At 38.8% G+C, this 57671-nt stretch carries 62 protein-coding genes and 1 riboswitch (1 of these 63 only partly in view); of the genes, 36 read left to right on the forward strand and 26 right to left on the reverse strand.

What is annotated here, in order from left to right:
- The 4 genes from P4V41_RS14340 to ribH all read left to right on the forward strand — a co-directional run.
- Positions 1–897, forward strand: the 3' portion of a protein-coding gene (locus P4V41_RS14340) for a TrkH family potassium uptake protein (protein WP_328085737.1). 471 nt of this gene lie to the left of the window's left edge; 897 of the gene's 1368 nt are visible here — the last part of the coding sequence; the start codon falls outside the window, past its left edge; it ends in the stop codon at positions 895–897.
- Between the two features lie 55 nt (positions 898–952).
- A riboswitch (FMN riboswitch) is annotated at positions 953–1100 on the forward strand.
- Positions 1101–1279: 179 nt separating this feature from the next.
- Positions 1280–1927: a riboflavin synthase gene (gene ribE, locus P4V41_RS14345; RefSeq protein ID WP_328085739.1), complete on the forward strand. Its 648-nt coding sequence runs from the start codon at positions 1280–1282 to the stop codon at positions 1925–1927.
- 11 nt (positions 1928–1938) lie between these two features.
- Positions 1939–3132: a bifunctional 3,4-dihydroxy-2-butanone-4-phosphate synthase/GTP cyclohydrolase II gene (locus P4V41_RS14350; protein WP_328085741.1), complete on the forward strand. Its 1194-nt coding sequence runs from the start codon at positions 1939–1941 to the stop codon at positions 3130–3132.
- Between the two features lie 15 nt (positions 3133–3147).
- Positions 3148–3615: a 6,7-dimethyl-8-ribityllumazine synthase gene (gene ribH, locus P4V41_RS14355; RefSeq protein WP_328085743.1), complete on the forward strand. Its 468-nt coding sequence runs from the start codon at positions 3148–3150 to the stop codon at positions 3613–3615.
- On the opposite strand, the gene P4V41_RS21670 is transcribed toward ribH, so the two are convergent.
- A complete protein-coding gene (locus P4V41_RS21670) occupies positions 3607–3924 on the reverse strand; it encodes a hypothetical protein (RefSeq protein ID WP_419181319.1) in 318 nt (105 codons plus the stop codon). The two genes, ribH and P4V41_RS21670, sit on opposite strands and share 9 nt — an antisense overlap.
- A gap of 530 nt (positions 3925–4454) precedes the next feature.
- On the opposite strand from P4V41_RS21670, the gene P4V41_RS14360 reads away from it, so the two are divergent.
- Positions 4455–6212 carry an ABC transporter ATP-binding protein gene (locus tag P4V41_RS14360; RefSeq protein ID WP_328085745.1) on the forward strand — a complete coding sequence of 586 codons (1758 nt, stop codon included), beginning with the start codon at positions 4455–4457 and terminating at the stop codon, positions 6210–6212.
- Positions 6213–6214: 2 nt separating this feature from the next.
- Positions 6215–8239: an ABC transporter ATP-binding protein gene (locus P4V41_RS14365; protein ID WP_328085746.1), complete on the forward strand. Its 2025-nt coding sequence runs from the start codon at positions 6215–6217 to the stop codon at positions 8237–8239.
- Positions 8240–8300: 61 nt separating this feature from the next.
- Here the strand turns inward: P4V41_RS14365 and P4V41_RS14370 are convergent, their stop codons facing one another.
- Complete coding sequence (locus tag P4V41_RS14370; RefSeq protein WP_328085747.1) at positions 8301–8453, reverse strand: hypothetical protein; 153 nt, start codon at positions 8451–8453, stop codon at positions 8301–8303.
- A gap of 166 nt (positions 8454–8619) precedes the next feature.
- Between P4V41_RS14370 and P4V41_RS14375 the strand changes: the two genes are divergently transcribed.
- Complete coding sequence (locus tag P4V41_RS14375; protein WP_328085749.1) at positions 8620–9942, forward strand: globin-coupled sensor protein; 1323 nt, start codon at positions 8620–8622, stop codon at positions 9940–9942.
- 27 nt (positions 9943–9969) lie between these two features.
- Here the strand turns inward: P4V41_RS14375 and P4V41_RS14380 are convergent, their stop codons facing one another.
- The 4 genes from P4V41_RS14380 to P4V41_RS14395 all read right to left on the reverse strand — a co-directional run bounded on the left by P4V41_RS14380 (position 9970) and on the right by P4V41_RS14395 (position 13388).
- Positions 9970–10302, reverse strand: coding sequence for a hypothetical protein (locus tag P4V41_RS14380; RefSeq protein ID WP_137790566.1), 333 nt, complete (start codon positions 10300–10302; stop codon positions 9970–9972).
- A gap of 356 nt (positions 10303–10658) precedes the next feature.
- Positions 10659–11180, reverse strand: coding sequence for a GDYXXLXY domain-containing protein (locus tag P4V41_RS14385; protein ID WP_328085750.1), 522 nt, complete (start codon positions 11178–11180; stop codon positions 10659–10661).
- Positions 11173–12411 carry a DUF2157 domain-containing protein gene (locus P4V41_RS14390; protein WP_328085751.1) on the reverse strand — a complete coding sequence of 413 codons (1239 nt, stop codon included), beginning with the start codon at positions 12409–12411 and terminating at the stop codon, positions 11173–11175. The genes P4V41_RS14385 and P4V41_RS14390 overlap by 8 nt, the downstream gene beginning before the upstream one ends.
- Positions 12412–12605: 194 nt before the next feature.
- On the reverse strand, positions 12606–13388 hold the full coding sequence (locus tag P4V41_RS14395) for an SDR family oxidoreductase (RefSeq protein WP_328085752.1): 783 nt from the start codon (positions 13386–13388) through the stop codon (positions 12606–12608).
- 140 nt (positions 13389–13528) lie between these two features.
- On the opposite strand from P4V41_RS14395, the gene P4V41_RS14400 reads away from it, so the two are divergent.
- On the forward strand, positions 13529–15046 hold the full coding sequence (locus P4V41_RS14400; RefSeq protein WP_328085754.1) for an aldehyde dehydrogenase family protein: 1518 nt from the start codon (positions 13529–13531) through the stop codon (positions 15044–15046).
- Between the two features lie 370 nt (positions 15047–15416).
- On the opposite strand, the gene P4V41_RS14405 is transcribed toward P4V41_RS14400, so the two are convergent.
- Positions 15417–15725: an ArsR/SmtB family transcription factor gene (locus P4V41_RS14405; RefSeq protein ID WP_066391336.1), complete on the reverse strand. Its 309-nt coding sequence runs from the start codon at positions 15723–15725 to the stop codon at positions 15417–15419.
- 187 nt (positions 15726–15912) lie between these two features.
- Here P4V41_RS14405 and P4V41_RS14410 point away from each other — a divergent pair, with 187 nt between their 5' ends.
- Positions 15913–16107, forward strand: coding sequence for an alpha/beta-type small acid-soluble spore protein (locus P4V41_RS14410; protein ID WP_066239924.1), 195 nt, complete (start codon positions 15913–15915; stop codon positions 16105–16107).
- Positions 16108–16180: 73 nt separating this feature from the next.
- Positions 16181–16429 carry a hypothetical protein gene (locus P4V41_RS14415; RefSeq protein WP_328085913.1) on the forward strand — a complete coding sequence of 83 codons (249 nt, stop codon included), beginning with the start codon at positions 16181–16183 and terminating at the stop codon, positions 16427–16429.
- Between the two features lie 33 nt (positions 16430–16462).
- Here the strand turns inward: P4V41_RS14415 and P4V41_RS14420 are convergent, their stop codons facing one another.
- The 6 genes from P4V41_RS14420 to P4V41_RS14445 all read right to left on the reverse strand — a co-directional run bounded on the left by P4V41_RS14420 (position 16463) and on the right by P4V41_RS14445 (position 22719).
- Positions 16463–17116 (reverse strand): amino acid ABC transporter permease, encoded by a 654-nt coding sequence (locus P4V41_RS14420; protein WP_328085755.1) that lies wholly within the window; start codon positions 17114–17116, stop codon positions 16463–16465.
- Entirely contained in the window at positions 17109–17888 is a 780-nt protein-coding gene (locus P4V41_RS14425) for a transporter substrate-binding domain-containing protein (RefSeq protein WP_328085756.1), read from the reverse strand. The genes P4V41_RS14420 and P4V41_RS14425 overlap by 8 nt, the downstream gene beginning before the upstream one ends.
- Before the next feature lie 577 nt (positions 17889–18465).
- Entirely contained in the window at positions 18466–19563 is a 1098-nt protein-coding gene (locus P4V41_RS14430) for a sn-glycerol-3-phosphate ABC transporter ATP-binding protein UgpC (RefSeq protein WP_328085757.1), read from the reverse strand.
- A gap of 137 nt (positions 19564–19700) precedes the next feature.
- Positions 19701–20633 carry an ABC transporter permease subunit gene (locus tag P4V41_RS14435; RefSeq protein ID WP_328085759.1) on the reverse strand — a complete coding sequence of 311 codons (933 nt, stop codon included), beginning with the start codon at positions 20631–20633 and terminating at the stop codon, positions 19701–19703.
- A complete protein-coding gene (locus P4V41_RS14440; RefSeq protein WP_328085760.1) occupies positions 20630–21649 on the reverse strand; it encodes a hypothetical protein in 1020 nt (339 codons plus the stop codon). The genes P4V41_RS14435 and P4V41_RS14440 overlap by 4 nt, the downstream gene beginning before the upstream one ends.
- A gap of 173 nt (positions 21650–21822) precedes the next feature.
- Positions 21823–22719 (reverse strand): PucR family transcriptional regulator, encoded by an 897-nt coding sequence (locus P4V41_RS14445; RefSeq protein ID WP_328085761.1) that lies wholly within the window; start codon positions 22717–22719, stop codon positions 21823–21825.
- 241 nt (positions 22720–22960) lie between these two features.
- On the opposite strand from P4V41_RS14445, the gene P4V41_RS14450 reads away from it, so the two are divergent.
- The 5 genes from P4V41_RS14450 (at position 22961) to P4V41_RS14470 (ending at position 28133) form a co-directional block, all read left to right on the forward strand.
- Positions 22961–23650 carry a diphthine--ammonia ligase gene (locus P4V41_RS14450; protein ID WP_328085762.1) on the forward strand — a complete coding sequence of 230 codons (690 nt, stop codon included), beginning with the start codon at positions 22961–22963 and terminating at the stop codon, positions 23648–23650.
- 71 nt (positions 23651–23721) lie between these two features.
- Positions 23722–24858: a DUF445 domain-containing protein gene (locus P4V41_RS14455; RefSeq protein WP_328085763.1), complete on the forward strand. Its 1137-nt coding sequence runs from the start codon at positions 23722–23724 to the stop codon at positions 24856–24858.
- A gap of 49 nt (positions 24859–24907) precedes the next feature.
- Positions 24908–25276 (forward strand): YlbF family regulator, encoded by a 369-nt coding sequence (locus P4V41_RS14460; RefSeq protein WP_328085765.1) that lies wholly within the window; start codon positions 24908–24910, stop codon positions 25274–25276.
- A gap of 156 nt (positions 25277–25432) precedes the next feature.
- On the forward strand, positions 25433–26284 hold the full coding sequence (locus P4V41_RS14465) for a Cof-type HAD-IIB family hydrolase (RefSeq protein ID WP_328085766.1): 852 nt from the start codon (positions 25433–25435) through the stop codon (positions 26282–26284).
- Positions 26285–26648: 364 nt separating this feature from the next.
- The gene (locus P4V41_RS14470; RefSeq protein WP_197222027.1) at positions 26649–28133 is read left to right on the forward strand and encodes an aldehyde dehydrogenase family protein; all 1485 of its coding nucleotides are present in this window, start codon (positions 26649–26651) and stop codon (positions 28131–28133) included.
- Positions 28134–28189: 56 nt separating this feature from the next.
- Here P4V41_RS14470 and P4V41_RS14475 read toward each other — a convergent pair whose 3' ends face one another.
- The 3 genes from P4V41_RS14475 to P4V41_RS14485 are packed head-to-tail and all read right to left on the reverse strand — an operon-like array spanning position 28190 to position 29135.
- Entirely contained in the window at positions 28190–28468 is a 279-nt protein-coding gene (locus P4V41_RS14475; protein ID WP_328085767.1) for a hypothetical protein, read from the reverse strand.
- A gap of 17 nt (positions 28469–28485) precedes the next feature.
- A complete protein-coding gene (locus tag P4V41_RS14480) occupies positions 28486–28920 on the reverse strand; it encodes a GNAT family N-acetyltransferase (RefSeq protein ID WP_328085768.1) in 435 nt (144 codons plus the stop codon).
- Between the two features lie 29 nt (positions 28921–28949).
- Positions 28950–29135, reverse strand: a complete 186-nt coding sequence (locus tag P4V41_RS14485) for a YhzD family protein (protein WP_066391354.1) — start codon at positions 29133–29135, stop codon at positions 28950–28952.
- 147 nt (positions 29136–29282) lie between these two features.
- On the opposite strand from P4V41_RS14485, the gene P4V41_RS14490 reads away from it, so the two are divergent.
- The 9 genes from P4V41_RS14490 to P4V41_RS14530 all read left to right on the forward strand — a co-directional run bounded on the left by P4V41_RS14490 (position 29283) and on the right by P4V41_RS14530 (position 41102).
- Positions 29283–30179 (forward strand): ABC transporter ATP-binding protein, encoded by an 897-nt coding sequence (locus tag P4V41_RS14490; RefSeq protein ID WP_328085769.1) that lies wholly within the window; start codon positions 29283–29285, stop codon positions 30177–30179.
- A complete protein-coding gene (locus tag P4V41_RS14495; RefSeq protein ID WP_328085770.1) occupies positions 30172–31446 on the forward strand; it encodes an ABC transporter permease in 1275 nt (424 codons plus the stop codon). The genes P4V41_RS14490 and P4V41_RS14495 overlap by 8 nt, the downstream gene beginning before the upstream one ends.
- A gap of 112 nt (positions 31447–31558) precedes the next feature.
- A complete protein-coding gene (locus P4V41_RS14500) occupies positions 31559–32776 on the forward strand; it encodes a DNA repair exonuclease (RefSeq protein WP_328085771.1) in 1218 nt (405 codons plus the stop codon).
- 8 nt (positions 32777–32784) lie between these two features.
- On the forward strand, positions 32785–35640 hold the full coding sequence (locus tag P4V41_RS14505) for an ATP-binding protein (protein WP_328085772.1): 2856 nt from the start codon (positions 32785–32787) through the stop codon (positions 35638–35640).
- 20 nt (positions 35641–35660) lie between these two features.
- Complete coding sequence (locus P4V41_RS14510) at positions 35661–36338, forward strand: response regulator transcription factor (RefSeq protein WP_328085773.1); 678 nt, start codon at positions 35661–35663, stop codon at positions 36336–36338.
- The gene (locus P4V41_RS14515; RefSeq protein WP_328085774.1) at positions 36335–37699 is read left to right on the forward strand and encodes a HAMP domain-containing sensor histidine kinase; all 1365 of its coding nucleotides are present in this window, start codon (positions 36335–36337) and stop codon (positions 37697–37699) included. Before P4V41_RS14510 ends, P4V41_RS14515 begins: the two co-directional genes overlap by 4 nt.
- A gap of 104 nt (positions 37700–37803) precedes the next feature.
- Positions 37804–38763, forward strand: a complete 960-nt coding sequence (gene yhaM, locus P4V41_RS14520) for a 3'-5' exoribonuclease YhaM (protein ID WP_328085775.1) — start codon at positions 37804–37806, stop codon at positions 38761–38763.
- Positions 38764–39381: 618 nt separating this feature from the next.
- Positions 39382–40692, forward strand: coding sequence for an MFS transporter (locus P4V41_RS14525; protein ID WP_328085776.1), 1311 nt, complete (start codon positions 39382–39384; stop codon positions 40690–40692).
- A gap of 65 nt (positions 40693–40757) precedes the next feature.
- Positions 40758–41102: a sporulation YhaL family protein gene (locus tag P4V41_RS14530; protein WP_328085778.1), complete on the forward strand. Its 345-nt coding sequence runs from the start codon at positions 40758–40760 to the stop codon at positions 41100–41102.
- A gap of 229 nt (positions 41103–41331) precedes the next feature.
- Here the strand turns inward: P4V41_RS14530 and P4V41_RS14535 are convergent, their stop codons facing one another.
- Complete coding sequence (locus P4V41_RS14535) at positions 41332–42225, reverse strand: peptidylprolyl isomerase (RefSeq protein ID WP_328085779.1); 894 nt, start codon at positions 42223–42225, stop codon at positions 41332–41334.
- A gap of 232 nt (positions 42226–42457) precedes the next feature.
- Here P4V41_RS14535 and P4V41_RS14540 point away from each other — a divergent pair, with 232 nt between their 5' ends.
- Positions 42458–42547, forward strand: a complete 90-nt coding sequence (locus P4V41_RS14540) for a YjcZ family sporulation protein (protein WP_419181320.1) — start codon at positions 42458–42460, stop codon at positions 42545–42547.
- A 99-nt stretch (positions 42548–42646) separates the two neighbouring features.
- Positions 42647–42742: a YjcZ family sporulation protein gene (locus tag P4V41_RS14545; RefSeq protein WP_082861266.1), complete on the forward strand. Its 96-nt coding sequence runs from the start codon at positions 42647–42649 to the stop codon at positions 42740–42742.
- A 374-nt stretch (positions 42743–43116) separates the two neighbouring features.
- On the opposite strand, the gene P4V41_RS14550 is transcribed toward P4V41_RS14545, so the two are convergent.
- Positions 43117–43296: a hypothetical protein gene (locus P4V41_RS14550; RefSeq protein ID WP_066239985.1), complete on the reverse strand. Its 180-nt coding sequence runs from the start codon at positions 43294–43296 to the stop codon at positions 43117–43119.
- Between the two features lie 100 nt (positions 43297–43396).
- Here P4V41_RS14550 and P4V41_RS14555 point away from each other — a divergent pair, with 100 nt between their 5' ends.
- Positions 43397–43975, forward strand: a complete 579-nt coding sequence (locus P4V41_RS14555) for a YpmS family protein (RefSeq protein WP_328085782.1) — start codon at positions 43397–43399, stop codon at positions 43973–43975.
- 132 nt (positions 43976–44107) lie between these two features.
- Positions 44108–44449: a DUF1878 family protein gene (locus P4V41_RS14560; RefSeq protein WP_137790539.1), complete on the forward strand. Its 342-nt coding sequence runs from the start codon at positions 44108–44110 to the stop codon at positions 44447–44449.
- On the opposite strand, the gene P4V41_RS14565 is transcribed toward P4V41_RS14560, so the two are convergent.
- Positions 44440–45021 carry an HTH-type transcriptional regulator Hpr gene (locus P4V41_RS14565; protein WP_066391382.1) on the reverse strand — a complete coding sequence of 194 codons (582 nt, stop codon included), beginning with the start codon at positions 45019–45021 and terminating at the stop codon, positions 44440–44442. The two genes, P4V41_RS14560 and P4V41_RS14565, sit on opposite strands and share 10 nt — an antisense overlap.
- A gap of 212 nt (positions 45022–45233) precedes the next feature.
- Positions 45234–45515, reverse strand: a complete 282-nt coding sequence (locus tag P4V41_RS14570; RefSeq protein WP_328085783.1) for a YtxH domain-containing protein — start codon at positions 45513–45515, stop codon at positions 45234–45236.
- 350 nt (positions 45516–45865) lie between these two features.
- Here P4V41_RS14570 and P4V41_RS14575 point away from each other — a divergent pair, with 350 nt between their 5' ends.
- The gene (locus tag P4V41_RS14575) at positions 45866–46291 is read left to right on the forward strand and encodes a YkvA family protein (protein ID WP_197126867.1); all 426 of its coding nucleotides are present in this window, start codon (positions 45866–45868) and stop codon (positions 46289–46291) included.
- 31 nt (positions 46292–46322) lie between these two features.
- Here P4V41_RS14575 and P4V41_RS14580 read toward each other — a convergent pair whose 3' ends face one another.
- The 3 genes from P4V41_RS14580 to P4V41_RS14590 all read right to left on the reverse strand — a co-directional run bounded on the left by P4V41_RS14580 (position 46323) and on the right by P4V41_RS14590 (position 48676).
- Entirely contained in the window at positions 46323–46841 is a 519-nt protein-coding gene (locus P4V41_RS14580) for a tryptophan transporter (RefSeq protein ID WP_197126868.1), read from the reverse strand.
- Positions 46842–46958: 117 nt separating this feature from the next.
- A complete protein-coding gene (serC, locus tag P4V41_RS14585; protein WP_328085784.1) occupies positions 46959–48038 on the reverse strand; it encodes a 3-phosphoserine/phosphohydroxythreonine transaminase in 1080 nt (359 codons plus the stop codon).
- 209 nt (positions 48039–48247) lie between these two features.
- Positions 48248–48676, reverse strand: coding sequence for an HIT family protein (locus tag P4V41_RS14590; RefSeq protein ID WP_328085785.1), 429 nt, complete (start codon positions 48674–48676; stop codon positions 48248–48250).
- A gap of 601 nt (positions 48677–49277) precedes the next feature.
- Here P4V41_RS14590 and P4V41_RS14595 point away from each other — a divergent pair.
- The 5 genes from P4V41_RS14595 (at position 49278) to P4V41_RS14615 (ending at position 54221) form a co-directional block, all read left to right on the forward strand.
- On the forward strand, positions 49278–49814 hold the full coding sequence (locus P4V41_RS14595; protein WP_328085786.1) for a PCYCGC motif-containing (lipo)protein: 537 nt from the start codon (positions 49278–49280) through the stop codon (positions 49812–49814).
- A 62-nt stretch (positions 49815–49876) separates the two neighbouring features.
- Complete coding sequence (locus P4V41_RS14600; protein WP_328085787.1) at positions 49877–50620, forward strand: ABC transporter ATP-binding protein; 744 nt, start codon at positions 49877–49879, stop codon at positions 50618–50620.
- Positions 50617–51834 (forward strand): ABC transporter permease, encoded by a 1218-nt coding sequence (locus P4V41_RS14605; protein WP_328085788.1) that lies wholly within the window; start codon positions 50617–50619, stop codon positions 51832–51834. Before P4V41_RS14600 ends, P4V41_RS14605 begins: the two co-directional genes overlap by 4 nt.
- Before the next feature lie 169 nt (positions 51835–52003).
- Positions 52004–53374, forward strand: a complete 1371-nt coding sequence (locus P4V41_RS14610) for an FAD-dependent oxidoreductase (protein ID WP_328085789.1) — start codon at positions 52004–52006, stop codon at positions 53372–53374.
- 76 nt (positions 53375–53450) lie between these two features.
- Positions 53451–54221, forward strand: a complete 771-nt coding sequence (locus tag P4V41_RS14615; RefSeq protein ID WP_328085790.1) for an EcsC family protein — start codon at positions 53451–53453, stop codon at positions 54219–54221.
- A gap of 29 nt (positions 54222–54250) precedes the next feature.
- Here the strand turns inward: P4V41_RS14615 and P4V41_RS14620 are convergent, their stop codons facing one another.
- On the reverse strand, positions 54251–54682 hold the full coding sequence (locus P4V41_RS14620; RefSeq protein ID WP_328085791.1) for a ferritin-like domain-containing protein: 432 nt from the start codon (positions 54680–54682) through the stop codon (positions 54251–54253).
- A gap of 216 nt (positions 54683–54898) precedes the next feature.
- Between P4V41_RS14620 and P4V41_RS14625 the strand changes: the two genes are divergently transcribed.
- A complete protein-coding gene (locus P4V41_RS14625) occupies positions 54899–55216 on the forward strand; it encodes a DUF3243 domain-containing protein (protein ID WP_419181324.1) in 318 nt (105 codons plus the stop codon).
- A 332-nt stretch (positions 55217–55548) separates the two neighbouring features.
- Positions 55549–56256, forward strand: coding sequence for a phosphatase PAP2 family protein (locus P4V41_RS14630; protein WP_328085794.1), 708 nt, complete (start codon positions 55549–55551; stop codon positions 56254–56256).
- Here P4V41_RS14630 and P4V41_RS14635 read toward each other — a convergent pair.
- Together P4V41_RS14635 and P4V41_RS14640 are read right to left on the reverse strand one after the other, a co-directional pair.
- Positions 56234–57148, reverse strand: coding sequence for a diacylglycerol kinase family protein (locus tag P4V41_RS14635; protein WP_328085796.1), 915 nt, complete (start codon positions 57146–57148; stop codon positions 56234–56236). The genes P4V41_RS14630 and P4V41_RS14635 overlap by 23 nt on opposite strands.
- Positions 57145–57636 (reverse strand): antibiotic biosynthesis monooxygenase, encoded by a 492-nt coding sequence (locus P4V41_RS14640; protein ID WP_328085798.1) that lies wholly within the window; start codon positions 57634–57636, stop codon positions 57145–57147. Before P4V41_RS14640 ends, P4V41_RS14635 begins: the two co-directional genes overlap by 4 nt.
- Between the last annotated feature and the right edge of the window lie 35 nt (positions 57637–57671).

A 57671-nucleotide genomic window follows, 5' to 3' on the forward strand; every position in this document is an offset into this window, starting at 1 on the left:
TATTATGACACAGAAGTAGAAGTACTCTATCACGCATTTTTTGCAGCAGTTACAGCAACAACGAACGCAGGTTTTGATATAACGGGAAGCTCACTCATCCCATTTCGTCATGATTATCTCGTTCAGATTGTTACAATGTTTCTGATCACATCTGGTGCTATTGGTTTTCCCGTATTAGTAGAGATCAATAACTTTATTAAAGAGCGTAAGTATTTAGAGCGTTACACGTTCACTCTTTTTACGAAAGTAACTACAACTACATTTGCACTATTAGTTATTACAGGTGCAATAGGGATTTATGTTCTAGAGATGAATGCATTCTTCGAAGGTAAGTCTTGGCATGAAACAATCTTTTATTCGTTATTTCAGTCGGTTACCACGCGAAGTGGGGGGCTATCAACGATGGATGTCTCTGAGTTCACGGTACCAACTCTTCTCTTTTTAGGAGTAATGATGTTTATTGGTGCTTCTCCAAGTTCAGTTGGAGGGGGAATTCGCACGACGACATTTGCTGTGGCATTGTTAGCGACCCTCTTTTATGCGAAGGGAAGAAACACGATTAAAATCTTTAAGCGGGAGATTTACCCGGAAGATATTCACAAATCGTTCATTGTTATTATCGTTGCGATGGTTCTCTGTACAACTTCCACAATTATCTTAGCGATTACAGATCCTATGCCGATCGAGTACTTATTCTTTGAAGTTTGTTCAGCTTTTGGAACGACAGGGCTTTCCACTGGAATTACAGGTCAGTTGAGCTCAACGGGTAAAGTGATCCTAATGCTTCTAATGTTTATTGGAAGGATTGGCGTATTGTCATTCTTGTTCATCATTCGAGGAAAAGTGGTAACAGAGCACATTCATTACCCGAAAGAAAAATTAATAATTGGTCAATAAAAGTGATTCACGTTTGAATTCACGCTTCTGTTTACTTATAATGAACGTAAGTAAATAAGTCCTTCGGGGTCGGGTGAAATTCCCAACCGGCGGTGATGAGGCTCTAGCCTCTTAGTCCGTGACCCGGTTTTGCTTCTAGCAGAAACGGTGGATTCGGTGTAATTCCGAAGCCGACAGTATAGTCTGGATGGGAGAAGGAACGTGAACACTTTTAGAATACCTGTGTTTGAAATGGGTATAGTTAAAGGTTTATTTCGTTATATTCTTAACATTCAAAACCCCGGAAGCTTTGTTTCCGGGGTTATTTGTATTAAGAAAAAAGGACTCCTGCTTATGCATATTTACGATGATACTAACGTCATACGAGGGGAGGGAAAGCTTTTTGTTTACAGGCATTATCGAAGAAAATGGTACGATAAAATCAATTTCTAAAGGAAATGAAACAATCGTTCTTACGGTTAAAGCTGAAGAAATATTAAAAGATGTAAACCTTGGAGACAGTATCGCAGTTAACGGTGTTTGTTTAACGGTGACATCATTTAATAAAAGAGAGTTCACAGTGGATGTAATGCCAGAAACGTTTCGTTCTTCCACATTGAGAATGTTGAACAATCGTGATCCAGTCAACCTAGAACGAGCGATGGCAGCTGGTGGCCGGTTCGGTGGACATTTTGTTTCAGGACATGTTGATGGAACGGGAACAATCCTTGAAAAGCGTCCAGAGAAAAATGCCATTTATTATAAAATTGAGTTACCTAAGCATCTGATGCGTTATTTTATGTTGAAAGGCTCTGTATGTGTAGATGGGACGAGTCTCACTATATTTGAAGTAACCGAAAGTACAATTACTGTTTCATTGATACCTCATACAGCAGAGCATACGATTTTAGGATCAAAAGGAACGGGTGACATCGTGAACATTGAATGCGACATGCTCGCAAAATATGTACACAATATGTTGTCGCCGAAAGAAGAAACTACACAAAAGTCGAAGCTGTCTCTTGATTTCTTACAAGAGCACGGATTTTAGGAGGAGAGTTCATGTTTCACTCCATAGAAGAAGCAGTTGCAGATCTTAAAGAAGGAAAAATTGTGATCGTAGTAGATGACGAAGACCGTGAAAACGAGGGTGACTTTGTCGCACTCGCTGAAGGGATCACTCCTGAAACGATCAATTTTATGGTAACACACGGCAGGGGCCTAGTATGTACACCAATCTCAGAGGAAATTGCTGTAAAGCTTGATCTATCGCCGATGGTAGTTGCTAACACAGATTCGCATGGCACGGCTTTTACGATAAGTGTGGATCATATTTCAACAACAACGGGTATCTCAGCTCAAGAGAGAGCAGCCACAGTACGTGAACTAGTGAATGCAGATTCCGTACCTTCTGATTTTAAGCGCCCTGGTCATATTTTTCCGCTGATCGGAAAAAACGGCGGTGTGTTGCGAAGAGCAGGGCATACGGAAGCAGCAATTGATCTCGCCGAAATGGCAGGCAGCAAATCGGCTGGTGTTATCTGTGAAATCATGAAAGAGGATGGAACGATGGCTCGTGTCCCAGAACTCGTTGAGCTGGCGAAACAACACAATATGAAACTGATCACGATTAAAGACCTTATTACGTACCGAAACAAAACAGAGCAGATGGTTAAGCGTGAAGTAGAAATTAATCTACCGACTGAGTTCGGTGATTTTAAAGCGATCGGTTTTTCAAATGTATTAGACGAGAAAGAACATGTTGCACTTGTAAAAGGTGATGTAGAAAACGGTGAACCAGTTTTAGTACGCGTCCATTCTGAATGTTTAACAGGTGATGTATTCGGCTCAGCTCGCTGTGATTGTGGATCACAGCTACACGCAGCTCTTTCTCAGATCGAAAAAGAAGGTCGTGGCGTTTTACTATACATGAGACAAGAAGGCCGCGGCATCGGACTTATCAACAAGATGAAAGCTTATAAACTTCAAGAAGAGGGTCTGGATACAGTTGAGGCAAATGAACAGCTTGGGTTCGCACCAGATCTGCGGGACTATGGAATAGGAGCACAGATTTTAAAGGATCTTGGCATCAGTAAAATGAAACTGTTGACTAACAATCCAAGAAAGATTGCTGGATTAAAAGGTTATGACTTAGAAGTGATCGATCGTGTGGCGCTTCAGATGCCTCATAACAAGAACAACGAAGATTATCTAAAAACAAAAAAGAGTAAATTGGGGCATATGCTTCATTTCTAATCAGGAGGAATAGTCATGGCAAAATTATTTGAAGGACATTTAGTTGGTACAGGATTAAAAGTAGGTATTGTAGCAGGACGTTTTAATGATTTTATTTCAGATAAATTAGTTTCAGGTGCACAGGATGCATTCAAAAGACACGGTATTTCTGAAGATGATGTAGACATCGCTTGGGTTCCTGGAGCGTTTGAGATTCCATTGATCGCTAAAAAGATGGCAGATAGCGGTAACTATGATGCAGTGATTACCTTAGGAGCGGTAATCCGCGGATCAACGCCTCACTTTGATTATGTATGTAATGAGGCAGCGAAAGGAGTCGCTCAAGCATCTATGTCGAGTGGCGTTCCAGTAATCTTTGGCGTTTTGACAGTGGATTCAATCGAACAAGCGATCGAACGTGCAGGAACGAAAGCAGGAAACAAAGGCTGGGAAGCTGCTGTGTCTGCTATTGAAATGGCAAACTTAACGCGTCAGTTAGGATAAATTGTAAGTGTGTGAAAGCCCGTCACTTTTGAAGTGGCGGGTTTTTTTGTTTGTTTTAGAAACCGATGGTGTACGAGTTTGTCGAGGGGTGTCGACTCGTGGATAACTTTTGGATTTAAAGCCAAAACTCGTGGATTGATAGCCAAAACTCGTCGATTGAGAGCCAAAACTCGTCGATTGAAAGCCAAAACTCGTGGATTGAGAGCCAAAACTCGTGGATTGAAAGCCAAAACTCGTGGATTGAAAGTAAATTATGATGGGATCATGCGAAAACGCTGTAGATTGAAGCGGCAACCTCACTTCAAGCACCTTTCTAAAGCACAAATTAACAGCATTTTAAATAATTTTAAGCATATCTAAAAGCAATTGACATAGTTATTAGAATAGTGTTAAGATTACCAAAGTTACAAACTACAAAATTATGGAAAGGATGGTTGTGTCATGGTGAAAGAAATGATTGTTACTCAAATTGCGGTCACTGTTGTAATCAACGATGACTCTACAATTTCATACCATGACCTGCCGGAAGAGATGTATTAGAATTTTACTCTATATATCCACCTTTTCTACATACATGTTTGTACGCAGGTCATCCCAGTCGTGACGTGTGTTTTTTTATGATTTCAAAGCATACCGAGTTCGAATGGTATGCTTTTTTTATTTTTGTTTGCTTAGAAGAGATCATTCTTCTTTTTGCAATAGATTCACTAAATATGAGGAGGAGAACAAATGAAAAGAAAATCATTGAACGTGTGGCTAGAACGTAAGGATCATACACTTTTCGGGTAGCTTCGTTAAACAACTGTTTAAAAGAATGGTAGATCGAGAGGAGAGACATTATGTTTTCAGTTTTAGGAAAATTAGCTTGGTTCTTTAAGAAACATTGGATACGATACACGGTTGCAGTAGTGTTACTGACTGGCGTTGGGATTATCGAGATCATCCCACCGAAACTCATCGGTAACATCATTGACTCCATTCACATGGGCACGATCACAAAAGAAGACATGATGCGGACTCTTGGAATCTTTGTTGCTGTTATTGTTTCAATGTACATTACGATGTACATATGGATGTATCAGCTTTTTGGAGGAGCATTTATCATCGAACGCTCGATGCGTTCAAGTTTTATGAGGCACTTATTAAAGATGACTCCTACGTTCTTTGAGAAGAATAGAACGGGAGATTTGATGGCACGTGCGACAAATGATTTAAAAGCCATCTCTATGACTGCAGGATTTGGAATTTTAACACTCGTGGATTCAAGTCTGTTCATGTTAACGATCTTGTTCGTGATGGGATTCATGATCAGTTGGAAATTGACATTTGCAGCGCTCATTCCACTTCCGATTATCGCTTTTATCATTAAAAAATACGGAAAAAAAGTACATCAGCGTTTTACCGTTGCGCAAGACGCGTTTGGAGAAATGAACGATTCAGTTCTTGAAAGCATTCAAGGGGTACGTGTTATTCGTGCTTATGTTCAAGAAGAAGAGGATGTACAGCGCTTCAATAAAGTAACCGAGGATGTATTTGAAAAGAACTTAGCTGTATCAAGAATCGATGCATTGTTTGAACCAACGATCAAAGTATTAGTAGGAATCAGCTATTTGATCGGTTTAGGTTATGGAGCATATATGGTCTTTCATAAGACGATCACACTTGGTGAACTTGTTACGTTTAATGTTTACTTAGGTATGCTGATCTGGCCGATGATTGCGATCGGTGAGCTAATTAACATTATGGAACGTGGAAGTGCATCGCTTGATCGTGTTAATGAAACGCTTAGCTATGAGCCCGATGTTAAGAATGCAGAAGATCTTGTTCCATTAAAGGATCCGGGGACAATCGCTTTCGAAAATGTGACATTCAAATATCCCTCTTCTGAAACAGATAACTTAAGAAACATCAACGTTAAGGTGGAAAAAGGAGCGACGCTTGGAATCGTTGGTCGAACAGGAAGCGGAAAAACAACACTTCTTAAACAGCTTTTAAGAGAGTATCCAGCTGGAAAAGGGAACATCACATTCTCTGGTGTAGGAATTGAGGATATTGCTTTAGAGGACCTGCAAGGGTGGATCGGATACGTACCGCAGGATGCTATTCTTTTCTCCAAAACAGTGGAGGAAAATATCTTGTTTGGGAACAGCACAGCAGGTGTTGATAAGTTGAATCATGTTATGGAGATGGCATCATTCAGAAAAGATGTTCAGCACCTTCCTGAAGGGTTGAACACGCTCGTCGGTGAAAAAGGTGTGGCGTTATCAGGAGGACAGAAGCAGCGTGTGTCTATTGCACGAGCATTATGTGTAGATCCAGAAATCTTAATCCTAGATGACGCGCTTTCTGCTGTAGATGCGAAAACGGAGACAGCAATCATCGGTAACATCCGTAAAGAGCGCGCTGGGAAAACAACATTTATTACAACACACCGACTGTCAGCTGTTGAACACGCAGATTGGATTATCGTTATTGATGACGGCGCGATCGTGGATGAAGGCAGACATGAGGATTTAATCGCTAGAGACGGCTGGTATAAAGAGCAGCACGAACGTCAGCAGATCGAACAAAATTTAAATGATAATAAGGCGGTGTAGCCATGAACGTAGGAAAACGCCTGTTTCAATACGCACTTCACTATAAAAAGAACTTTATTCTCGGGCTTTTGATGCTGACCGTTGCCATTGGGGCGGAGCTGACTGGACCGTTTATCGCAAAGACGATGATCGATGACCATATACTTGGGATCGAGAGGCCGTGGCATCAAGTAGATAATGAAGAAAAAGCAGCAGTGAAATACGATGGAAACTGGTATAAGCGAAGCGATCATTTTGATCCAGGAGAAGATAAAGGAAAAGAAATTCGAGTTATACAAGTTAAACGCGACTACTTCGTTGTACCTAATAAAATAGCTTTTGATGGTGAGCGAAAAGTGGTTAAGGGTGAGGTGACGATTTCGTTTAAAGGTAAATCCGAAACCTATTCGGCAGATAAACTGAGTACGAGTGAAACATTTGCTTTTTATAAGCCAGAAATCAGAGGAATCATGAAATTGACCATGATCTACTTAAGCCTTCTCGTTTTTGCGGCATTCTTTCAATATGGTCAACGCTATATGCTGCAGCGCTCTTCTAATCTGGTTATCAAAAAAATTCGTCAAGATGTGTTTGCCCACGTTCAGCGCGTAGCGATCACATATTTTGATAATCAGCCTGCTGGGAAAATCGTTTCTCGTATTACGAATGATACGGAAGCGATCAAAGAATTATTTATTAACGTACTAGCTAACTTTTTTACAGGAATCATCTATCTGACGGGTATTTTCATCGCATTGTTCTTACTCGATGTGAAGCTTGCAACGATCTGTTTGATTCTTGTACCAATCTTAGTAGTTTGGATTATCGTTTACAGAAAGTTTGCTTCTAAATACAATCATAGAATTCGTTCAACGCTAAGTGACATTAACGGCATGATAAATGAATCGATCAATGGTATGACAATCATTCAAGCTTTTAAGCGCCAAAAAGAGACTTCAGAAGAATTTGAAGCGATGAATAAAGAATACTTCACCTTCCAAAATAAGCTCTTAAGTCTTAATGCAATGACGGGACATAACCTCGTATTGTTATTAAAGAACCTTGCGTTCATGGCATTCATCTGGCACTTTGGTGGGCAGGCACTTGGTGTAGGTTCAGTTATTTCGATCGGTGTTCTGTACGCCTTTGTAGATTATTTAAACCGTATGTTTCACCCGGTAACAGGTATGGTTAACCAGCTAGCACAGCTTGAGCAGGCACTTGTATCTGCAGAGCGAGTATTCGTTCTGATGGATGAGCCAGGACAGAAAGTAACTGAAACTGAGATTGAACGCTACAAAGGTAATGTTGAGTTTCAAGATGTGACGTTTAGTTATGTAGAAGGGGAGCCAGTCCTTAAAAATATAGCTTTCGAAGCAAACCAAGGTGAGACGGTGGCACTTGTCGGTCACACTGGTTCTGGTAAAAGCTCTATCATGAATCTATTATTCCGTTTCTATGACATCAAACAGGGAAAAATCATGATCGATGGCCAAGACATTATGAAGCTATCTAAACAGGAGCTTCGACAGCATATGGGTATCGTCTTGCAAGATCCTTTCTTGTTCACAGGAACGATTGCATCCAACGTGAGCTTGGATAATCCTGAAATCACGCGGGAACAAGTTGAAAAGGCACTCACCGATGTAGGTGCGATGCCATTTATCAACAACTTGCCTAAAGGATTAGATGAGCCGGTTATTGAAAAAGGAAGTACCCTTTCATCCGGTCAGAGACAATTAATTTCTTTTGCAAGAGCGCTAGCTTACAATCCAGCTATCTTAATACTTGATGAAGCAACGGCAAGTATTGATACTGAAACAGAAGCTGTGATTCAAGAGGCACTAGATGTCCTGAAGAGAGGAAGGACCACTTTCATTATTGCTCATAGACTTTCTACGATTAAGAGTGCGGATCAAATTCTCGTTCTCGACCGTGGTGTGATCGTAGAACGTGGCAGTCATGATGAATTGATGAAAGAAAAGGGACGATACTTCCAAATGTACCAGCTACAACAAGGAAAAACAGAAACACGAGCAGTAAGTTAAACGCTAAAAGGAGCCTATATGGGCTCCTTTTTCGCATTTGTTATTTTCAGAAGGAGGCTTATCACCCTTCTTCTTTATTTTTTTCATCCATTTCATCGTTTTGTTCGCCATCGTCCACACCGTTGTCTTGATCTACACCGTCACCGCAAGCAGTTAATCCACCTAAAGTTAACATCGCTGCCAAAGTTCCAGCTGCCCATCTCTTTCTCCACATGTGAATCACTCCTCTTTTCATTTTTTTGAAAATAATTTTGTTTAGTGAAAGATTCCCTTAAAGAAGTCGATAAAACATATGAATCTATAAAATGAGCGTTTAGTCACATGTAATTGCATCATATTGGATGAAATGTAACTGATTATTAAGGAAGAAGGAAATTAAATTGGCATCTATACTAAGCATTTTAACAAAAAAGAAAAGTACGGCAGCAGTGCTTGATCCAACTGAGAATTTCAAAGAAGACGTGAAAATTTTAGTATCTCCTAACAGTGAGTGGCAAAAGCAATTGAACATGATTTCATTAACAGTTGATGACTTAGCAATCATTCGCTCGATCAAACCGTTGCTCTCTGAGAATATTGAAGAGATCGTGAACCAATTTTATAAAAACATTGAACATGTTCCTGGCTTGATGGAAATTATTCAAAAACACAGTTCAGTTAATAAGCTTCAAGTGACGTTGATCAAACATATACAAGAAATGTTTGATGGGGTTATCGATACAGCCTATATAGAGCAAAGAAAAGTGATTGCTAGAATACACTTTAAAATCGGATTGCAGCCGAAATGGTACATCTGTTCTTTTCAGGATATGCTTCTTTCCTTATTATCTATATTGGACAAACATATTCAGGATAAAAATGAGTATCAGCTTGCTGTTAAAGCATTAACGAAGATTTTAAACTTTGAACAGCAAATTGTTCTAGAAGCATTTGAATTAGAGCAAGTAAAACAAAGAGAGCAGCATGAAGAGCAAAAAAGGCAGATTGCGGTTTCAGTTGGTGATTCTGTGGAAGAACTAGCGAGTATCTCAGAAGAGACGAGTGCAGCTCTAGAAGAGTTAACATCAAAAGCGGATGAAGTGGTTGTTTTTGCAAAAAACACAGCAGAATCAGCTGTAGAGGTATCCAATAATTCGTTGGCAGGTAAGAACAAACTAGACGATCATCAGCATATGATTCTGAAAGTAAAAGAACAATCAGAGCAAATCACAGCTGAATTGATCAATTTAGAACAAGCAACTGTAAAAATTAACGATGTTGTAGATATCGTAACAGCGATTGCGGAACAGACGAACCTTCTTTCCCTTAACGCAGCGATAGAAGCAGCTAGAGCTGGGGAAGCTGGAAAAGGATTCTCTGTCGTTGCTCATGAAGTTCGAAAGTTAGCTGATCAAACAAAGACATCTGTTTCTGGTGTATCAGAACTTGTGAAAAATACGCATAAACGTATAGAAGCTGTAACTACATCTGTTGAAAGTATTCATCATTATATAAATGATAGTGTAAGTGAAGCTACGGAAATATCAGATTTCTTTGTAGCGATTCTCTCCAAGATGGATGAGAGTACGGATCGAAGCGGAAAGCTAGAAAAAGAAGTAGAAGTGATGGCTGAAGTTATAGAAGAACTAAGTCATGCTGTTGGTCAGATCGCCGTTTCAGCAGATTCGTTAACAGATGTTACAAAAAGCATGCAACAAGAATAAAGAAGAGATCCCGTGGGGATCTCTTCTTTATTTATTGATAACATATTGTGCTCTATTGGTTTCGAATGAAACGATGTTATCGTCTGTTCGAATATCATTAATCCCATCAATTGGTATTTCGTACGTAATTGTCGGCAGCTCTACTTGTGAACCTTCCTCAGCTGCATAAGCTGTACCGTGTAAAAACAATATGTGGTCACCTAAATAGTCGTCGTGTGCATCTCTTTGTTCAAAGGTTGCTTTATCCAATGAGATTCTGATTTGATCTAGATCTCCTGCTTCTTCTTTACGAATAGAAATCTGGTTACCAGCCCACCCATTTAGTACATCTTTTAGTTCGATAATTTTAGTATCTGACATTGTTTTCACCTCATTATTCAATTTTCCCGTAATCGCTAAACTTAAACCGGAGAATAATGAGTAATTAGATATAAATAATTGTATGTAAAAGTTTTTTAGCTCACGACGCTATAGTAGGGATGCTGTAGTATGTGTGTGCAGGACATTATGAAATGAAATGTCCATAAGAGGAGGACAGAGGCACTCATTACGAGGTAATCTCTTTTTATTACGAGGTAAACTGATTTTTATACGAGGTAATCCTCAATAATTCCGTAGATAAGATTATTTATCCGATTTTAAGACAAACACCGTACATTTTTACAAATAAAAAAACTCATAAAAAGCCTTTCAGCTCTTTATGAGTCAATCATCATTTAAGGATTCAGCTCAACGATCTTATGAGCTCCCCAAGGTGCAACACTTATAATTACATCCATGTCTTTTGCTTGTTGTTCAAGTTTTTTTCCTGTGTTTTCTTGCACATAATAGCGCTCAAACCCGTAGGTAAGCTGAATATTATCAATAGAACCTGCACCCCAGACTTTTTCAGCTCTTGCAGTTAACACAACCTGATCACCCGTGACATCTGGTTTTTCTGTATAAACATTCTTAACCACATAATAACCATCACTGTTAGGCTGAAGAACAACATAAGCCTTTTGCTCACCTCGATCGAGTTCAGCTGTATCTCCCCTATAGCTTTTGAGGGGAGCTGTACTGATATCATAGCGAAGTGTCACATAATCACCATACAAAAGATCTCGAGGATCTACGGGGACGGTCTTAATCTTTATCTCTTTTCCAAAATAATCGATGCTATAATAGCTTCCTGCGATAAGTAGAAGAAACAATACTTGTAGAAGGGCAGCGATCATCCAACCTCTTTTATTAATCATGATGCGGACCTCCGTTCTTTAATATCTGCTTTTTCTTACGTTGGAGAAACGCATTTAGCATGAATAAAAGAACTCCACCAAATAAGAAGAATATGGACTTTGGCATAAAGGACCACGCAAGATTGAAGTATCCCATTAAGCAAACTAGTAAAAACAGTACGATTCCAAAATTAATTTGCGAACGACTTTCGTTACGATAGCCTTCAGCAAGCTTGAATCCTGAAAATACGAACATGATGATCAAATAAAGGATGCCTACTATTAATGGATCCGTCACTTTGACCAAGTAAAAGAACGGCAGGAAAATCAATAGTTCCCATGCATGCAAGTATAAATTCTCCTGACGTTTTCCGATGATTGATAAAGCGAATATGACCACTAATACAGGGAGGAACATATAAGGATTGGGTAGCTCAAAATCAGAAGAAAATTCATTCGTTAGCAAGAAATATAATCCGTAAGCATATCCGAAGCCTATGAGTGTTCCTAGGCGATTAAACGGTTGTTTAAATACCTTCTTATTAACCCATAATCCGCTTGTGAATAAGGCGAATCCGAATAAGAAAAACCAGAGTAGATTAACATCTTTAACCATGATAAACATCAGGACTTGAATGCTGAATCCAATCGTAAGAATCCAAGACTTTAGAATGGTTGGATATAAGAAAACAAAGCCTCCAACAGCTATTGTAAAAAGAATAAATAAAAGATAACTAAAGCTTTGAAACTCACTTATACTGTATAGTTGGCCGCCGACTGTTAATAGTCCAAGAAGGAAAAAATAGAGTTTGTTTCGATCCCTAAATAAATAAAAAACGGCAGGTAAGCTCCAAAAAACGAATAAACGAGCATCAACAGCATTTAAGTGAAAAGTCTGACCTAAAAGAATGATGCTTGCACCAAATGTAATGATCCCTAGAAGATTAAGAGAAGTACCTAAAGAATGATGGCCAGCTTTCAAATAACGTTCACCTGTAAAATAAAAACCGAGCATAAACACGATAAGTAAGGATAGTCTGGCAATTGGTGAGATTTCTCCCCAATTTGAAGCGATGAAAGATAGGATACCAATGCCGATTAGGATACTTGCTAGAATGGGTAATACTCCAGTAACTTTTCGCTTGTCTTCGGCATCAGGATATCTTGCCAGAATCAAACCTAACTGATCTTCAGTGATGATATTGTCAGCGATCCATTTTTGACCTTCTTTTCTCATCCATTGTTTGTTCATGTTATACCACCTCAATTCAAGTATATGTAAAGTTCTTTTAAAACAGGACGATGCACACAAATTCTCTTTTAGTGTAATATTACACAATGAAAAACGTGTTATCAAGCAATAAATTGAAAAGAATATACGAATTCTTATGATAGATAGTGTAAAAAAAGAGAACAGCTATAATGCTGTTCTCAAGATTATTACATTTATTTTTTGTCTTGTACATAATGAACGATTTTTAAAACGGTCTTTCGAGGCAAGAATCGAACGATGTTCGCTAATGCTTTATTTTTAAATCCAGGAACCGCTAATGACTCTTTAGACATCAAGGCATTGTAGCCTGACCGTGCAACGTCGCTTGCATCCATCGCACCGGATTGAAACAAACGAGAAGATTCAAGGCTTGCACGCTTTTCGAAGTTAGTAGCTGTAGCTCCTGGGCAAAGAGCAGTAACACTAACATCTGTATGACGTAGTTCATAGTTGATCGCTTCTGAGAAGGAAAGAACATAAGCTTTTGTTGCATAATACACCGCCATTAAAGGTCCAGGTTGGAAAGCTGCGGTTGAAGCTACGTTTAAGATCTTTCCACGATTACGCTTAATCATTCCAGGAAGGAGCTGTTTAGTCAGTGTTGTTAGAGCGGTAATGTTAACTTGAATCATATCTTTTTCTTCATTCCATGATGTTTCGTTAAATGGTCCGTAAGCGGCAAATCCTGCATTGTTGATGAGAACATCAATCTCTATACCTTTTGCAATAATTTCTGCTGTCAGTTCTTCTGCAGCATCGGTTTGGCTTAAATCTTTTGCAAATACCGTAATTTTCACACCATACTTTTTAGTCAGCTGTTCGGCAATCTCATTAAGCTTCGTCTCATTTCTAGCTGTAAGCACCAAATGATAGCCGTCTTTTGCAAAGAGGTTGGCAAATTCAAGACCAATTCCGCTTGAGGCACCTGTAATCAATACAATTTTATTATTTATCATAAGTAACATCCTTCCATAATCGCGTTTATATGTTTAAGAATATCAACATGATATCATACCTTAAAAAATAAATAAACATTAGTGAAATAAAAAGGTATGATAAAAGAAATATGAATATTTTGACAAAGGAGGTGCGCATCATGAAAAATGTAATGATTGCAAAACACCCTGCAACAGGAGAAACCATTGATCAATGGCTTGAAACGGGAGAAAATCAAGTGCCTGAAATGTATGAGAAAGCTTCTGCTGCTTTTCAATATTGGTCCACCCGTTCTTTAGAAACTCGATTATCGTTTGTAAGAAAAATTAAACAGCATCTACTCGAAAACATGGATGAAATTGTAGATGAAATTTGTGCTGCAACTGGAAAAGTAAGAACAGAAGCGCTTACAGCGGATCTTATGCCTGTAATTGACATTATTGGTCATTATGAAAAGCGCGCACCAAAAATTTTAAAGCGGAAAAAAGTTCCCACACCGCTTCTTTTTTTAGGTAAATCTTCATATGTAGATTATTTTCCTCTTGGAACAGTACTAGTCATCTCACCATGGAACTATCCTTTTCAACTATCGATGACACCTGTAATCTCGGCACTGATCGCAGGGAATTCTGTTATTGTAAAACCTTCTGAGGTCACACCTACGATCGGGTTGTTGATTGAAAAAATTGCGAGAGAAGTGAATCTGCCGAAAAATGTTCTTCAAGTTGCGCATGGCGGAAAAGAATTGGGACAAGCTTTGGTTTCTGGAACGCCAGATGGCATTTTCTTCACAGGATCTGTTGAGACAGGACGGAATATTGGTATTGAAGCGAGCAAGAGATTTATTCCTTATACTCTGGAGCTTGGCGGAAAAGACCCAATGATTGTATTTGAAGATGCTCACATGATAAGAGCAGTGAACGGTGCAGTTTGGGGAGCATTCACGAATGCAGGACAAGTATGTATGTCGATCGAAAGAGTGTATGTGCAGCATACCATTCATGGAGAATTTATCGACCGGCTTGTAGAAGAAACGAAGAAACTGAAGCTTGGTGAAGATATTGGCTCTTTAACTTTTCCTCATCAAAAAGAGATCATAAAAAATCATGTGGAGGATGCATTAGAGAAAGGAGCTCTTCTGCTTACTGGCAAAGACCCAGATCAGTGGGGAGAAAGCATGTATTTGGAACCAATGATCTTAACGAATGTTACGGAAGATATGAAAATCGTTAAAGAAGAAACGTTTGGACCAGTACTGCCTGTGATATCCTTCTCAACAGAGGAAGAAGCGATCGAAAAAGCGAATAGCACTGAGTTTGGTTTGAACGCAAGTGTATGGACAAAGGATGCTAAAAAGGCGAACCGTGTGACATCAAAGCTTGTAACAGGCAGTGCGGTGATTAATGATGTACTCGTGTCAGTAGCAAATCCGCATCTTCCATTTGGTGGAGTAAAAAGCAGCGGGATAGGCAGGTATCATGGAGACGAAGGCTTGTTCACTTTTACACGTCAGATGTCAGTGATGAAAGATGCGGGAATCAAAAAACGGGAGATAAACTGGTACCCGTATGAAAAGAAGTACTCAAAAATAAGAACATTGATCAAAGCCTATTTCTCAAACAGCAAACAAAGGGTGGAATTGATGCGTTCAAGCATTAAACAACTTCGGAAAAAATAAGAGCTGTTTTAGCTTTGCAGAGTTGTTTTTGAAGTAGTTGATTTACGTTACAGTTGCTCGCTTTCCATCTTTTATTTACTGTTTATTCAAAACAAAAAGCGATTCAGCAATAACAACCATGCTGAATCGCTTTTTTTTTAGCCTTTCTCATTAGGCTGTTTTCTAAAGGTTAGTTACTTTGAATGTTTTTTCTCACTTCTATGCAGGTTGATTGGAGTGTAAGGTGCGAGACTCCTATGGGACGAGCGGTCAGGTGAGACCCTTAAGGGCGCGGAGTGGCAAGGGGCTCACCGGTCGCCCCATGGAAAGCGTGCAACCTGTAGCGGAAATCAACTACTATCAAGTACAACAGTGAATAAAAATAAAAAATCTAAAGAATACATTCCTCTTCAATAATGTGTATGAGCTGTTTGAGTTGAACCACGGTTTGATCAAGCGTTAAGAAATAAAAAATCTCTTTCCCTTTTTTCTCGGTGCCCACAATTCCAGCTTCTCGTAATATTTTTAAGTGATGGGATACTGTTGGCCGTGACATAGGGGATTGACTGGCAATATCCGTTACATTCATTTTATCTGTTTCCGCTAAAAGCAGTACAAGGTCTTGTCTAACAGGATCACCTAATGCTTGAAACAAAGGTATGGTTTTTCTGAACATCTCAACTGCATATTCATTTGACATATTATTTCACCAACTTTTTCATAATCATCACATGATTTTTTTCTTACTATAATTCAGTATAAACCAATTAGACAACCTTTTTGAATCATTCACTGATTTACAGTGGGAACAACGCTATAAATTGCCAATGACCTTTGCGAATATAGAACACAGTGAGATACACAATAAGTGCAAGGGGGTGAAACACATGGCAAGAAGAAACAAATTGGTTGTCCCAGGAGCGCAGCAAGCAATTGATCAAATGAAATATGAGATCGCATCTGAGTTCGGTGTTACACTTGGCCCAGATACAACTGCTCGTGCGAATGGCTCGGTTGGTGGGGAAATGACGAAACGTTTAGTCGCAATGGGTCAGCAACAGTTAAGTGGCGGTAATCGCTAACTAAGACCGTAGCTGAAAAAAAGGGGGGTGGAGTAATCCACTCTCTTTTTAAATCAAACAGGAGTTGATAGTGATGGCGATGTGTCCGATCTGTAATAACTTTCAAGCCATAAACGTTCGCTGTCCGGAATGTGGAAGAGCGGTTCAAGATCAGGGAAGAGTGAGTGACTTTTTTGATGATTACAGCCCATATATGGAAGTGGATGAACTGAAGCTTGAAGATGGCTATCCAAATAACTTTTCAGATAGTCAGTGTCCGCACGTGTTCTATTGTGATGCATGTCATCAGGAAGTTCTTTTTTTCATTGGTGAGTGGGAATAAAAAAACCTTCACATCTAAGTGAGACGCGAAGGGTTATTGGCTGATTTTAATTCTTCTTTCAAGCAATACTCGAAGACCATCCAAAAGAGAAGTTAAAATCCAATAGATGACTGCAGCTTCTAATAGAACCGGCAGTACGATGAGTTGGGACGCGCTGATCTGATCTGCCATCAAGGTTAGCTCTGGAACAGTAATAACAGACGCTAATGATGAGGCTTTAACGATATCAATCAAAGAATTCCAAACTGATGGAATAGAAATTCTCCATGCTTGAGGGAGAATTACTTCTTTATACGTAAGGTATCTGTTCATTCCAAGTGAAAAGGCGGCTTCCCATTGTCCTTTTTCAATCGATTGAATGGCACCACGATAAGATTCGGCAATATAGGCACTAAAATGAAGTATAAGTCCTGCGAGAGCTGCCTGCCATCCTTCAGGTACATAAATAAACGTAAAACCGTTATAAAGAATTAATAATTGAATTAATAATGGCGTTCCTCTAAAGAATGAAATATACCCCTTAGCGATCCCAGACAAGAATTTATTAGATGACATCCTGCATAAAGCGACGACCAATCCAAAAATAAGCGCTCCGATAATCGAGACAAGGCTTATGACAATAGTAAAAACAGCTCCCTCCAATAAATAGGGGAGGGAGTTGATCAGAATTTCTGATAAATTATTCACTTACGTTTTCTCCAAAATATTTTTCGGAGAGCTTTTTCAGTGTACCGTCATTCTTCATTTCTTCAAGCGCTTTGTTTACATCTTTAATGAGATCTTTATCATCTTTTCGGAATGCAAATGCCATTTCGTTCTCGTTAAAAGGCTCACCAACAGCTTTTACGTTATAATCTGTTTTCTTTAATTCTGTCAGGATAAAAAGTTGATCATTCATCGCCGCATCAACTCGATTAACATCAAGATCTGTTAATACTTGAGCAGCACCTTTATAGAACTTAGTTTTTGCGCCAGCTTTTTCAGCTTCAGCAGCGTAGTTACTTCCTTGTGTTGTACCGACTACTTTGCCTTTTAAGTCTTCAATCCCTTTAATATCTTTGTTGTCTTTGTTGACAATAACTTGTCCGCCAGAAACAGTATAAGGAGTAGAGAAATCATATTTAGCTTTTCTCTCATCTGTAATCGTTACTTGATTCGCAACAAGATCAAATCGTTTGGAGTCAAGAGACGTAAACATGTTCTTCCATTCTGTTGCTACAAACTTTGGCTCTATCTCAAGACGTTTAGCTACTTCCTTAGCTACTTCAACGTCATAGCCTGTGATTTCATTTGTTTTTTTATCACGGTATGAGAAAGGTGGGTATGTAGCTTCTGTACCAATAGTAAGTACTTTTTTATCTGAATCTGAACCTGATTTTGACTTCTCTGAATTTCCGCATGCTGACAAAAGTATGACAGAAAGTGCGAGAGCTGACAGGAATTTAAATGTGTTTTTCAAATGAAGTCCTCCTCGTCAGGATAATCCCGACAATTTTTATAGAATTTATTGTATAAACGAAAGACGATTTCGTCAATCATTTAACATTTTCCCCGATAAAGAAAAAAATAACAGGGGATTTTTTTTGGGGGACACATTATCACATAAAAAGGAAGTATGATCACATAATTTTAGAGTACTATCATTATAAAAAGGCTGTTTTCGTATTATTTGTTGCTTTTGGAAGTGTCTATTCACCTTTTGCTTGTCGGGGCTGGAAAAAGCCACTTCCACTTTTCGGACTGCCAGCCTTTATAGGTCCCTTGCTCCTGCGTCTACAAGTTTATGCTACCGTAGTAAGCTTCCTCGTCGCATACCTGCAAGAAGTGTCTCATGTGGTAGGCACGCACCTTCTACTCCAATCAACAGTCAAAGAAGTAAATAAAAAGATTTAAAAGCAACAATCTTTTAGAAAGTAGCCTATAAAAGATAAAAATATAATTACAGCACAAGAAAATGCAATATTTTGATGCTAAGTAGTCGTATAAAGGACAAAAAAAGCTCTGCTTAATTAAGCAGAGCTTTTGTAACATATGAATTAGCGAATACGTAGCTCCGTTTCTTTATCAAAGAAATGTGCTTTGTTCATGTCAAACGCTAAAGAGATGTTCTGGCCGTTGCGAATGTCTGTACGAGAATCTACACGTGCGATGAAATCTTGTCCGCTAACCGTAGAGTACAAGAATGTTTCAGCACCCATTAGTTCAGCTACGTCGATCTTCGCTTCAATCTTCGTGTTTGAAGATGATTCTAAGAATACTGGCTCATCATGAATATCTTCAGGGCGAATACCTAAAATGACATCCTTGTTATTGTAGCCTTTTTCTTGTAGAATCTTCATTTTTCCACCAGGAACTGCAATCTTCGTGTCACCTACTTTAAAGAATCCATCTTCAAGCGTACCGTTCAAGAAGTTCATTGCAGGGCTTCCAATAAATCCACCAACAAAAACGTTCTCAGGAGTATCGTATACTTCTTTCGGCGACCCAACTTGTTGGATGCGTCCATCTTTCATAACAACGATACGTGTTGCCATCGTCATTGCTTCTGTTTGGTCATGTGTTACGTAGATTGTAGTGGTTTGCAGACGTTGGTGAAGCTTTGTGATCTCTGCACGCATCTGAACACGAAGTTTTGCATCAAGGTTTGATAACGGCTCATCCATTAAGAAGACTTTTGCATCACGAACGATCGCACGTCCTAGTGCAACACGCTGACGCTGACCACCTGAAAGTGCTTTTGGTTTACGGTCCAAGTATTGCTCAAGACCAAGGATACGTGCTGCTTCTTTAACACGCTTTTCGATTTCTTCTTTACTGAACTTTCTTAGTTTAAGTCCGAATGCCATGTTGTCATAAACGTTCATGTGAGGATATAGGGCATAGTTTTGGAAAACCATCGCGATGTCACGATCTTTCGGAGCTACATCGTTTACAACGCGCTCATCGATGATCAGGTCACCTTCAGAAATCTCTTCTAGACCAGCGATCATACGAAGAGTTGTTGATTTACCGCAACCTGATGGTCCTACGAATACGATGAATTCTTTATCTGAAATATCAAGATTGAAATCATGTACAGCTGTTACTTTGTTATCATATCTTTTTACGATGTTATTTAACTTAATACCTGCCATTGTAATTATTCCCCTTCCGATGTAAACGTTTTCTTAATGTTTTAAGTTTACGCTTTCATATCGGTAATCGTAAATGGACGACATGACTAAAATAAAAAAACCTCTTTATGCAATGTGCACAAAGAGGCTTTATACGTTTAACGTGGGTCTAATTTACGAATAAGCAGGCTGCCCGTTGCAAAAAGAATAAAAAAGGGAAGAAAGATAGCGATCAGGCAGATGGCTGCAAGGTGAGGGTTCTCTACACCATAATTAGCTATAAAGCGCATGATGCCGTAAATGTTAAAAATAATCTCAAGGATCAGTAGGTTTGACAAGAGTATCCAAAATATGGTCTTCGATTGTCCAAATAAAGAAGGAGCAGTATTTTTCAACATATAAACAATGATTAGATAAATGCTCTTTAAACCCTTTCCTTTTGCGAATTCAATATAATTTTTATTTGCTTCATCTTCCATGCTTAAGATTAAGTATTTCGTTACATATAGAGTAGGCAGAATGGAAATCGTTAATATGGGCAAAAAGTATGCCTCTGTTTTGTATACATTTACGATGTTAAACATAAGTAACCCGGTCTTTTTATAAAACCAAATTACTGTCAGCTGTACTAAGATGATGATAAAGACATCTGGCAATGTTTCAATCGCAAGTATGACTTTTTTGATGATGGACCTGATTTGGAATGGAAAGATCATATAGATAACGGTAAAACATATTCCCACTAAGAGACTGGCTAAAAGCCCTCCCATAAAAAACGATAATGATTGGGGATACACCTCTAAAAAGGCAGGTAAAAGCGGATAGTCATTTCCATTAGAGTAATAGGTGGTTTGTGTAAAATCCATAATTTGCTGAACTGAAAATTTAATTTGTTCCCAATAAGCTACTGGTTCAAACTCAATGCTATTCGTTAAAAAAGAATTGTTATCGAGTTGACCGGTGTCAATTAATCTTGTGTTATTCATCAGCACTGCATAGTCATAAATTAAGACAGGCAGTGAGGTGAAAAGAAGAATTCCTACTAGTGATAACAAAAGGAATGATAGTAGTTTTCCTGCTGTTCTGATCATGCGTTCAGCCTCTCTTTCTTCACTGGCAGAAATGAAGCTGCTGGAATAGTCTCTTCAGTGAAAGTTTTCTTTTCCTTCTGTTTTTTGAAAGAAAAATTATCACTTTTAGTCATGCCTGAGACCATTAAATTTATGGCGATGGAACATAGAACAAAACAGCATACAGGAGCGATCACGAGTCTTGGAGCTCCATAATAAAAGTCCCAGTTCTGAACGATCAAACCACCCCATTCATGAGAATCTGAGAACGTTCTTTCATACGTTACTGGTGTTCCTGAAACACCAGGAAGTGTGTACGTAATCTTTGAGAATCCGCCAACAAAGATCTTTAAAAAGGCAAGGTGGGCAAGAATAGCCAAGGTTTGGCCGGCTTGCTGCACGGTTAGGAGCAGAAGCTTAGGTGATAGACAGGGAAGGATATGCTTCATAAAGACGTGGATTTTTCCTCCTCCTAAAAGAGGTGCATGCTGAATAAATTCTTCCTTTGATAAGATAGAGATCTCATTCGCGATCTGAACGGATAAGACGGGCACAGTCAACACGACGAGTACACATGTAGTAATCATAAATTGTGTTAAGTCAGAATAGCTCCAACTGAAAGCAATTAGAGCTGGTGCGATAAGAAGGTAAGCAAAAATTGACAATGGTGCGAAGTAAAAAATATCTGAGATTCGATTGATCAACTTTTTGATAAAGCTTGGAACCACGAGAAGAATAAATGATACTAACATCGATAAGATCATTCTACATATCGTGATCAACACTACAAAACCAAGCGTGTATTTTGCTCCTTCAAGCAGGACGAAAACGTAATTGTTTCCAAATTGATCTGAACCAAGTGGGTATTTCGCACTTCGCTCAAAAGGTGCGTGGTCAATTATTTTTCCTTTGTCACCATAAAGAATGTTTGAAGGAGCACTCTCATCTTTCATTAGTGAATAAGCAAAACTCCCACTAAGAAGTAAGACTAGGATCGTTAATCCGACTATAAAAGAAGGTTGTTTAAGATACTTCATAAGATTTGACCCCCCTGTTATTCACGTTCTCTCTATTTTTAGAAATAATTCGACATAAGGAGGTTTATTCCTTTATTTGTAAATTTCGGTTTTCCATCTTTGTTTGTTTTAAAAATGTAGTGAATTTACATTTGTAATAATTAAAAAGCTGCTTCCGAAAATGGAAGCAGCTTTTACATATTTCTCTCTTTTTGTTCGATAAGAAGAATCGCTAAGTACACGGTGAGGGCGTTCTTCAGTTGTTTAACATCTATGCCTGTTTTGTCATAAAATTTTTCCACACGATATTGAAGGCTGTTTCGGTGAATATATAATTGTTTCGCTGCTAATGAAACGTTAAGGTTGCATTCAACAAAAACTTTGATGCTTTTTAAAGTTTCTTCGTCTTCTTCTCGCCACTCTTCTACTAATGCAGTTAATGTTTGATCGGCCATTGGACTGGCAGTCTGAAGAAGGATATATGGAACGATATCAGCTATTGTATATACGGATTTCGGCATCAAACGATTCCGAACGTCTAAGAATTGCTGCTGCTCTCTAACATAGGTTTCTTTTGCGCGCTTCAGTTGGTTGTTATAGCACCCTATATAAATAGAAATATCCATATAAAAGTCAGTTGAAAGCATATCTTTTAACGCTTCATAGGGTGTTTCACTAAAATCCTGTTTCGATGTTTCAATAATGACGCCACTCTTAAGATCTCTGTTCAGAAGGAGAACAGCATCTTCAGGAAAAAGTCCATTTACCGCTTCTGAAAAAGAAGCATAATCGGTGATAGGCTGTTTGCTAAAGAAGTGGACAAATCGGTAGAATCCTTCTTCAGTAGTTATTTCATCATCAAAAAGGAATGATTTCCATTTTAACTGATGTGACGAAAAAACATTTGCAAGATTATCATATTCATATGCGTTAAACATCGATTGAAGTAATGTAAGTTCGGGTTCAGAAACTGCAGATTTAGCAATGCCAAACGGTTCGCTATCATCAGTAAGGAACCAGTAAAAGCCTGACTGCTGTGAGACGTCTGTTGTGAATAAATTTTTATAGTGCTTCTTTAGCTTATCAAGCATCCTTTTTCATATCCTTTCAACGAAAAGCTTGCTATTATTATAGCAATGTTAAGTGGTTAACTAAACTTACAGATTTCCAAGAGGAGGAGACACCATAAATCATGCAGAGGATGTTTCTATTATCTTGCTGCTTAATCGAAAGTAAACGGTGACAACCTTAGACGAATTAATTTCTGAATTAAAACTAGAAGGCTATGAGTTCGTATTGCCTCCTAAATAGTTAAATATGGAGGGATCTAATATGAAGAAAAAAATTGTAGTTTCATTTAGCGGGGGAAAAGATTCTATTTTAGCACTATATCGATTGCAGCAGTCTGAGGAATGGGAGGTCGATTCCTTACTAACAACGTTGACAGAGGGCTATGAGCGGACAACCATGCACGGCGTACGCAATGAACTTCTAGAGATGCAGGCACAATCAATTGGTTTACCGCTTCGAATTGTTTGGATCCCTAAAGATTGTTCGAATGAGATATATCAACAAAGAATGAAGAAAGCCGTTGATGATATTAAAGCTGATGGTATACAGTACATCATGTTTGGCGATATTTTTTTAGAAGATGTAAAAAAGTACCGCGAAAAAATGTTAGAAGGTACAGGGATTACACCTGTATTTCCAATATGGGGCGAGAGTTCAGAGCATATTATAGATGAATTTTTACATAAGGGGTTTAAGACAGTTATATGCTGCTCGGATACATTAAAAATAGATCACTCCTTTACTGGCCGGGTCATAGATGAGAAGTTTAAAATGGACTACCCAAAGAAGCATGACATTTGTGGCGAGAACGGAGAATTTCACACATTTGTTTTTGATGGACCGAACTTTTCCTTTCCTATTACGTATACGTTAGGTAATACTCGCATCGTAAAGGATATGATCAGTAATGAAGACCGCTTTTATTATGTAGACATCCTCCCAATCGTGTAGTGCAAATTGCTAGCCCAATTCAAAATGACGTATACTAGGAAAATAGAATCTAGAGTAATGGAGATAAAATTATGAACGTATGGATTTCAATTTCAATCATGGCGATCGTCGGTGCGTTTATTGGAGGATTAACAAACTCCATTGCAATCCGAATGTTATTTAGACCATTTAATACATTATACATCGGTAAATATAGAGTTCCGTTTACACCTGGACTTATACCTAAGCGAAGAAAACAGCTCGCTGTTCAGCTTGGTGAGACCGTAACTAATCACCTTTTGACCGCAGAAGGTGTGCAGGCAAAAATTAACGATGCCGACTTTCGCAAAGAAATGACCGAGCTCGTTCAGGTTGAAGTAAAACGCTTTTTAAAAAGTGACATGACGATCAGTGAACTGCTTAAGAAGGATTTTGGAGTAGACGATGTTCAGAACAGAATCCAAACGACAACCGAAGCATGGCTCAGCACTCGCATGAAAAACATGCTTCAGGAATCAAACGACAAAGAAATGAAAGACATTCTACCAGAAAAGTTTGTTGCTAGAGGGGAAGAAAAGCTGCCAGAGGTCGTAGATTGGCTCTTGAACAAAGGCGTTCTTTATTTAGAGAGCGAAGAAGGCCGAAAATCACTAGCAAGTGGCATCGATGCTTTTCTAATGGACAAAGGGATGCTTGTAAATATGGTGTCTATGTTCTTTGGAAATGTTAGTATCGCTGAAAAAGTACAACCAGAGTTGATCAAGTTCATGAAACATGAAAATACACGTGACACGGTGCTAAATCTGCTTCAGCAGGAGTATCGCAGCTTTATGGATAAACGGATGGATGAAGCGCTTGGATTGTTGAACATGCCTGAAATGACGACAGGGTTAGCAAAAGAAATCACGGCTAGACTTCCAATTGAAGAGTATTTAAATACACCTGTTTCTTCGTTAGCTAGTTCAGTTGAAGACTGGATTGTAGATAATCTAACTCCAAAAGCAGTGGCTGCGGGACTTGACCTATTTGTAGCACGATTAGAAATGCTGCTTGAAAAGATGCATCTTGCAAAAATTGTGGAGGAACAAGTTGAGACCTTTTCTCTAGAGCGTCTAGAGGAAATCATCATATCGATCGCCAAAAGCGAGCTTAAGATGATCACATGGCTAGGAGCTTTGTTAGGTGGAATTATCGGTGTATTTCAAGGTATTCTTGTACTATTTTTGTAGAGTCTGTTATAGTGGGTACCGTAGTTAATCAATAGGAGGTATTTTACCAATGTCAAACGTATACGATGTTGCTTACGACTTAGAAAAAGCACTACGCAATAGTGAGGACTTTACAGCTTTAAAACAAAGCTATGATGAAGTAAATAACAATCCGGAAACGAAAGAGCTTTTCGGTAAATTCCGTGATATTCAAGTAAATCTTCAGCAAAAACAAATGAACGGTCAAGAAGTGACGCCTGAAGAGATTGAAGAAGCTCAAAAGCTTTTTGCTGATGTACAGCAGAACGAAACGATCTCAAAGCTTATGGCAGCAGAGCAACGCATGAGCATGATCATTAACGATCTGAATAAAGTGATCACTAAGCCACTGGAAGAGCTTTATGGACCAATGGTTGAAGAAAACGGACAACAGCAATAACAATGTGCTGATGTTACCCCCTGTTACATTTGTAGCAGGGGGTTTTCTTTTTGTATTGTATTTCTTATGTTTGTCCTCGTTCTAAAGCATGTTTCAAGGTCATAAACTTAACACGAGTTCTTATACTATATTTTCGCGAAATGGGGGGAGCGCATCATGGTATACCGTTTACTAGCGATTGACATCGACGGAACCCTACTTCGAAGCAATTTCCGTATCGATAAAGAAACGAAAGAAGCCATTGATTATGTGCAGCAAAAAGGGGTCTACGTCACACTCGCTTCGGGTAGGAGTTTTCCATCTACACAAAAAATCGCCAAAGCTTTAAAAATCGATAGTTATTTAATCAGTCATAATGGTGGATTCATTGCTTCATCACTTGATGAACCTCTTCAAGAAAAAAGGTTATCGGTTGAGGATACTTACAGATTAGTAGAAGTGCTAGGGAATTACGAATGCCACATGCGGGTAGTCCATGAGCGCTTCTCCGTTGGAAATCAGCTCAAGCAAAAAAGTCAGCTCGTCGCCAAGTTAACTTTAAGTACGGGAGATCCATTATTCTATCCTGTTTCTTTCACAGAGAATCTAGGAGATTATGTTCTCACGCAAGAAGTCGCACCGCCAAAGATGGATGTACAGTTTTTTGATGAAAAAGAATGCGAATCTGCTATGAATTATCTAAAAGAGCATATGCCAGACTTTGAATATTCTTCTTCAGCCAAATGTCAGTTAGAGATCACAGCTAAAAAAGTAACAAAAGGAAATGCGTTAAGGTTCCTTGGTGAGAAACTTGGCATCGCACCAAATGAGATGGTAGCGATCGGGGATTCTTATAACGACTTAGATATGATCGAGTTTGCAGGTCTCGGTGTGGCGATGGCAAACGCACCTGATGAAGTGAAGAGAAAAGCAAAGTGGATCACGCGTACAAACGACCAGCTAGGCGTTCCGTACATGATAAAAGAAGTGTTCCGCAAGCAGATGCGCTTCCAGACGATGAAACGATAGTTTATTAGTGATAAAGAGGGCTCTTTTTAGACATTTTGTCTGAGAGGAGTCTTTTTTTTTGTGGTGTATGGGGTGCAGAATGAAGGTATAGGAAATTGGCAAGCGAGGGATATGCTCGTTCCCGGAGATATATGCTCGTTCCCGGAGATATATGCTCGTTCCTGGAGATATATGCTCGTTCCCGGAGATATATGCTCGTTCATAGTAATCCCCTCCTGATGAACGTTCGCCTCACTTCGACATCTACCGTCGAATTTCGTAAAAAAAGTTTCAGTTTTGTTACAAATGTAGAAAATGAAAGGGTTTACATGAATTGTGACGAATAATATTTATGTAAGAACCACAATGTAAAGGGAGGATTCAAATGGAAAAAACTTTAGACCTTCAATTAAAACCAAAGGTGGCCGAGTTTCTTAACGGGACGAAAAAACATTTTATCAATGGGGAATGGGTCAGCTCAGCTAGCGGAAAAACATTTGAAACGTTAAACCCTTCAACTGGAGAAGTATTAGCCGTTGTATCTGAAGGTGGAACTGAAGATATCGATAAGGCGGTAAAAGCGGCAAGAGCTGCTTTTGAAACTGGTTATTGGTCAAAGATGCCTGCTTCAAAGCGTAGTTACTTAATCTACAAATTAGCAGAACTGATGGAAGAGAATAAAGAAGAATTAGCGCAGCTTGATACACTGGATAACGGGAAGCCAATCCGCGAAACGATGAATGCGGATGTTCCGCTCGCGATTGAGCATTTCCGCTATTATGCTGGTTGGTCAACAAAAATCGTGGGACAAACGATTCCAGTAGCAGGAAGCTTCTTCAACTATACGCGTCATGAAGCGCTTGGTGTAGTTGGTCAGATCATTCCTTGGAACTTCCCACTATTGATGGCTGCTTGGAAGCTTGGTGCAGCACTTGCGACAGGATGTACTGTCGTACTGAAGCCGGCCGAGCAAACACCTCTTTCTGCACTTTACTTGGCAAAGTTAGCGCATGAAGCAGGGTTTCCAGAAGGTGTGTTAAACGTTGTAACGGGTGCTGGTGAAACAGGTGCGGCGCTAGTTGATCATCCAAATGTGGACAAGATCGCTTTTACAGGTTCCACTGAAGTAGGAAAACTGATCATGCGCAATGCGTCTAACTCATTGAAGCGTGTAACGCTTGAGCTTGGTGGTAAATCACCAAATATTATCTTGCCTGATGCTGACATGAGCCGTGCGGTTCCTGGTGCGTTAAGCGGGATCATGTTCAACCAAGGACAAGTTTGCTGTGCAGGATCACGTTTATATATCCAAAAGAAATCGTTTGATAATGTCGTAGCAGATCTTGTTTCTCATGCCAAAAAAATCAAGCAAGGTCCTGGGTTAGATCCAGATACAACAATGGGGCCGCTCGTATCTCAAGAACAGCATAACCGCGTTTTGGGTTACATTCAAAAAGGACAAGATGAAGGTGCAGAATTGTTAACAGGAGGTACAACTCCTTTTGACAAAGGATATTTTGTTGAGCCGACAATCTTTGCCGATGTTGATGACAAGATGACGATCGCAAAAGAAGAGATCTTCGGTCCAGTTGTGGCTGCGATGCCGTTTGATGACTTGGATGATGTAATTTCTCGTGCAAATGACTCTGAGTATGGTCTTGCTGCAGGACTATGGACAGAGAATTTAAAAACAGCTCATTATGTATCGAACAAGCTTCGCGCTGGTACAGTATGGGTGAACTGCTACAATGCGTTTGATGCTGCTTCACCATTCGGCGGATATAAGCAATCTGGTATCGGACGTGAAATGGGATCTTATGCATTAAACAACTACACAGAAGTAAAGAGTGTGTGGGTTAACCTTAAATAGACAACAAGACATAACGGGGTCAAAGAATTGAGCGGATCAATAAGAAAAACCGGGTGCTAGATCCAGCATCCGGTTTTTTCTTTGTTCATTGATAAGCGGCGAATCTCTTCGTCAGTTTTGTTTTTTCGGTGCTCATGTAGGAGAACTACACTCCGCTCCTCAAAAACTTCACTTCCTCGACCTTCTTGCTTCTGAATGAACAATTTAAACATTGATAAGCGGCGAATCTCTTCGTCAGTTTTGTTTTCTCGGTGCTCATGTAGGAGAACTACACTCCGCTCCTCAAAAACTTCACTTCCTCGACCTTCTTGCTTCTGAATGAACAATTTATACATTGTTAAGCAGCTGGCTATTAAAGCATAACCTTAATAAATCGTAATCCTGTATCGTCGTAATCTAAACTTCGATAGAACTCATGTGTGTCTGTTCGGTGCTTCCCACTATTAAGTAAAATCGCCGTACATCCTTGTTCTTTTGCCCATTCTTCTCCATAGCGAACGAGCTCCTTACCGATGCCGTTTCCTCTGAACTCCTCACTTACAACTAGAGCAGAAATACGAGCATAGCAGCCGTTTTTTTCAAAGTAAATACCTTTTGTTAGGCCGATCATCCCAATCACTTGGTCGTTTACACAAGCCACAAAACAAGCATAAGCAGAATTAGGAAGCAGTGTTTCTAATCGCTCTGTCATCTCTTCGGGCTTTGTTGGATAACCGAGCTCTCCCATCAGATAAGAAAGTTCGTAACTGTCATCGTATCGAGCTTCACGTAGAATCACTTCACTCACTGTTTTCTCCCTCGTTTCCATGAGTTTCATTAGCGATGGAAAAGAAGCAACTGTCCTTTTGGTGAAGTCAGACGATGCGTTTTTTCTTGCATGTTCAGCTCAGCCAAACGGGCTTCTCCTTGTTCTTTTGCTTTAGAATCGTTCGGTGCAGAGATTGTTTCATCCAATATTTTTTCCCCGTTACTTTCGTATGCAGTTAGTGCGTATGTATTCATGATGATCGAACTCCTTTCGTATCTAAATTTGATTTCAACATTCGACGAATTTTTCCTGCCTTAAACATAAGAATTTGTATGAAACTTAAGGTATTACACCACGTACTAGGAATATATGGTATATTTTACAGCGGGAGGGATATAGTCATGTTGACCATTAACGAGGTAAGAAAACAGTTTGGAAGTTTTACAGCCGTTGACGGAATTAACTTACAGATTCCTAAAGGTGAGATCTTTGGTTTATTAGGTGCTAACGGTGCAGGAAAAACGACGACATTTCGAATGATCTTAGGATTGTTAACACCATCACAAGGAAGAATTACGTGGAACGACAAAGAGATCTCTTATGAGACAAGTGACCTTATTGGTTATCTACCCGAAGAAAGAGGATTATATCCAAAACTGACAGTAAGAGAGCAGTTGATCTATCTCGGACAGTTGCGTGGTATGACGCGATCACAAATTCAAGAACAGACAAATAAGTGGTTGAAGCGCTTCGGTGCCGAGGAGTATTTGAACAAGAAAGTAGAAGCTTTATCTAAAGGAAATCAGCAAAAAATTCAGTTCATTGCGGCTGTTCTTCATCGTCCAGAACTTTTAATCTTAGATGAACCGTTTAGCGGATTAGATCCCGTAAACGTTGAGCTTTTGAAGAGTGCTGTTCATGAGTTGAAAAAAGAAGGAACGACGATTGTCTTCTCATCTCATAGAATGGAGCACGTAGAAGAACTATGTCAGCATCTTTGCATCATGCATAGAGGAAAATCAGTTGTTCAAGGAAACTTAAAAGAAATCAAACGATCTTTTGGGAAAAAGAACGTATCGGTTAAAGCTGATTTTGATCTAACGTATCTTAAAGATACAGCTGGAGTTATTAAGCACCGTACAACAGGAGACGGAATCATCCTTCAAGTTGAACGCGAAGAAGTGGCTCAAGATTTGTTTCAAGCTATCCAATCAAAAGGATTTGTAAGAAAGTTTGAGCTTGAGGAGCCTTCATTAAATGATATCTTCATCGAGAAAGTAGGTGTTGTTCATGAGTAAATTCATGACCGTAATGATGCATACATATCGATCTAAGATTAAATCAAAACCATTCCTGATCACTACCTTGATTACAATCGGTTTGTTATTTGTCATAACGAATATGAATGAGATTACAAAAATGTTCGGTGAAGATGACGTTTCTAAGATTGGGGTTATTGACCGAACAGGAGAGACACTTCCTGCTCTTCAAACACAACTTAAGCAAACAAATGATGATCTGAAAGCAGAAGCTTTCACGAAATCGGAAAGTGAAGCAGAAAAAGCAGTGCTTGATGGTAAGATCGAAGGACTTTTAATTTTGGATAAAGATGCTTCAGGTATCATAACAGGAACTTATAAAGCCGAAGATGTAACACAGCAGAGTTTGATCGCGGATGTAGAGTTAGCTCTGCAGCAGATTAAGAACAAATCAGCCGCTGAGTCAATCGGATTGAACCAAGAACAGCTCGCTGCTATTTATTCCCCGGTTACTTTTGCAAAAGAGTCATTGTCAGATTCAGCGAAAAGTGAGGAAGAGGCAGCTCAAGTATACATCTTGGTCTATGTGGTCCTGTTTTTCATGTACATGGCGGTTATGATGTATGGAAGTATGATCGCCGTAGAAGTGGCAACAGAAAAATCTTCACGTGTTATGGAAATACTGATTTCTTCTGTATCACCTGTAACGCAAATGTTTGGAAAAATCTTTGGTATCGTACTAGTCGCTCTAACTCAGCTTGCTTTGTTTGTTGCTGGAGGGTTTCTAGCTGTTAAATTAAACGGGCAGCTTAGCGGAAGTGAGAGTATTATCAATGAACTAAAGTTAAACGAGATTCCAATATCGTTAATCATCTATGCTCTTGTGTTCTTCATTTTAGGCTTCTTCCTTTACTCGACTCTATTTGCGATGCTTGGTTCATTGATCAGTAGAGTTGAAGAAGTAAATAATTTGATGACACCTGTAGTGATTGTAATCGTGGCAGCATTTATGATTGCTATGTTCGGCAGAGAAAACCCAGAGTCTGGTTTTGTTGCTGCTGCATCATACTTCCCGCTGTTCACACCGATGCTCATGTTGCTTCGTGTAGGGATGCTTTCATTACCGGTTTGGGAAGTAGCACTAGGAATCAGCGTCCTTGTCGGAGCCATCTTCTTATTTGCTATAATTGGTGCTCGTGTATATCGCGGTGGTGTTTTGATGTATGGAAACGCTCCATCCTTGAAATTGTTTAAGCAAGCCCTCCTCTTAACCAAGCAGGAGAAGAAAAATACAACAGACGTTTAACGACTGAAAAGAGAGCCATCGAGCTCTCTTTTTTTACACATTCACAAGCGAACGTGCTTTCGTATATATGTTAAAATGAAGGGAAGAATGGTAGAAAAAGAGGATGAGTGAAATGATAAAGTTTTTACATTGTGCAGATCTCCATCTAGATAGTCCGTTCAAAGGACTTTCCTCGTTGCCTGAGGGGCTTTTTCAGCAACTTTCTGATAGCACGTTCGTATCGTTTAAACGCCTGATCGATCTTGCGATTTCAGAAGAAGTAGATTTTGTAGTGATTGCAGGAGATCTTTATGACAGCGGGAACCGAAGCTTAAAGGCTCAATCATATTTGAAAAATTGTTTTATGAAATTAAATAGTTATGACATAAACGTATATGTTGTTCATGGCAATCATGATCCATTAGATGGACAATGGGTAGATCTTGAGTGGCCGAGCAATGTGCACTTTTTTGATGGGAACCACATACAGACTCTTTACTTTGAAAAAAAGGGAAGACAGGTTGCGGCTTTGCACGGATTCAGCTATGAAACAGCAGCCGTGACAGATGATCGAACGTTACATTATCCGGAAAAAAGAGATGATTTGTATCATATTGGGATTCTGCATGGTCAGGCTGATGGTTATAGCGGACACAGCAGATACGCACCTTTTTTGTTAACTGAGCTTCTAAAAAAAGGCTACGATTATTGGGCGCTCGGACACATTCATAAAAGAATAGATTTAAACATAGATCCACCCGTTCGTTATTCAGGGAATATACAAGGCAGACATAGTGGAGAACTAGGAGAAAAAGGTGGTTACATCGTTACTTTAAACCATAACGATGTCAAAAGTCATTTTTACTCCACGTCTGAAATCGATTGGCAGGAATGTAGTGTTGACTTAACAGAGGTTGATAGTCTGCAAGAAGTAATCTTATTGTGTGAAAAAATGATCAGTACGCACCAACATCGAAATAAAGGTGTACTCCTCGTCTTAAAGTTGACGGGTCAAACTCAGCTTTATCATGATCTTTTGGATGGAACGTTCATAGAAGATTTAGAAGAGATCATGCGTGAGGAAGATTATGATTCTTCTTTTGTGCATGTTGTTTCGATTAAAAATGTAACAACTCCTTCTCTGCAAGAAGAACGATCGATGAAACAGTCTGCATTTTTTCAAGATTTACAGAGTGTTTTAGAAGATGATGGTGAACTGCAACAAGCGATTTCTGAATTGTCTACACACCGAACAGCGAGAAAATACTTAGAGTTAAATGAACAAGATTGGGAAGATATTAAACAACAAGCAGAACAATTATTATTATCAGAATTCCATAAAAGCAGGTAGGTGGAAATATGAAACTCGTTTCCCTTCATATCTATCACTTCGGTGGTTTAAAGGATTGTAGAATTAACTTTGAAAATAAGGGGCTGCAGATTCTTTACGGAGAAAACGAAGCAGGAAAAACGACACTGATGGACTTTATAAAGTGTATATTTTACGGTTTTCCTACAAAAAGTCAAAATCAACGCCGTTATGAACCGAAAGACGGAAACAGAATGGGTGGTAAGATCACCATTCACCATCAGATACACGGCACATGGACGATTGAGAGAATTGCACGATCTACTGTAAGCGGTGATGTGACACTTTTTGATGAAACTGGACAGCAGAAAGAAGAAGCATTTCTGATTCAGTTGTTGGATGGAATGGAACAATCGTTGTATACAGGTGCTTTTTGCTTTGGTCTTGATGGATTACAAAAATTAGACAAGCTATCTTCAGAAGAACTCGGCAACTTTTTATTAAGCACCGCTATCTCAGGTGACCGTGATCTACTCGACATTGAACAGACTTTTGAGAAGAAACAAGCCATTTTATTTAAAAAAGCGGGCAAAAAACCAATCATTAATGAAAAGCTAGAACAGCTTTCTTCATCAGCAAAATCACTTCAGCTCTTAAAGGAAAAAAACGAGAGCTATCAGGCGTTAACGAACGAAAAAGAGGGTCATCAAAAGGATCTTGGTAGAATTAAACAAGAGTTGACGGATATCCAAACAGAACTTCTCTCAAACAAGAGGCTACTCGAATTAAAGCCTGTACTGCAAAAATATAGACAGCTTGATGTAGAGATCAACTCTCTTGATTATGAACCATTTGATTTTCCAGAAAACGGACTACAACAATATGAGGAATGGCGTAAAGAATATTCAGGCTTGAAGAGTGACTTAACGTACACAGATAGCCGTATTCAAGCCGTTGAAACCGAGCTGAAATCAGTGATAAGTAATGAAAGAATGGTTAAATACGAAACAGAGATTAAACGTTTGTTTAATCAACTTCCCGAATATGAACATCTCTTCAATCAGTCGCAAGAGCTTCAACGTCACATACAGTCTTTAAGAAATGAAGAAAGAAATCTTTTTGATGAGATCGGAGAAACATGGTCTGAAGTAGAGCTTAAGAAACTATTACTGTCATTATCTTCTCTTCATCTTCTAGAAGATTTAATCAGGCAGTATGAGCAGATTGTAGATAAAAAAAATAGGTTAGAAGCCGAGCTCGAGGATTCTAGAATGAATCTTGAGCGTTTAGAAGCGGAAGAAGCAAAACAAAAAGCGAACCTACTATCTGAAGAAGAATATGCAAAGTTTCAGCATTCAAATCATAAGCAAACAAGAAATATTCCTTTCTACACAATACTATTGCCGATTTTTTCTTCCGTGTTACTTCTTTGGTCTGGCTGGATTTCTAAACATTCACCAGTCATGTTTGGTGGAGTTCTTCTGTTGATTACTTCGCTAGTGCTAAGTTTTATGTATTTGAGGAAGAATCAGTTAGGTGAAGAAATGCCAAAACACGTACACCATCGATTGTTAGAAGATGAGGTCCACCGTAAACAATGGATGCACCTTTCTCTTCAGCTTTCTAATGAAAACAACATCTATTTACAGCTTGCTAAACGGCTAGATTATTTAGAAGTGGAAGAAGCATCTATCTGGGACCGTGCTCAACGATGGTCAGACGATAACGGGTACAAAGGGCAGTTGAATCAGATTTTCGTATCAGGCTATATGAAGAGAGTCCTTCAGCTCAAGGATTTGTTAAGACAGCGGAATGAAGCAGAAAAAAAAGTACAAGATATATCGCTTAAACAGAGTAATTATGAGAAGAAAGCCCGCTCACTATCACTTATATTTGGAGAAGAACTCCAAGAAGATACGAAAAACTGGATCAATTCTTGTTATGCCGAATTGGAGAAGCAACTGAAAAATCAGTCACGAGCAGAGCACCTTCAGCAAAATAGAAAGGAACTCATAGAGCGAAGAGATGAACTAGAGAAAAAAATCACCTTTTTAGATGATCAGATCCGCAGTTTATGGAATGATGCGAAGGTTAGCAATGAAGCTGACTTTTATGTAAAAGGTAAAAACAAGGAACGTGCTAGCAAGCTAAAAGAAGAACGTGAAACGCTATTACATCAATTCATATCGTTAGGATTTTCAAAAGATGAAATTGGTGTAATGACGGAGAAAGTAACGATACACTTTGAAAAAACGCTTCATCATATTTCATTTTTAGAAGAGAAAGAGGAAGAAAAGCAAAAACAATATGCCGAGAAGGTTGAAGCAAAAGGGAAACTAGATTGGGAGTTAGCGAAACTGCTTGAAGATGGCAGTTACTCAGAGAATCTGCATCGATATGAGCTGCTAAAAGAAGAATGGAACACGCTAGTGAAGAAGTGGGCAAGCTTACGTCTTGCACAACATGCTCTTTCAAAAGTAAAAGAAGATTATCAAAAAACAAAGCTGCCAGCGGTTTTAGAGACTTCGAGTGCTTATTTTAGTAAAATAACAGAAAGTGAATACCAATCTATTACGTTCACAGACAAAAATGAACTAATGGTTGTAAACGGGGAAGGCATAGGTTTTTACCCGCATGAGTTAAGCCGGGGTACTGCTGAACAAGTGTATTTGGCTATCCGATTAGCAGTAGCTTACCATGCAGGACCGAGAGACTTTCCGATTTTAATGGACGATATTGCGGTTAACTTTGATGGACTAAGGACAAAACGAACATTACAACTGATACAAGAAGCTGCGTTTGATCGGCAGGTGCTGTTCTTTACCTGTCATAAACACATCACTTCTACCGTTCCATCTGTCCCTGTCATACATTGGCCACACCAATCCGTTATCGCGGAAATGTAACCAAAGGAGGGGAATGGCTCATGTCAAATGAGTATTCCATTTACTTAGTCGAAGATGAACAAGATCTTGCTCAAGTGCTAAAAGCCTATATGGAAAAAGAAGGCTGGAGCGTTTCGGTTTTTCACAATGGAGAAGATGCTTTAAAGAGTGCGGAAGATAACAAACCGCATCTTTGGATTCTAGATATTATGCTGCCAGGTATGGATGGCTATGAAATTATTAAAGAGATCAAAAAGACTTCAGATATTCCTGTTATTTTTGTTTCTGCAAGAGACCAAGACTTGGATCGAATCGTAGGACTTGAGCTTGGCAGTGATGATTATTTAGCGAAGCCTTTTATGCCAAGAGAGCTCGTTATTCGAGTTAGAAAACTGTTGACGAGAATATATGAAACCGGTAACCGCCTACCTCAAACCATTGAAATTACGGGGTATATGATTGACCCGATCTCTAGAAAGATCACACGTGATGGAGAGATGATTAACCTTACAGGAAAAGAAATCGACGTTCTTCTTTATTTGATCGAGAACAAAGGGAAATCTCGTAAGCGAGAAGAGATCTTAGAATATGTTTGGGGAGACGATTATTTCGGATCTGAACGTGCTGTGGATGATGTGATCAGACGCGTACGGAAGAAGATGCCTCGATTGAACTTAGAGACCGTTTACGGAGCTGGTTATAGGATTATACCGTCATGATACGCTTAAATCTAACTCAGCGTATATGGCTTTCATTCGGACTGCTGATATTTACGATTGGTCTATTAACAGCAATCATTTATCCGCTTTCCATTAAAGACACGCTGACTGAAGAAACGTATCGAATCATTGAGAATGAGCAGCAGAATGTATGGGATCCAAACAACCAGCTTCCTAGAGAAGGGGAATCACCTAAAGATTTTATAGAGAGAAGTACTGCTGCTCGTGATGTTGGACATGTTGTGATTGTTGACAAGTATGCCAACTCACAAGGAGATTTAATACCTGACGAAGTTCTTTATGAGATGGCAGAAAAAGCATACAACCAAAAGAAGAATAAAGGTCGTTACGAGTTAACTTACGAAGGTGCGACCTTATTTTATGCGATTTCAACTAAGACAAATGTAAAAGGTGAAAAGGTGTACTTGATCTCCTATATGTGGGATTCGTATCGCGATCAAATGGTTAACCGATTATGGTTAAGGCTTGTTCTAATTTTGTTGTTTACGGGTATATTCTCTATAATTCCTGCCATTTGGTTAGCGAGGTATTTACGATCACCACTCACCATTTTAGGAAAGCGGTTTGAACAGATCGCCAAACGAAACTGGCAAGAGCCGTTTCATTGGAAGGGTGATGATGAATTCTATATTCTTTCAAAGCAGTTTGAAGAGATGCGTCAAAACTTGTTAAGACATGATTATGCACAAAAAACGTTTATTCAGCATGCTTCTCATGAATTAAAGACGCCTATTATGACGATTAAGAGTTACGCTCAATCTGTAAAAGATGGCATCATGCCGAAGGATACGACAGAAGATATGATGGACGTGATCTTAAAAGAAACCGAAAGAATGGAAAAGCGTGTTCAAAACATGCTGTACTATACAAAGCTCGACGCTATGAAACTCGATGTTTTTACAAAAGAGAACTTTAACTTTGGGGACTTGGCAGAAGATATTGTTGAACGCTTTAGATATCAGCGTGAAGATATAGACTTTGAGATTACAGGTAATCATTACAATCTAAATGGTGATAAAGAGCAATGGGGCATACTGCTGGATAATCTAGTTCAGAACGCATTGCGATATGCACTCGAGACCATCAGGCTATCAGCTTTTAACAACGGAACTGAATTTGTTATTGAAGTGTTTAACGATGGAGAGAGTCTTACGGGTGTAACGGGAGAAGAAATTTTTCAGCCGTTCAGAAAAGGAAATAAAGGTCAGTTTGGACTGGGTCTTGCTATTGTAAAACGGATTGCGGAATTGCACGGAGGAAAAGTGGTTGCCGAGAATAGAGCAGAAGGGGTAGCTTTTCAGATTAAGATTCCTATAACTAGCCCTAAAAGGCAGGGTTAAAAAGAGAATCATTCACTACTCGTAAATTTTACCAACTTAGTGTTATGACAAGTAGTTAAATAGACGGATATGCTATACTAAAGCAAAGAAAGGCGGGGTGAAAGATGAAAAAAGGACTTGCGTTTTATAAGGTAGGAGAGATCGTAGATGGTTTCTTTCTTATCAAATCATCTGTTAAAGGAACGGCAAGTAATGGTAAACCATTCTTAACGTTGATCCTTCAAGATCAAACAGGTGATGTGGAGGCAAAACTATGGGATAGTTCACCAGAAGATGAAGAGCTGTACGCAGCTCAAGGTATCGTAAAACTAGCTGGTGAGATGGGGAATTACAGAGGGAAAATGCAGTTGAAGCTTAAAGCCATTCGCCCTGCAACGGAACTTGATGGTGTTAAGGTTAGTGATTTTCTAGAAACAGCTCCATTATCCCAAGACGCGATGGTAGAGACGATCACCAAATACATATTTGAGATGAAGAATCCAAATATTCAACGAATCACAAGGCATTTATTAAAGAAACATCAAGCTGAATTTCTAGAATACCCTGCTGCGGTTAAGAACCACCATGAGTTTGTATCAGGTCTTGCTTTTCATGTTGTATCCATGTTGGATATGGCAAAAGCGTTCAGCAAGCTTTACCCTTCTCTAGATACAGATCTTCTTTATTCAGGAATCATTCTGCATGATCTTGGAAAAGTCATCGAGTTGTCAGGTCCAGTTGCTGCGTCTTATACACTCGAAGGAAAGCTACTCGGTCATATTACCATCATGGTGAACGAGATCGGAAAGGCCGCAAATGAACTAGAGATTGAAGGAGAAGAAGTAACCGTCCTTCAGCATCTCGTTTTAAGTCATCACAGTAAACCTGAGTGGGGAAGCCCTAAAGCGCCGTTGATTCGTGAAGCAGAGATCCTTCATATGATTGATAATTTTGACGCAAGAATGAATATGATGGACCGGGCTCTCGAAAAGGTACAGCCTGGAGAATTTACGGATAAGCAGTTCGCTCTAGAAAATCGATCGTTATATAAGCCTCTTTTTCAAGGGGAATTTGCGAAAAATTAAGACCCTATTATAAAGTCAGTATTGTAGTGTTTTTTGCTATTGATCGTTTTTATTGTCTTCTTTGATAAGTTGATTGTAGTGGAAGGTGTGAGACTCCTGCGGGACAGGCGGGCAGGTGAGACACTTAAAAGTGAAACGTACGAATGTGGTTCACCGCCTGCCCCGCGGAAAGCGAACAACCTGAAACGGAAATCAACAACTGACAAGGACAACGAAGCACCAACTTTAATAAAATTAACCCATTGTGTAAAAATGGGAGATATGGTAAATTTGGAATTGGAAGTTAAGAAACGAAATTTTAGGAGGCAATGACTCATGGAAAGCATTGTTCAAGGTAAGGTAAGAAAGCAAGCTAAATAACGTCTAGTCCCATTTGGGAAGGCTTATTTTGCTATGCGATCTACTTACTTTTGAGCAATCCTCTCCATGTGCCAATCAAAGCCTTTTTAACGAAAAGCTTATGGTATGCACATGTAACGGTGTATACTCATAGGCTTTTTTCTATGCTCTCATTGGAAAATCGCTGTATTCACTGCTTGCTTATGAAAGGGACTGCTCAAAAGTCGGATCAGAGAAATCAACAGTGTCGGAAATTACGAAAAGGAAGAAGTGAACAGCATGAGATGGAAAGATTGGGATGCTAATCTAAAGGTTCGTTTAATCGGAGAATTTTTTGTAAATCTATTATTTTGGATGTTCTTCCCGTTTATGGCGATTTATTTTTCGGATGAGATGGGGAAAACAACGGCTGGCATTTTATTAGTCCTATCACAAGTAGTAGGTGTCATTACTAACCTTGTAGGTGGCTATTGTGCAGACAAATATGGTCGAAAGAAGATGATGGTTATTTCAGCGTGGGGTCAAGCAGTGACGTTTATCTTTTTCTGTCTTGCTAACTCACCGTGGCTGGACTCACCGATCTTAACGTTTATTGCGTTTTCAACGTTAGGACTGTTTGGTTCTCTATATTGGCCAGCTAGTCATGCGATGATCGCAGACGTTGTAGAAGAAAAGCATAGAAGTGAAGTATTTGCGGTGTTTTATACATCGATTAATATATCTGTGGTTTTTGGCCCTGTCTTGGGAAGTATTTTCTTTTTCTCTTATCGTTTCGAACTATTACTAGCGTGTTTACTCGTGAGTGTGGTGTTAGCGGTAGTTTTAGCGAAATACATTCGTGAAACGGTACCCGTAAAAAAAGAAGTGTTAGAACACGTAGGAACTGATAAGAATTGGTTCCAGGCGATCGGTGAACAGTTGAAAGACTATCGAGTGATCGCGAGTGATAAGTTATTTTTGCTCTTTATCTTAGCGGGGATTCTTGTCGCTCAAACCTTTATGCAGATGGACCTACTCCTAGCTGTTTACACAACAGAAAAAGTACCAGAGCAATCGCTCTTTGCGATTGGCAATTGGGACATTTCGTTAACGGGTGAAAAAGTATTTGGTTACCTAATCTCGCTTAACGGATTAATGGTAGCATTATGTACAGTGTGGATGGCTAAATGGATGAACCGATTCAAAGAAGGCAGAGTCTTTATCCTTTCTGCACTTTTATACGGTGTGTCGATGCTTGTGTTCGGCAGTACGACGATGATGTGGATTCTTTTTGGTGCCATGGTCATCTTTACAACGGCTGAGCTGATGGTAGTTGGAATTCAAGAAAGCTTTATTTCAAAGCTTGCGCCAGAAAACATGAGAGGACAGTACTTTGCTGCAGCGGGTCTGCGCTTTACAATCGGGCGTACGATTGCACCGATCTCTATTCCATTAACGATGTGGATAGGCTTTGAGAATACGTTTTATCTTCTTTTTGTGTTAGCGATGATGAGTGCTGGACTCTATTACTTGATGTTCCGTGCGTTTGACAAGAAAGTTCAGTCAAATAAAACAGAAAAAGAATCTAAAGCTGAACCTGCACTTTCATGACATAACTTCTTATTTTCCCTCATAGACTAAAATTAAAAGCTTGTCTAATAAGGGGGAGTTAATCGATGAAAGGATACGCTGCTTTATTTTTCGGTGCCATACTTATAGCTGCCTTTGTTTTAAAAGAATATTCAGCTGGAGTGGGCAACTTCTTTACTATGACTCCATGGTGGATGTATTTCGTGCTTTGCGGCATTATCTATAGCGGTTATCGAATCGTTACATTGTTTCAGGAAGATCGAGAAATCGAGCAAAGAGTGATAGAAGAAGAAGGCAGAGTATACATGGAGAGAATCGAGAGAGCGAAGGCTCAGGAATCAGCTCAGTCTTCCGCTGATGATGATGCGGAGGATCTAGTTGCAGCAGCAGGGGATGAAGGTAATTATAATGATGATTCAAATCGTCTGTAGAATAAGAGTTAAGGAAAAGACCTGCTGATTGCAGGTCTTTTTCCTGTCTTTCTAAGATAGACAGGTTCAAGCTAATGGTATCATTTTTTATGTGATCTAAATCCTTCTGTTTTTTTAAGAAAGATTTTGCAGCCAATTGTGGTGTAAAATTCTTCTGCATAGCTTACAGAATAAGTATATAAACAAAAACCAGACCCCATCAAGGGTCTGGTTTTCATATTTCATGCCATTATTGTTGAGGCATTTGTGGCATTTGCGGTTGTTCTGCTTTCTTTTCCATCTTCTCTTTTAATTCTTTATCTTTTACTTTAACATCAGCTTTTTTCTTCAGGCTCTCTAAGATCTCAGTGATTGGCTTCGCTTTTTGTTGCTTAAGCTCTTGTTCGATCTGTTCTTTCTTGTCTTCAAACTTGTTTTCACGCTTGTCCGTTACTTTAATGATGTGGTAACCGTAATCAGACTTAACAAGTTCACTTGTTTTGCCTTTTTCAAGTGTAAAGGCAACTTTATCGAACTCTGGAACCATAGCGCCTTTACCGAAGAAGCCAAGGTCTCCACCTTTAGATTTTGAACCAGGGTCTTTAGAGTACTCTTCCGCTAATTTAGCAAAGTCTCCACCTTCGTTCAGTTTCTTTTGAACTTCTTTTGCCGTCTTCTCATCCTCTACAAGAATATGGCTAGCTTTAACTTCTGTTTTATATTTTTCATCAAATGTTTTTTTCATTTCATCTTCAGAAATCTTAACACCCTCTGTTGCTGCTTTTTCATTTAAAAGCATAGACTTGATGCGTTCTTTTAGCTGCTTTTCATCAGATAAGCCGTTTTGCTCAAGTGCTTGTTTGAAAGCATCTTCGCCGCCAAGTTCTTCTTTAATCTTTTCTGTTTCTTTCTCAATTTCTTTGTCTGTTACTTTATATTTATCTTCTAGAACCATTTCGTCGATCATTTGATTTAGTACTTGATCACCATATTGTTCCTTCATCTTATTGTAGAATTGCTCTTTCGTAATATCTCCTGCTTTAGATTCTACGATGGCTTCTGAATCAGCACCACCAGCATTATTACAAGCGGATAAAGAAATAAGTCCCGCTGTGAGCCCTACTGATAACATCCATTTTTTCATTTTCAAACACTCCTACTGTGAAGTAATAATTTAACAACTCTTACTATAGCATAAACGTTATGGGTATTCCTATTCAATAAATGAAATATGAGAAAATTTACACATTATAAAACCTGTGTTTTCGGGTATTCCACACGACTTTTTTAAAAAAATTTTATAAACCGGGTCATTCGTCTAATCAAAACAGGGCGTATCACTATATGATATGGAGAAAGAAAAGGGAGGTATGATGATGGGTTATGGTTATGGTCATGGGGGAGGAATAGCATTAATCTTAGTTCTTTTTATCCTTCTCATCATTATAGGAGCTTGTTACTGCTAATAAGAACAAAATTTAAATGATTGAAAAGGGCGAATGCCTATGCGTGTATAGAGGGTCATGCATAGGATAGTGTACAGAATATCAAAGGAGGTGGCTTTCATGGGTTACGGTGGATACGGGCATGGAAAAGGCTTCGCATTGATTGTTGTGTTGTTTATTCTTTTGATTATCGTAGGTGCTGCATGTTTCTGCTAAAATAAATGACAGTCTAAACAGGACCTTTCTTGTGAAGGGAACTGATCAGGCTTGACGTTTATTAGCAGTTTCGTTAATGTGTGTTTTACTACTCTTGATCAAAAGGTGCAGCATGTGTATGGTACGGTTACTCAAGGGGGAATGCAATTTCAGGTTCCCTCTTTTTATATTTGAACTCATTTTTTTATTTCTTCTTCCTTTTTGACAAGTTGGTTGGAGTGCAAGGTGCGAGACTTCAGCGGGAGCAGTGGGACAGTTGAGACTCCTAAAAGCACATAGCGCTAGGAGGCTCAACGTACACCCCGCCAAAAGCGAGCATCCAGGAGCGGAGATCAACTACTTTCGGAGAGAATCAATGTATAAGTTTTTATTTTTTATAAAACGTTTGAAATATAGGATGAAATGAGCAGAATGGTAATAGAAACGTTAATCGTACGGTAAACCGAGTCTTGTTGCTTGCTGGACAAGTTCTTTTTATCACATAATTTGTGTGTAAGTGAATTAAATACAAATAAAAAAATTGGTGCTAAAAAAACGAAGATATAGCCTGCCATATGAAAACCTCCAACATGAACTACTTGTTTAACTTTACCAAAATTTGTGGAATATGAATAGGAAAATAACTTCTAAGAGACGAGAGAGGGAGAGAAGATCATGAATAAGTGGAAAACGGCTTTTTTTACATTTTTGCTGATATTTTTAATCATACCGATAGCTATATTCATTATCCTTGTTAAGGATCCGGCTGGTGGTCAATTAGATCGTAGTTCACTAGAAAACAATCTTGGGGACAATCAAAAGTTATTGAGCATACATACAGAAAAAGAACAGGTAGAAGATCTGTTGAATAAAGAACTGCGCAAAAAAGCGCCGGATGTGAACGTATATGTAAATTTGCGAAATGATGAAGCTGTTCTTAATGGATCATTTATTGCTTTCGATCAAGAACTTCCATACCAAGTTACATTTGAACCTGAAGTTCTTAAAAACGGAGATTTGTTATTGAAGGAGAAGGACATGCAAGTGGGGCGTTTTCCGCTACCTGGTGACGAGGTGTTTACGCTTATCAAAAAGACCGTTCAGTTTCCTGAATGGGTGGATGTATATCCGAAAGATGAAAGCATTTTGATGAGAGTAACAGAAATGCCAACAAAGCCAGGTTATGCTGTTAAAGCTGAAGAATTTGATTTAAAGAATAACTCTATTAAATTAGGAGTTTATACAAAAAACTAAAATGAAGCGCTTCTTCTCATACTTGGTGGGGTGAAGCGCTTTTATCATTCTTCATCAATTATTCATACCCAAATGGAGAAAGTTGGATTATAATTATTATAGACAGACAATGACTAGAAAGCAGGGTTTTGTATGGAGACGGTGGAAGAACGACTAGAACGACTAGAATTTTATAATCAGCTAACGATTGAGAGTGTCGATCTTACAGCGTATCCGTTTTTCAGACTAGTCATGGAAAAAAAGCTCACCGAGCAGGAAGTGAATAAGGTCTTCCTTCTTTGCGATGAGCTTCAACGAAAGTATGAAATGCAGAGTGAAGAAGGCTTTGTGCATTACACGCCGCTGCTGTTGCACTTTGCAGGCATGCTAACACCAAAGCTCTCTCCAAGGGAAACGATTACGGCATTGCTTCAACAAGAAAAATATATTTCTTTGATGGAAAAGCTATACGAATTATCTGTACGTTACGAATGAGAAGAGGCAATTTCCTCAGCTGCTATCACGGGTGACGCAGGCTGATCATCTAATGATGCTTCAATCTTTTCTTCAAGTTTGTTGAAAATTGACATAAAATCATCACCATATAGATTGCGGATGATCGACATCAATTCGGGAAACTCTGGAAATCTCCCAAATAACTCTTTAATCGGCATGGAAGCGCTAAAAACACCAAACTTTGAAGGATCATACGTGTTCAATGTTTGAAGTAATAGCTCTTCACCTTTAGGCGTTAGACAAATATATGTATTTCGCTTATCATCTTCTTTTTTAGAAAATGTTAGATAGCCTTGTTCTTCAAGCTTCTTTGAAAAGTTAAAAGCAGTGGATACGTGCATAACGCCAAACTTTGCAATATCAGAGATTGATGCACCCTCAAGATGATGAGCAATCCATAGAATATGGTGTTCATTGATGTTTAAACCATAATCCTTAATCCAGTTTTGCCAGTCTTTTTCTACACTTTTCCATAAAGCTTTACTAATCTGTGAAAGTTTGTGACTATAGATCATGGCTTCTTGAAAACTATATAATTGATCTTTGTTCATTTTTAAAATGCCCCTCCATCTTATAAAACACATCCTATTCCTCATTATGCCAGTATTTCCTATAATAAGAAAGTAAAAATTTTCAATTTTTCCTTATTTTTTAGTAAAATAGTTATATAACTTTTAGCTGATATGGTGTTTTTAAGTAGGTGTTCAGCCACGTTCATAAGTAAGATAAAAAAAATTCTCCAAAAGGGAGAATTTTTTTGGGATTATTTAATTTCTTGTTCCATTTCTTCAGGTGCTTCTTCAATTGTCGAAGCAGCAGTTTCTTGTAGTGCCACTTCTTTTTCTTTATTAGCAAATCTGATCTTTGCTCTAAGCTGAATGCCATCACGCTTGATGCTGGAGAATGTAGATTTCATTTTATCCATATTTACTTTAAGATCTTTTCTTACCTCTTTACCTGCTTTAGGTGTTGAAAGTAACGTAGCTGCTGCTGTAACCACCGTTCCTAATGCGAAACCTACTACCATGGATTTTTGTTTAGACATCTTATAATTCCTCCTCATTCTTTTATAATCTAATTAATTCGTGAATTTCTCTTATATTCCTATGAAAAATAATGACGAATATAAAAATATTTCCCGATAGATTTCGTCATGTTTGGACAACTAAGATTATCTTTTAAAAGAACGGTCGAAATTTGAAAACATTGATGTGACAAGGAAATGAGTGAAATAGAGATACATTTTAAAAAATGTCATACTTGTCTAAAATAGAAGATATTTGACTGACTTTGGAGAAAGATAATATAAAATAAATGAAAAGGAAAAAAAGGTTCATAATTGACGAAGAGGTTTAAAAGAGGGTATACATAATAAAAAGAATGGAGGGATATGGGTTGAAACAAAACACAATCGGCAATTACTTTAATAAAATGAAGGAAAAGGCGAACGCAGTGCTCGAAAGTTCTACTCAAACAGGTGAACTCGTTACAGAAGCTGAGAAAAAAAGTTCGCAACCAGATAAACAAGGTTTAAGTAACCTAGGCTCTCAAGTGAAAGCGTTAGTTCGAATGGTTAAGTCATATAAAAGAGGCGATTATCGGGATGTTTCCAAAAAATCATTAGTATTAGTGGTCGCAGGCCTTCTGTATTTTGTAAGTCCTATTGATGCAGTTCCAGATTTTCTTATCGGAGCTGGTCTATTGGATGATGCGACTGTCCTAGCTTTTATTTTTTCAACGTTATCAACTGAGATTTCTGCTTTTCAAACATGGGAAGAGGAAAAAGAAGAAGAGGATAAATATGTAAAGCCAACTCCATAGTAGGAGCTGGCTTTTATTTTGGTTATCTTGATTAAGCTGTTAAGTTCGACCTTTTAGATAAACGTTCCGCGATCGGGTAGATAAAGAACATGATCAATCCGCTAACGATACTCGTTGGTACAACAATCATTCCAATAAAGCTAAGTAATGTACCAGGTAATCCAGCGACGATCATGGCGACCATAAGAAATAATGTACCGCTGATAATCGTTCCAACTACGGTTAAGAGAACAGCGCTTATAGCATTAACTTTTACTTTTTTAGCTAGTAAGAACAACGCCAAGAAGATAAAGGCTGTTATAGGTTTTTCTACGATATTGGCGATCTGCCCGCCTGCCATACCTGTTGTTAACGCTGAAATGACTCCAGCTGCCATACTTGCAATAATCACGTTTTGTTTTGTTGGTGAAAGCATAATGGCCAGAAACATCATAACAAGCAATAAATCAGGTTTCATTCCAAAAAATAATGGGGGTACGACTGTGTGAAACACATATCCTAATGCAATAAGTACAGATGTTAAAGCTAATGATTTAGTATTCGTATTCATTTTCTCATCTCTCCTCAGCTACTCTTAGCCTAATTTCTTTCCAATAGTGCCCTCTTGGCCTAATGCGAAAGTACCTTTATGTTACCAGATGTACGTACAACTGAAAAGGTTTGTGAACTACTTTCCGTATTTTTCCTGAAATTGTATCATGAACTGTGCAAGGCTATCACACGATTCTTGGGGAACAGCATTATAGATCGAAGCTCTGAAACCGCCAACCGACCGATGTCCTTTTAATCCATAAATTCCGTTTTCTTCACTTTCTTTAATAAACTGCTTTTCTAGTTCATCACTAGCAAGAGTGAAAGTGATATTCATGTTTGAGCGTGATTCTGGTGTTGCAAAGCCATTGTAAAAGCCCTTACTTTCATCAATCGTGTCGTAGATGACTTGTGCTTTTCTTTGATTTCTCTTTTCCATTCCTTTGACCCCACCAGATTTTTCTACCCAACCTAGTACAAGGTTTAGTAAATAGATGGAGTACACAGGCGGAGTGTTATATAGAGAATTGTTTTTCGCATGAACAGAATACGACAAGATCGATGGAACAGATTTATTTTCTTGTAGCAAATCTTTGCGGATGATGACTGCGGTGACTCCTGAAGGTCCAAGGTTCTTTTGGGCACCCGCATAGATTAAACCATAATTTTCAACTGAAATAGGTCTGCTCATAATATCGCTAGACATGTCAGCTACGAGATTTTCATGTTTGAAAGCATGTAAATCTGGCCATTGTGTGCCAAATATTGTGTTATTAGATGTGATATGAAGATAAGCGTCATTTTCGCTTGACACATAATTCATCTCAGGAAGGGTACGGTACTCCGAGTGCTTACCAGTAATGACTGCTTCACACGACCCAATTTTTTGAGCTTCTTTATATGCTTTTTCAGACCAAGATCCGGTAAGTACATATTTTGCGGTCTTTCCACCTTGAATGAAGTTCATCGGAATCATAGCGAATTGAAGACTTGCCCCACCTTGTAAAAACAACACTTCATGTGTATCAGGTATATCGAGCAAACGTTTCATGCGCGTTTTTGCTTGTTCATGGATGCTTTCATATTCTGATCCCCTGTGGCTATGTTCCATGATATTTAACCCAGTACCTAGAAAGTCATCCCATTCTTCCTTTGCTTGCTGCATAACCTCTTTAGGCAATGTTGTGGGTCCTGCTTGAAAATAAATGCGTGTCATCGTTCTCCTCCTTATAAAATAACGCTATTTTAGCAAACTTTGAACACTTGAAAGTTGTTGATTTCCGTTCCAGGTGCTTCGCTTTCCGCGGGGCGACCGGTGAGCCCCTTGCCGCTTTGAAGTGAAAAAATTGTTAGAATAGAGCAAAAACTAAAAAAGAATATGAAAAAACTGCCCAGTTTAAAAGAAGGCAGTTTTACTATGTAACGTTAGTTTTTAACGTTTCCTTTAATATTTTGAGCGATTTCAGTCATTTCGTTGGCAGGGGAATCCTGTGTTTTCCAGACTGCTCCAAAACCGTCACCTTGACCGTAACGTGGGATAAAATGCATGTGGTAATGGAAAACAGACTGTCCAGCTGCTTCACCGTTGTTGTTTAGAATGTTCAGACCGATCGGGTTAAATGTTTGTTTAATTCCAGAGGCAATTTTAGGCACGACAGAATAAAGCTTTGCCGCGGTTTCTGCAGACAGTTCGAATATATCTGTAGAATGCTCTTTAGGGATGATCAGCGTATGTCCTTTTGTGACCTGGCTGATGTCTAAGAAGGCTAGGACGTTCTCGTCTTCGTACACTTTGTAGGATGGAATTTCACCCGCAACAATTTTACAAAAAATGCAGTTTGAATCGTGGGACAAGTGGCTCACCTCATTTTTTTTACTTATCATATCACACAATACTAGTTAAAAAATAACGCTTTTTATTAAAGGCGTAAAGATACTATATCTAAAGATTTTGTTTTGTTATTCTTTTCATCATTGACAAGTTGATTGGAGCGGAAGGTGCGAGACTCCTGCAGGACAGGCGGGCAGTTCGAAAAGTGGATGTGGCTCACCGCCTGCCCTGCGGAAAGCGAGCACCTGCAGCGGAAATTAACCCTAAAAGGAAACAATAAAAATAAAAAAGAAGGGTCCTATTCAAAAATAGAACCCTTCTTCTTATAGAGGTTAGAGAAGAAAGGAGAACACGAAAACAAAACAATACGATTTTTTAGCCATGCACCTCAATATTAAGAATTTGTAATTACTCAAGCACTAAATAGTCCAAGAGAACCATCTCCTTAAAAATGTAGCATATCCGAAAAAATCTAATACCTTGCATCTTTCTCCCTGAAGAAGGGGGGATACCTTCTTCTCTTATATCTTGTCCATGAAGCCTTACTTGATATACATATAAAATTGGTAAAAGAAACGGCAATTGAGCTATTATAAGGAAAGAATGAAAAAAGGAGGATTCTCCGTGAAAAAAAGACAACTAGTATTAACAATGACACTTGGTGCTACTTTACTTATCACAGGCTGCGGCAATAAAGCAGACGATGAACATAAAAATCACCAAGAGGAGTCACAGGGTAAACAAGAGGCGTCTCATGAGGGACATGAAAATCATTTGCCGAACGGTGATATTCAAGAACTTACTGCTTCTATAGATGTACTGCCCGACTTCTTAAATAAACAACCTGATGAGATTGCTGCAATTTATGCAGAAGCCCCTAAATTTAAAGAACTGCTTGAATCTATGCCTTGTTTTTGTGGATGTGGTGATTCCGCAGGTCATAAAGATAATTATGATTGCTTTGTTGCTGAAAACAAAGAAGATGGAAAAATTGTATGGGATGATCATGGCACAAAATGCGGGACGTGTCTGGAAATCGCTGCGATAAGCATGAGTGCTTCTGCTGATGGAAAGACTCCTCTTGAAATCCGAAAGATGATTGATGATAAATATAAAGAAGGATATGCAGAGCCAACTCCGACACCGATGCCTGCCTCATAAGTGTAAAACGAGAAAAATGGCAAACAATAATGAAAATGCTGGATTGCAGAAGGAGGTATAATATGAAACCAATCCTTGAGGTTACGGATTTGACAGGCGGCTATCTGCCTAATCAGCCTGTTATTCATCACTTAGATTTCACGGTGAAAGAAAATGAAATAGTAGGATTGATCGGTTTGAATGGAGCCGGTAAAAGTACAACGATAAAGCATGTGCTAGGACTTATGGAACCCATGTCAGGTACTTCTAAAATCGAAGGTCAGACGTTTAGGGAAGAACCAGAAAATTATCGAAGTCAGTTTACTTACATACCTGAGATGCCCATTCTCTACCAAGAGCTAACATTATGGGAACATCTAGAACTAACAGCAATGGCATACGGACTAGAAGAACAAACTTTTTTAACACGTGTCCGCCCACTGCTTGAAGAATTTCGCATGGACAACAAGATAAAATGGTTTCCGAGTCAGTTCTCCAAAGGGATGAAGCAAAAAGTCATGATCCTTTGTGCGCTGTTGGTCGAACCTAAGCTTTATATTGTGGATGAACCGTTCGTAGGGCTCGATCCATTAGGGATTCAATCTTTTCTAGAGTATATGGTTAAATTTAAGAATAACGGTGCTGGTGTTTTAATGTCGACTCATATTTTGTCCACGGCAGAAAGATATTGCGACCGCTTTTTGATCATGCATGAAGGAAGGTTGGTTCTAAGCGGTACGTTGGAAGAATTACGCGTGAGAAGCGGGTTGGAGAATGCAACGTTAGATGATATCTACCTCTTTGTAGCAAAAGGTAAAGTAACATGATCGATGTTAATAAATTATGGACAAAACGACGCAATGCACATGTTACGCAAACACTAAAATACTTTAGCCTAATGGCTAACAGCGGACTTATTGTTTCCTTAATTTTGCTCATCGTCATCGGCAGTGTGTATTATGCTAAGCTTCTACAAGCACTACCTGAGAATTTTCCTGCCGTTTTTATTCTAACGCTTGTTTTTTCGTTTTGGTTGACCAAAAGCCCGATTCGTACATTGTTAAAAGAAGGAGATCTCGTTTTCTTACTTCCTGTTGAGTCAGGTATGAAACAATATTTTTCAAAAGCTATTTCTTCAGCTACTGCAACTGGCGCTTTTTCTACCTTATTCATTTTTACATTGCTATGGCCAATCGTCCAAGTGTTTATTCATGATGGTTGGAAGATGTATGTCACGTTTGGTTTCTTTTTGATCGCAGCAAAAGTATTTAACATCTATGTATCGTGGGAAGAAAGAAGGTTGCCTTACAGGAGTCATCAAACAAACTATAAAATCATGAGGTTTATTGTAAACTTCGTATATGCCTATCTGCTCTTTAATGAAGCGTACCTCTTTTTGATCGCTATTTTTGCGATCATGTACGTATTAAAGAACTTTGTTTTCGGCGTCTTTAAAAAGCAGCATGGTTATCAGTGGGAAATGCTCTTAGCGGAAGAACAAGCCTTAAAAATGAAAGGGTACCGATTCGTCAATTATTTTACGGATGTACCTGCGCTCAAGCAGACCGTGCATAAGCGACCGTTATTAAATAGCTTAGCATCTTTCTCATTTAAAAAGAAAAATGCATTTTCTGCTCTGTATATGAAAACTTTTGTACGTTCAGGTGATTACTTAGGCTTATATGTACGACTGATTTTAATCGGTTTTCTGTTCATTTATTTAATTCCTGCAGGTTGGTGGCAATTAATCGTAGTGTTTTTGTTTTTTCAAATGTTTGCACTGCAATTATTCACACTCTACACGCAGTACAGGTGGAATGTTATATTCATGATCTATCCGATCAAACAAGATACAAGAGTAAAAGCGTTTCAAAACTGGCTGAAATATTTGCTGATCATACAAGGTGCACTATATGGAATTTTCTATGTAGTGCTCACTGGAGACTGGCTGATCGCGATCCTTATGCCTGTTGCAGCAATACTTTATAGTATAGTTCGACTGCCTAGTATGACAAAAAAACACATCACATTGACTTCCTAGCTCATTATGGGCTGGGAATTTTTTTTAGTAAGAGGTTTTCTCCTCACCGCTTGCCCCGCGGAAAGCGAAGCATTCTGGAATGGAAATCAACTTCTTTCAAGTTTGTAAACAGATTTTGGGCATCTTTCATAGCTTATGCATATAAGTTTTATGGAAGGGAGCGGGGCACATGAATACTTATGGATTAACAGGAAGGATTGTAACACCCGGAAGTCCTGACTATGAACTGGCGCGAGAAGAGTTTAATACTCGTTTTAACTTATTTCCTTTGATTATCAATTTTTGCGCAACTACTAAGGATGTTTCAAACGCAATCCGTTGGGCTAGAAAGAAGAATGTTAAGTTTCGGATCCGTACAGGAAGGCATAGTTATGAAGCTTATTCATCATTAGATGGTGGTTTAGTAATAGACATCAGCGATATGGATGAAGTAAAGGTGGATCACAAAACAAAAACTGCCTTTCTTGGTGCGGGGGCATTGCTTTTCCCATTATACGAAAAATTGTATGAAGAAGGATTTACGATTCCAGGAGGAACTTGTCCATCAGTAGGACTCTCAGGTCTAACGCTTGGAGGTGGATGGGGAATGTTAACCCGTCCATATGGCATGCTGATCGATCAGCTTCTGGAGCTTGAGATGGTAGATGCAAACGGAAAAATCATCATAGCGAATAAGCATAAAAACGCGGACTTATTTTGGGCATCGAGAGGCGGTGGGGGAGGAAACTTTGGCGTGGTTACATCATTTCGTTTTAAAGTCGTTCCCGTTGATGATGTTGCCATCTTTAAAATTACATGGGACTTTAAAGGATTTGAAAAAGTCGTGGATGCCTGGCAAAAATGGGCTCCATATACAGACGAAAGATTGACAGCCATTATAGATCTCTTAACAAAAGACATTGGTGAACTGCGTGCATTAGGTGAATTTCTGGGTACAACAGATGAACTGAAAAAGCTTTTAAAGCCCCTTTTAATCGCATACCCACCTAAAGTAGTTGAAGTGAAGAAGGTGCCTTATATCGATGCCGTTAAGATATTTGGAGGGATGATGCCGGGTATGATGGAGTACGCTGTTAACCATGGTGATCCTGATGCACATCCTTTTAAGAATACAGGTGCGTTTGCGAAACAGCAGTTACCGTTTGTAGCGATAAAAAAACTTAAAGAATTTCTATCAAACTCACCTAGTATTGAGAATAAAGTTCAGCTGCAAGCACTGTCCGGAAAAGCGGCTTGTACAGGACCAACTGAAACGGCTTATGTTCATAGAGAAGCATTGTTCAGTTTGTTATATATTACAAAATGGCAGAATGAGAGTGAGGCAAACATAAATACGCAATGGGTGGAGAGCTTAAGAAATTCTCTACTTCCTTATGCGGATGGAGCTTATGTGAACTTTCATGATAATTGTATTAAGAACTGGCTTGAACAATGTTACTTTGTTAACTTGCCTCGCTTAATTGAGGTGAAAACAAAATACGATCCACAAAATGTGTTTAAGTTCCCATTAGGAATTCCAACTGCAAATACTAATCTTTAAGATGTAAAAACAGCCGTGAGGGCAGATTATCGAAACTAGGGTGCATGACTTACGTATAGATGAAAGGAGGTAGATCATGAAAACTTATGAAGAAAATGTATTAGAAGAATTAAAAAAATGGGAAACTGAAATGTGCAAACGGCCCTCACTTTGGAACAAAACAACAAAATCTCTTCAAACGAAAATCAATGAGAAAATTCCACAAAAAGTGCATGATGTTATTACATCCAGTATGAAGCATATGATTAAAGCTACTTTAATAGGCTCTGAATATACGACTAAAAAAACGATTAAGTTTACAGCAGATTTACGAGAGCGTGATTATAAGTTTGAAGATCGACTTTCCTTTTATAGAAGAACAGCTGCCATAGAAGGAGCGGGAACAGGAGCTGGGGGTATATTACTCGGCATTGCTGACTTTCCTTTATTGCTAGGTATAAAAATGAAGTTTCTATTTGAAGCAGCAAGCATTTATGGATTGGATGTTAAAGACTACAAAGAACGAATCTTTATTCTTCATGTATTTCGGCTAGCTTTTTCGGATCCGCACAAGCGAGAAGAGGCATTTCAAAAGGTAATTTCATGGAAAGAGACGGTTCAAGATTTCCCAGAGTCTCCTAAGTCGGTCAACCATATGAATTGGCAAGAACTACAACAAGATTATCGCGATCATATCGACCTCATAAAAATGCTTCAGATGGTCCCAGGCTTAGGGGCGATTGTCGGGGCATATGCGAACTATCATTTTCTCGATGATTTAGGTCAAGTGGCAAAAAATTGCTTCAGATGGCGTTTACTAACAGATGAAAAAAAGAAGAGGATAATAAACAACAAGCACCCGCAATGAATTGAGGGTGCTTGTAATTATGTGATGATTTATAAACGGCTGTCGCTTAATAAGCGGTCCATTTCTTCTTTGTGCTTCGTCTCATCAGCAATCATATCTTCTAACTGAACGACAAGCTCAGTCAATTTTAGGTTAGATGCTTGCTCTTTACGCTCTTCATAACGTCGGATTGTATCTTCCTCCGCGTTTCGAGCTTCTTCCAGCATTTCGCGAACGGTCTCTACTTGTTTAACCGGTTTTGGCTGAGTAGTTGGTGTACCCCCAAGAGTTTTAATTTTTTCTGCTAAATACAAAGCATGTCCTTGCTCATCAGCAATTTCACTTTGGAAGAAGGGTTTTAAAATTTGACGATACAAACCAGAAACCGTAGCTGCATTGTGGTTGTACATAATAATTGCAGAGTACTCGTTTGCAAGATCCTCATTTAGTCCATCGATTAGTGCTTGTAAGTCTTTTTCCATTTGTATAACCTCCTGAATCTTGTTCTACAGAGATATCCTTCCCCTTTTCCCGTTGCCATAAACCATTTTATAGGATATCCGTACTAAAAATTAAATGAAGTGTTTAAATAGGTTTACGGATTGAAAAAATCGGTAAAAGACTACTATGCATGAAACAAATATTGAACAAAAGTGATACAAAATTTTGAGGAGGTAATAAAGATGGACAGCAGACACATGGTTGATGAAGATCGTAATGTAGACACTAGTATGGTGGAAGAAACAGCAAGCCGAATGAGTGAGAGCAAAAAGGACGAGATCTTATCAAACTTTGAAGAGTTTAAGAGCTACCTGCACGGCAAAGTGCAAATCGGTGAAAAAATGGGCATGAGCGAAGAGACACTTGCAAAAACTGCAGAGAAAGTAGCAGATTACTTAGCTAACCATGAAGAGCCTCGTAACTCAGAAGAGAATCTCTTAAAAGAACTATGGAAAGTCGGAGAACAAGAAGAGCGTCATAAACTTGCACATATGTTAGTGAAGCTTGTTAAATAGCATACATGTAAAAGCTGCTCTTCTTTGAGCGGCTTTTTTTATTACAAGTATATGAAAGATTGAGTTCGAAATCATCCAAGTTTAAATCTATCGTGGAAATAGTTCGTTTGGGGAATTTACGAAAGCAATAATGTTTGCTAAAACGTCAATAAATTTACCTCAATGGTCATTTACAAGGACAGTTAAAAAAACGACAATGTTTTATAGTGGTTTATTCAACGTTAAAAGAGTGAAAACTTAGCAATAATAAACGTTTATAACAGAGTCAACTGCTTATAGAAAAAGAAGTTTTTAATTGAAAATAAATAAGAAAAGATATTGAGGAGAATTATATGTTACGAGAACTGGCAAACAAACTACCCTTTCCAATCCTTCCTCTTATATATATCATAAGCGGTTTAGGTCTTTCTTTCTTATCGCTAAATATCTTTTTTGAGCTGTCGGAAGACTTGATGGAAAACGAGGTATTTGAGTTTGATCAAGTGATTATTCAGTATGTAACAGATATTAGAAGTGACACGTTAACCGAAGTAATGAAAGTAATCACTTTCTTTGGCTCAAAAGATATATTAACCCTGTTGTTAGTAGGAAGTCTGATCTGGCTTATCGTTAAACGAAAGAATTATTGGGGTGCTATTTTCTATATAATCGCAGTTGCAGGAGGAGGTCTTTTAAACCTAGGATTAAAACATTGGTTTGGAAGAATAAGACCTGAAGATAGCCTGATCGTTGAGCAAGGATTCAGTTATCCTAGTGGGCATGCCATGGGCAGTCTCATTTATTATGGTTTTCTTGGCTATTTAGTCGTAAGAAGCAGAAGAGGAAAACCGCTTAAAATCACGCTTACGATTGCGTTTATATCAACGATTTTTCTTATTGGTTTTAGCCGTGTTTATCTAGGCGTTCATTATCCATCTGACATAATAGCTGGATTTAGTGCTGGAACCGTTTGGCTTCTGCTATGTATAGGTGGTCGTGAATCAATAAGAGCCTATCAAAAAAGGACGCTTCCTTTTTTTAGAAGAAAACATCCCCAGTAAGTGTAAGTAGTTGATTTTGTAAACATTTAATAACTGCAGGTGTATGATGCTGACGCTCTCCATCACAGTCGATAAGCTGTTGGGGAGCTGTTTTTATGCTGATTTCTGAGCTTTGGAAATAATGATAACCTTGCCCTTCCTTTGAAGTATCTGATAATCGATTTAAAAGGACGTCCCAAATAAAGGAAGTGGAGGGCTCTTCAATCAGCAAGCAATCGAGCTTTCCGTCTTGAATATCAGTATCCGGAAAGAATGGACGGATACCACCGGTAAAAGGCCCGTTCACAGCAAGAAACATGGCTGCTTGTCCATCAAATTGGAACTCTTTAGATGAGATTGATATGTCAAAGGGTTCCCATGTTTGAAAGGATTTTGCCGCAGATAAATAATAAGAAAGGCGTCCGAATTTTTCTTTTGTATCTGGATCGATGGATTCCGAGACATGTGTAATCAATCCAACACCCCAGAAATTTGTAAAGAAATGTCCGTTAAACTCCCCAACGTCAATGTTGCGAAACTTTTTTTCACTAAGCTGTTCCGCTGCTTTTACAGGATTTTGGTTCATGCCTAGCGCTCTCGAAAAATCATTGCACGTTCCACCTGGTAAGATTCCGAAAACCGGCTGATTCTCTGTTATAGACAATACAGCATCTGCAATTTCATGTACCGTTCCGTCACCGCCTGCAGCAATGATGAGATCTGTCTTCCCTTGCAACTCTTTAACAAATGAAGCACCTTCGCCCGGTTCAGTCGTCTCATAAACTTGAACGTCTTCAAAACCACTTTTCAGCTGCTCGAGCACTGCGTTCCACTGATTAAGCAACCTGCCCTGCCCGGCAGAAGGATTTAATATAACGGATGCTCTTTTTATGGTTAATGGATTTCTAGTCATTTCGCTACCATGTATTCTTTAACGAATGATTTTCCTGTGAAAAGTGTTTCTGGTAGTGCTTTTGATGTGCCTCTATTCTTATGAGCCTCCTCATAAGCTTTAGATTGTTGCCAGTTAGTGAAATCGGCATGTGATTTCCAAAGTGTCATCACGATATAAGGATCTTGGTGAAGAGGTCGAAGAATACGTATGCCACTAAAACCTGGTTCACTTTCAACAAGCCCAGCACGATTTTGGAAACGTTCTTCAAAAAGAGATCTTCCTTCTTCTGATACCGGAATGTGATTCATAACAACAAAGCCAGCACCACTTAAGGATCCTCTTTGGTTTATTACTTCGTACTCATGTTTCTCGGTAAATGGATTTTCTCCATCTGTTTCAATTACTAAAGCAGAATTAGAGTCGCCTTCTAGTAGGAGAGCGTCATCGTATTTTTCCTGATATGTTGCTAAATAGTCTAAAGTCCCATAAGTAATGTATATGTTCATAGGAATCCCTGCCCTTTTTTATTGATTTACCTTTG

This window comes from Fictibacillus nanhaiensis (assembly GCF_036213205.1).
Lineage (GTDB): Bacteria > Bacillota > Bacilli > Bacillales > Fictibacillaceae > Fictibacillus > Fictibacillus nanhaiensis_E.

Bases quoted from the DNA above. Each gene is read 5' to 3' on its own strand.
- P4V41_RS14510 (WP_328085773.1), top strand. From the start codon at position 35,661: ATGTCAAATGAGTATTCCATTTACTTAGTCGAAGATGAACAAGATCTT.
- P4V41_RS14435 (WP_328085759.1), bottom strand. From the start codon at position 20,633: ATGATCAGAACAGCAGGAAAACTACTATCATTCCTTTTGTTATCACTA.
- P4V41_RS14470 (WP_197222027.1), top strand. From the start codon at position 26,649: ATGGAAAAAACTTTAGACCTTCAATTAAAACCAAAGGTGGCCGAGTTT.
- serC (WP_328085784.1), bottom strand. From the start codon at position 48,038: ATGACACGCATTTATTTTCAAGCAGGACCCACAACATTGCCTAAAGAG.
- P4V41_RS14485 (WP_066391354.1), bottom strand. From the start codon at position 29,135: ATGAATACATACGCACTAACTGCATACGAAAGTAACGGGGAAAAAATA.
- P4V41_RS14600 (WP_328085787.1), top strand. From the start codon at position 49,877: ATGAAACCAATCCTTGAGGTTACGGATTTGACAGGCGGCTATCTGCCT.
- P4V41_RS14360 (WP_328085745.1), top strand. From the start codon at position 4,455: ATGTTTTCAGTTTTAGGAAAATTAGCTTGGTTCTTTAAGAAACATTGG.
- P4V41_RS14370 (WP_328085747.1), bottom strand. From the start codon at position 8,453: ATGTGGAGAAAGAGATGGGCAGCTGGAACTTTGGCAGCGATGTTAACT.
- P4V41_RS14490 (WP_328085769.1), top strand. From the start codon at position 29,283: ATGTTGACCATTAACGAGGTAAGAAAACAGTTTGGAAGTTTTACAGCC.
- P4V41_RS14605 (WP_328085788.1), top strand. From the start codon at position 50,617: ATGATCGATGTTAATAAATTATGGACAAAACGACGCAATGCACATGTT.
- P4V41_RS14400 (WP_328085754.1), top strand. From the start codon at position 13,529: ATGAAAAATGTAATGATTGCAAAACACCCTGCAACAGGAGAAACCATT.
- P4V41_RS14580 (WP_197126868.1), bottom strand. From the start codon at position 46,841: ATGAATACGAATACTAAATCATTAGCTTTAACATCTGTACTTATTGCA.
- P4V41_RS14540 (WP_419181320.1), top strand. From the start codon at position 42,458: ATGGGTTATGGTTATGGTCATGGGGGAGGAATAGCATTAATCTTAGTT.
- P4V41_RS14530 (WP_328085778.1), top strand. From the start codon at position 40,758: ATGAAAGGATACGCTGCTTTATTTTTCGGTGCCATACTTATAGCTGCC.
- P4V41_RS14500 (WP_328085771.1), top strand. From the start codon at position 31,559: ATGATAAAGTTTTTACATTGTGCAGATCTCCATCTAGATAGTCCGTTC.
- P4V41_RS14570 (WP_328085783.1), bottom strand. From the start codon at position 45,515: ATGTCTAAACAAAAATCCATGGTAGTAGGTTTCGCATTAGGAACGGTG.
- P4V41_RS14550 (WP_066239985.1), bottom strand. From the start codon at position 43,296: ATGGCAGGCTATATCTTCGTTTTTTTAGCACCAATTTTTTTATTTGTA.
- P4V41_RS14450 (WP_328085762.1), top strand. From the start codon at position 22,961: ATGAAGAAAAAAATTGTAGTTTCATTTAGCGGGGGAAAAGATTCTATT.
- P4V41_RS14380 (WP_137790566.1), bottom strand. From the start codon at position 10,302: ATGTCAGATACTAAAATTATCGAACTAAAAGATGTACTAAATGGGTGG.
- P4V41_RS14440 (WP_328085760.1), bottom strand. From the start codon at position 21,649: ATGAAGTATCTTAAACAACCTTCTTTTATAGTCGGATTAACGATCCTA.
- P4V41_RS14460 (WP_328085765.1), top strand. From the start codon at position 24,908: ATGTCAAACGTATACGATGTTGCTTACGACTTAGAAAAAGCACTACGC.
- P4V41_RS14385 (WP_328085750.1), bottom strand. From the start codon at position 11,180: ATGATTAATAAAAGAGGTTGGATGATCGCTGCCCTTCTACAAGTATTG.
- P4V41_RS14565 (WP_066391382.1), bottom strand. From the start codon at position 45,021: ATGAACAAAGATCAATTATATAGTTTTCAAGAAGCCATGATCTATAGT.
- P4V41_RS14635 (WP_328085796.1), bottom strand. From the start codon at position 57,148: ATGACTAGAAATCCATTAACCATAAAAAGAGCATCCGTTATATTAAAT.
- P4V41_RS14630 (WP_328085794.1), top strand. From the start codon at position 55,549: ATGTTACGAGAACTGGCAAACAAACTACCCTTTCCAATCCTTCCTCTT.
- P4V41_RS14610 (WP_328085789.1), top strand. From the start codon at position 52,004: ATGAATACTTATGGATTAACAGGAAGGATTGTAACACCCGGAAGTCCT.
- P4V41_RS14395 (WP_328085752.1), bottom strand. From the start codon at position 13,388: ATGATAAATAATAAAATTGTATTGATTACAGGTGCCTCAAGCGGAATT.
- P4V41_RS14365 (WP_328085746.1), top strand. From the start codon at position 6,215: ATGAACGTAGGAAAACGCCTGTTTCAATACGCACTTCACTATAAAAAG.
- P4V41_RS14525 (WP_328085776.1), top strand. From the start codon at position 39,382: ATGAGATGGAAAGATTGGGATGCTAATCTAAAGGTTCGTTTAATCGGA.
- P4V41_RS14430 (WP_328085757.1), bottom strand. From the start codon at position 19,563: ATGGCAGGTATTAAGTTAAATAACATCGTAAAAAGATATGATAACAAA.
- P4V41_RS14545 (WP_082861266.1), top strand. From the start codon at position 42,647: ATGGGTTACGGTGGATACGGGCATGGAAAAGGCTTCGCATTGATTGTT.
- P4V41_RS14535 (WP_328085779.1), bottom strand. From the start codon at position 42,225: ATGAAAAAATGGATGTTATCAGTAGGGCTCACAGCGGGACTTATTTCT.
- P4V41_RS14415 (WP_328085913.1), top strand. From the start codon at position 16,181: ATGGCGATGTGTCCGATCTGTAATAACTTTCAAGCCATAAACGTTCGC.
- P4V41_RS14445 (WP_328085761.1), bottom strand. From the start codon at position 22,719: ATGCTTGATAAGCTAAAGAAGCACTATAAAAATTTATTCACAACAGAC.
- yhaM (WP_328085775.1), top strand. From the start codon at position 37,804: ATGAAAAAAGGACTTGCGTTTTATAAGGTAGGAGAGATCGTAGATGGT.
- P4V41_RS14555 (WP_328085782.1), top strand. From the start codon at position 43,397: ATGAATAAGTGGAAAACGGCTTTTTTTACATTTTTGCTGATATTTTTA.
- P4V41_RS14625 (WP_419181324.1), top strand. From the start codon at position 54,899: ATGGTTGATGAAGATCGTAATGTAGACACTAGTATGGTGGAAGAAACA.
- P4V41_RS14455 (WP_328085763.1), top strand. From the start codon at position 23,722: ATGAACGTATGGATTTCAATTTCAATCATGGCGATCGTCGGTGCGTTT.
- P4V41_RS14640 (WP_328085798.1), bottom strand. From the start codon at position 57,636: ATGAACATATACATTACTTATGGGACTTTAGACTATTTAGCAACATAT.
- P4V41_RS14410 (WP_066239924.1), top strand. From the start codon at position 15,913: ATGGCAAGAAGAAACAAATTGGTTGTCCCAGGAGCGCAGCAAGCAATT.
- P4V41_RS14390 (WP_328085751.1), bottom strand. From the start codon at position 12,411: ATGAACAAACAATGGATGAGAAAAGAAGGTCAAAAATGGATCGCTGAC.
- P4V41_RS14495 (WP_328085770.1), top strand. From the start codon at position 30,172: ATGAGTAAATTCATGACCGTAATGATGCATACATATCGATCTAAGATT.
- P4V41_RS14560 (WP_137790539.1), top strand. From the start codon at position 44,108: ATGGAGACGGTGGAAGAACGACTAGAACGACTAGAATTTTATAATCAG.
- P4V41_RS14465 (WP_328085766.1), top strand. From the start codon at position 25,433: ATGGTATACCGTTTACTAGCGATTGACATCGACGGAACCCTACTTCGA.
- P4V41_RS14405 (WP_066391336.1), bottom strand. From the start codon at position 15,725: ATGTCAAATGAATATGCAGTTGAGATGTTCAGAAAAACCATACCTTTG.
- P4V41_RS14350 (WP_328085741.1), top strand. From the start codon at position 1,939: ATGTTTCACTCCATAGAAGAAGCAGTTGCAGATCTTAAAGAAGGAAAA.
- P4V41_RS14615 (WP_328085790.1), top strand. From the start codon at position 53,451: ATGAAAACTTATGAAGAAAATGTATTAGAAGAATTAAAAAAATGGGAA.
- P4V41_RS14475 (WP_328085767.1), bottom strand. From the start codon at position 28,468: ATGTATAAATTGTTCATTCAGAAGCAAGAAGGTCGAGGAAGTGAAGTT.
- P4V41_RS14505 (WP_328085772.1), top strand. From the start codon at position 32,785: ATGAAACTCGTTTCCCTTCATATCTATCACTTCGGTGGTTTAAAGGAT.
- P4V41_RS14620 (WP_328085791.1), bottom strand. From the start codon at position 54,682: ATGGAAAAAGACTTACAAGCACTAATCGATGGACTAAATGAGGATCTT.
- ribH (WP_328085743.1), top strand. From the start codon at position 3,148: ATGGCAAAATTATTTGAAGGACATTTAGTTGGTACAGGATTAAAAGTA.
- P4V41_RS14515 (WP_328085774.1), top strand. From the start codon at position 36,335: ATGATACGCTTAAATCTAACTCAGCGTATATGGCTTTCATTCGGACTG.